This is a genomic window from Brevundimonas naejangsanensis DSM 23858 (assembly GCF_000421705.1).
GTDB lineage: Bacteria > Pseudomonadota > Alphaproteobacteria > Caulobacterales > Caulobacteraceae > Brevundimonas > Brevundimonas naejangsanensis.
Window position 1 is genome coordinate 389,752 of record NZ_ATXN01000002.1, and the last position, 56,551, is coordinate 446,302.

General features: G+C 65.5%; 48 protein-coding genes, 2 tRNA genes and 1 pseudogene (2 of these 51 running past the window's edge). 28 read left to right on the top strand and 23 right to left on the bottom strand.

Going from position 1 to position 56,551, the window contains the following annotated elements:
• The 3 genes in view from H556_RS0102120 to H556_RS0102130 are tightly spaced (each overlapping or abutting the next) and all read right to left on the bottom strand, a layout consistent with a single transcriptional unit that may run on beyond the window.
• Positions 1-908 carry the start of a cbb3-type cytochrome c oxidase subunit I gene (locus H556_RS0102120; protein WP_024352875.1) on the bottom strand. The gene continues 1,639 nt to the left of window position 1, outside the view, so only the first 908 of its 2,547 coding nucleotides appear in the window; it begins with the start codon at positions 906-908; its stop codon lies beyond the left edge, outside the window.
• Complete coding sequence (coxB, locus tag H556_RS0102125; protein ID WP_024352876.1) at positions 905-1,855, bottom strand: cytochrome c oxidase subunit II; 951 nt, start codon at positions 1,853-1,855, stop codon at positions 905-907. Before coxB ends, H556_RS0102120 begins: the two co-directional genes overlap by 4 nt.
• Positions 1,845-2,195, bottom strand: a complete 351-nt coding sequence (locus tag H556_RS0102130; RefSeq protein ID WP_245559394.1) for a c-type cytochrome — start codon at positions 2,193-2,195, stop codon at positions 1,845-1,847. The genes coxB and H556_RS0102130 overlap by 11 nt, the downstream gene beginning before the upstream one ends.
• A gap of 239 nt (positions 2,196-2,434) precedes the next feature.
• Here H556_RS0102130 and H556_RS16775 point away from each other — a divergent pair.
• Positions 2,435-2,890, top strand: a pseudogene (locus H556_RS16775) (c-type cytochrome); the annotation flags it as partial.
• On the opposite strand, the gene H556_RS16580 reads toward H556_RS16775, so the two are convergent.
• From H556_RS16580 to H556_RS0102160, 6 genes are all read right to left on the bottom strand, one after another.
• Positions 2,883-3,617: a cytochrome b gene (locus H556_RS16580; RefSeq protein ID WP_024352878.1), complete on the bottom strand. Its 735-nt coding sequence runs from the start codon at positions 3,615-3,617 to the stop codon at positions 2,883-2,885. The pseudogene H556_RS16775 and the gene H556_RS16580 overlap by 8 nt on opposite strands.
• Complete coding sequence (locus tag H556_RS0102140) at positions 3,614-4,171, bottom strand: cytochrome c oxidase assembly protein (RefSeq protein WP_245559395.1); 558 nt, start codon at positions 4,169-4,171, stop codon at positions 3,614-3,616. Before H556_RS0102140 ends, H556_RS16580 begins: the two co-directional genes overlap by 4 nt.
• 243 nt (positions 4,172-4,414) lie before the next feature.
• Entirely contained in the window at positions 4,415-5,929 is a 1,515-nt protein-coding gene (locus H556_RS0102145; protein ID WP_081650909.1) for a CRTAC1 family protein, read from the bottom strand.
• An 11-nt stretch (positions 5,930-5,940) separates the two neighbouring features.
• Positions 5,941-8,103: an acylase gene (locus H556_RS0102150; protein WP_024352880.1), complete on the bottom strand. Its 2,163-nt coding sequence runs from the start codon at positions 8,101-8,103 to the stop codon at positions 5,941-5,943.
• A 64-nt stretch (positions 8,104-8,167) separates the two neighbouring features.
• Positions 8,168-10,705 (bottom strand): TonB-dependent receptor plug domain-containing protein, encoded by a 2,538-nt coding sequence (locus H556_RS0102155; protein ID WP_029673136.1) that lies wholly within the window; start codon positions 10,703-10,705, stop codon positions 8,168-8,170.
• 84 nt (positions 10,706-10,789) lie between these two features.
• Entirely contained in the window at positions 10,790-12,073 is a 1,284-nt protein-coding gene (locus H556_RS0102160; protein ID WP_024352882.1) for an MFS transporter, read from the bottom strand.
• A 307-nt stretch (positions 12,074-12,380) separates the two neighbouring features.
• On the opposite strand from H556_RS0102160, the gene H556_RS0102165 reads away from it, so the two are divergent.
• Positions 12,381-14,138: a sensor histidine kinase gene (locus tag H556_RS0102165; RefSeq protein WP_024352883.1), complete on the top strand. Its 1,758-nt coding sequence runs from the start codon at positions 12,381-12,383 to the stop codon at positions 14,136-14,138.
• Positions 14,135-15,469, top strand: a complete 1,335-nt coding sequence (locus H556_RS0102170) for a sigma-54-dependent transcriptional regulator (protein ID WP_029673138.1) — start codon at positions 14,135-14,137, stop codon at positions 15,467-15,469. Before H556_RS0102165 ends, H556_RS0102170 begins: the two co-directional genes overlap by 4 nt.
• Before the next feature lie 51 nt (positions 15,470-15,520).
• Here the strand turns inward: H556_RS0102170 and H556_RS0102175 are convergent, their stop codons facing one another.
• Positions 15,521-16,429: a LysR family transcriptional regulator gene (locus H556_RS0102175; RefSeq protein WP_024352884.1), complete on the bottom strand. Its 909-nt coding sequence runs from the start codon at positions 16,427-16,429 to the stop codon at positions 15,521-15,523.
• A 269-nt stretch (positions 16,430-16,698) separates the two neighbouring features.
• Between H556_RS0102175 and H556_RS0102180 the strand changes: the two genes are divergently transcribed.
• Together H556_RS0102180 and H556_RS0102185 are read left to right on the top strand one after the other, a co-directional pair.
• Positions 16,699-18,807, top strand: coding sequence for a TonB-dependent receptor domain-containing protein (locus H556_RS0102180; protein ID WP_245559396.1), 2,109 nt, complete (start codon positions 16,699-16,701; stop codon positions 18,805-18,807).
• A gap of 18 nt (positions 18,808-18,825) precedes the next feature.
• Positions 18,826-20,247, top strand: coding sequence for a YncE family protein (locus H556_RS0102185; RefSeq protein ID WP_024352886.1), 1,422 nt, complete (start codon positions 18,826-18,828; stop codon positions 20,245-20,247).
• A gap of 163 nt (positions 20,248-20,410) precedes the next feature.
• Here H556_RS0102185 and H556_RS0102190 read toward each other — a convergent pair whose 3' ends face one another.
• Together H556_RS0102190 and H556_RS0102195 are read right to left on the bottom strand one after the other, a co-directional pair.
• Complete coding sequence (locus H556_RS0102190) at positions 20,411-21,385, bottom strand: DUF6607 family protein (protein WP_024352887.1); 975 nt, start codon at positions 21,383-21,385, stop codon at positions 20,411-20,413.
• Positions 21,386-21,450: 65 nt separating this feature from the next.
• Entirely contained in the window at positions 21,451-23,661 is a 2,211-nt protein-coding gene (locus tag H556_RS0102195; RefSeq protein ID WP_024352888.1) for a TonB-dependent hemoglobin/transferrin/lactoferrin family receptor, read from the bottom strand.
• A 245-nt stretch (positions 23,662-23,906) separates the two neighbouring features.
• On the opposite strand from H556_RS0102195, the gene metC reads away from it, so the two are divergent.
• Complete coding sequence (gene metC / locus H556_RS15980) at positions 23,907-25,100, top strand: cystathionine beta-lyase (RefSeq protein ID WP_081650910.1); 1,194 nt, start codon at positions 23,907-23,909, stop codon at positions 25,098-25,100.
• On the opposite strand, the gene H556_RS0102210 is transcribed toward metC, so the two are convergent.
• From H556_RS0102210 to H556_RS0102220, 3 genes are all read right to left on the bottom strand, one after another.
• Positions 25,059-25,135, bottom strand: a tRNA-Arg gene (locus tag H556_RS0102210). The genes metC and H556_RS0102210 overlap by 42 nt on opposite strands.
• 15 nt (positions 25,136-25,150) lie before the next feature.
• Positions 25,151-25,456: an ETC complex I subunit gene (locus H556_RS0102215; protein WP_024352890.1), complete on the bottom strand. Its 306-nt coding sequence runs from the start codon at positions 25,454-25,456 to the stop codon at positions 25,151-25,153.
• Positions 25,457-25,548: 92 nt separating this feature from the next.
• Complete coding sequence (locus H556_RS0102220; RefSeq protein ID WP_003168207.1) at positions 25,549-25,851, bottom strand: hypothetical protein; 303 nt, start codon at positions 25,849-25,851, stop codon at positions 25,549-25,551.
• Between the two features lie 191 nt (positions 25,852-26,042).
• Between H556_RS0102220 and H556_RS0102225 the strand changes: the two genes are divergently transcribed.
• The 3 genes from H556_RS0102225 to H556_RS0102240 all read left to right on the top strand — a co-directional run bounded on the left by H556_RS0102225 (position 26,043) and on the right by H556_RS0102240 (position 28,112).
• Positions 26,043-26,579 (top strand): RcnB family protein, encoded by a 537-nt coding sequence (locus H556_RS0102225; RefSeq protein WP_024352891.1) that lies wholly within the window; start codon positions 26,043-26,045, stop codon positions 26,577-26,579.
• Between the two features lie 153 nt (positions 26,580-26,732).
• Positions 26,733-27,749, top strand: coding sequence for an RcnB family protein (locus tag H556_RS16585; protein WP_245559397.1), 1,017 nt, complete (start codon positions 26,733-26,735; stop codon positions 27,747-27,749).
• A 96-nt stretch (positions 27,750-27,845) separates the two neighbouring features.
• Positions 27,846-28,112: a hypothetical protein gene (locus tag H556_RS0102240; protein WP_024352894.1), complete on the top strand. Its 267-nt coding sequence runs from the start codon at positions 27,846-27,848 to the stop codon at positions 28,110-28,112.
• 4 nt (positions 28,113-28,116) lie between these two features.
• Here the strand turns inward: H556_RS0102240 and queE are convergent, their stop codons facing one another.
• Positions 28,117-28,752 carry a 7-carboxy-7-deazaguanine synthase gene (queE, locus tag H556_RS0102245; protein WP_024352895.1) on the bottom strand — a complete coding sequence of 212 codons (636 nt, stop codon included), beginning with the start codon at positions 28,750-28,752 and terminating at the stop codon, positions 28,117-28,119.
• Positions 28,749-29,465, bottom strand: coding sequence for a 7-cyano-7-deazaguanine synthase QueC (gene queC, locus H556_RS0102250; RefSeq protein WP_029673141.1), 717 nt, complete (start codon positions 29,463-29,465; stop codon positions 28,749-28,751). Before queC ends, queE begins: the two co-directional genes overlap by 4 nt.
• 199 nt (positions 29,466-29,664) lie before the next feature.
• Here queC and H556_RS0102255 point away from each other — a divergent pair, with 199 nt between their 5' ends.
• Entirely contained in the window at positions 29,665-31,251 is a 1,587-nt protein-coding gene (locus H556_RS0102255) for a response regulator (RefSeq protein WP_024352897.1), read from the top strand.
• 7 nt (positions 31,252-31,258) lie between these two features.
• Here the strand turns inward: H556_RS0102255 and H556_RS0102260 are convergent, their stop codons facing one another.
• Positions 31,259-32,296, bottom strand: coding sequence for a ligase-associated DNA damage response exonuclease (locus H556_RS0102260; RefSeq protein ID WP_024352898.1), 1,038 nt, complete (start codon positions 32,294-32,296; stop codon positions 31,259-31,261).
• A 72-nt stretch (positions 32,297-32,368) separates the two neighbouring features.
• On the opposite strand from H556_RS0102260, the gene H556_RS0102265 reads away from it, so the two are divergent.
• From H556_RS0102265 to H556_RS0102285, 5 genes are all read left to right on the top strand, one after another.
• The gene (locus tag H556_RS0102265; RefSeq protein ID WP_024352899.1) at positions 32,369-32,848 is read left to right on the top strand and encodes a PaaI family thioesterase; all 480 of its coding nucleotides are present in this window, start codon (positions 32,369-32,371) and stop codon (positions 32,846-32,848) included.
• On the top strand, positions 32,845-33,249 hold the full coding sequence (locus H556_RS0102270; protein ID WP_024352900.1) for a PaaI family thioesterase: 405 nt from the start codon (positions 32,845-32,847) through the stop codon (positions 33,247-33,249). Before H556_RS0102265 ends, H556_RS0102270 begins: the two co-directional genes overlap by 4 nt.
• Positions 33,250-33,364: 115 nt before the next feature.
• A complete protein-coding gene (locus H556_RS0102275; RefSeq protein ID WP_003168195.1) occupies positions 33,365-33,700 on the top strand; it encodes a hypothetical protein in 336 nt (111 codons plus the stop codon).
• Positions 33,701-33,789: 89 nt separating this feature from the next.
• The gene (locus tag H556_RS0102280; protein ID WP_024352901.1) at positions 33,790-34,224 is read left to right on the top strand and encodes a hypothetical protein; all 435 of its coding nucleotides are present in this window, start codon (positions 33,790-33,792) and stop codon (positions 34,222-34,224) included.
• Between the two features lie 41 nt (positions 34,225-34,265).
• A complete protein-coding gene (locus H556_RS0102285; RefSeq protein WP_024352902.1) occupies positions 34,266-34,901 on the top strand; it encodes a S24 family peptidase in 636 nt (211 codons plus the stop codon).
• Positions 34,902-34,963: 62 nt separating this feature from the next.
• Here the strand turns inward: H556_RS0102285 and H556_RS0102290 are convergent, their stop codons facing one another.
• Complete coding sequence (locus H556_RS0102290; protein ID WP_003168192.1) at positions 34,964-35,443, bottom strand: SH3 domain-containing protein; 480 nt, start codon at positions 35,441-35,443, stop codon at positions 34,964-34,966.
• A 255-nt stretch (positions 35,444-35,698) separates the two neighbouring features.
• Positions 35,699-37,381: a lysine--tRNA ligase gene (locus tag H556_RS0102295; RefSeq protein ID WP_024352903.1), complete on the bottom strand. Its 1,683-nt coding sequence runs from the start codon at positions 37,379-37,381 to the stop codon at positions 35,699-35,701.
• A 90-nt stretch (positions 37,382-37,471) separates the two neighbouring features.
• Here H556_RS0102295 and H556_RS0102300 point away from each other — a divergent pair, with 90 nt between their 5' ends.
• Positions 37,472-38,407 carry a hypothetical protein gene (locus tag H556_RS0102300; RefSeq protein WP_155802399.1) on the top strand — a complete coding sequence of 312 codons (936 nt, stop codon included), beginning with the start codon at positions 37,472-37,474 and terminating at the stop codon, positions 38,405-38,407.
• Here the strand turns inward: H556_RS0102300 and H556_RS0102305 are convergent.
• Positions 38,404-38,862: a MaoC family dehydratase gene (locus H556_RS0102305; protein WP_003164766.1), complete on the bottom strand. Its 459-nt coding sequence runs from the start codon at positions 38,860-38,862 to the stop codon at positions 38,404-38,406. The genes H556_RS0102300 and H556_RS0102305 overlap by 4 nt on opposite strands.
• Before the next feature lie 115 nt (positions 38,863-38,977).
• Here H556_RS0102305 and queA point away from each other — a divergent pair, with 115 nt between their 5' ends.
• From queA to tgt, 4 genes are read left to right on the top strand one after another with little or no spacing between them, the layout of a single operon-like run.
• On the top strand, positions 38,978-40,063 hold the full coding sequence (gene queA / locus H556_RS0102310) for a tRNA preQ1(34) S-adenosylmethionine ribosyltransferase-isomerase QueA (protein ID WP_024352905.1): 1,086 nt from the start codon (positions 38,978-38,980) through the stop codon (positions 40,061-40,063).
• An 18-nt stretch (positions 40,064-40,081) separates the two neighbouring features.
• On the top strand, positions 40,082-40,366 hold the full coding sequence (locus tag H556_RS0102315; RefSeq protein WP_024352906.1) for a hypothetical protein: 285 nt from the start codon (positions 40,082-40,084) through the stop codon (positions 40,364-40,366).
• Positions 40,367-40,375: 9 nt separating this feature from the next.
• The gene (locus tag H556_RS0102320) at positions 40,376-40,846 is read left to right on the top strand and encodes a hypothetical protein (RefSeq protein ID WP_024352907.1); all 471 of its coding nucleotides are present in this window, start codon (positions 40,376-40,378) and stop codon (positions 40,844-40,846) included.
• A 54-nt stretch (positions 40,847-40,900) separates the two neighbouring features.
• Positions 40,901-42,013 carry a tRNA guanosine(34) transglycosylase Tgt gene (gene tgt, locus H556_RS0102325; protein WP_024352908.1) on the top strand — a complete coding sequence of 371 codons (1,113 nt, stop codon included), beginning with the start codon at positions 40,901-40,903 and terminating at the stop codon, positions 42,011-42,013.
• On the opposite strand, the gene H556_RS0102330 is transcribed toward tgt, so the two are convergent.
• Positions 42,010-42,558: a hypothetical protein gene (locus tag H556_RS0102330; RefSeq protein ID WP_024352909.1), complete on the bottom strand. Its 549-nt coding sequence runs from the start codon at positions 42,556-42,558 to the stop codon at positions 42,010-42,012. The two genes, tgt and H556_RS0102330, sit on opposite strands and share 4 nt — an antisense overlap.
• 206 nt (positions 42,559-42,764) lie before the next feature.
• Between H556_RS0102330 and H556_RS0102335 the strand changes: the two genes are divergently transcribed.
• The 4 genes from H556_RS0102335 to H556_RS0102350 are packed head-to-tail and all read left to right on the top strand — an operon-like array spanning position 42,765 to position 48,695.
• Complete coding sequence (locus H556_RS0102335) at positions 42,765-46,154, top strand: response regulator (protein WP_024352910.1); 3,390 nt, start codon at positions 42,765-42,767, stop codon at positions 46,152-46,154.
• Positions 46,155-46,162: 8 nt separating this feature from the next.
• Entirely contained in the window at positions 46,163-46,987 is an 825-nt protein-coding gene (locus H556_RS0102340; RefSeq protein WP_024352911.1) for a CheR family methyltransferase, read from the top strand.
• Entirely contained in the window at positions 46,984-47,559 is a 576-nt protein-coding gene (locus tag H556_RS0102345) for a chemotaxis protein CheB (protein ID WP_024352912.1), read from the top strand. Before H556_RS0102340 ends, H556_RS0102345 begins: the two co-directional genes overlap by 4 nt.
• Positions 47,556-48,695, top strand: coding sequence for a hybrid sensor histidine kinase/response regulator (locus H556_RS0102350; RefSeq protein ID WP_024352913.1), 1,140 nt, complete (start codon positions 47,556-47,558; stop codon positions 48,693-48,695). The genes H556_RS0102345 and H556_RS0102350 overlap by 4 nt, the downstream gene beginning before the upstream one ends.
• Positions 48,696-48,783: 88 nt before the next feature.
• Here the strand turns inward: H556_RS0102350 and H556_RS0102355 are convergent.
• A tRNA-Lys gene (locus tag H556_RS0102355) sits at positions 48,784-48,860 on the bottom strand.
• A gap of 240 nt (positions 48,861-49,100) precedes the next feature.
• On the opposite strand from H556_RS0102355, the gene H556_RS0102360 reads away from it, so the two are divergent.
• The 4 genes from H556_RS0102360 to H556_RS0102375 all read left to right on the top strand — a co-directional run.
• Positions 49,101-49,373, top strand: a complete 273-nt coding sequence (locus tag H556_RS0102360) for a hypothetical protein (RefSeq protein WP_024352914.1) — start codon at positions 49,101-49,103, stop codon at positions 49,371-49,373.
• A gap of 55 nt (positions 49,374-49,428) precedes the next feature.
• Positions 49,429-51,216 carry an autotransporter assembly complex protein TamA gene (locus H556_RS0102365; protein ID WP_024352915.1) on the top strand — a complete coding sequence of 596 codons (1,788 nt, stop codon included), beginning with the start codon at positions 49,429-49,431 and terminating at the stop codon, positions 51,214-51,216.
• Positions 51,213-55,451: a translocation/assembly module TamB domain-containing protein gene (locus H556_RS0102370; protein ID WP_024352916.1), complete on the top strand. Its 4,239-nt coding sequence runs from the start codon at positions 51,213-51,215 to the stop codon at positions 55,449-55,451. The genes H556_RS0102365 and H556_RS0102370 overlap by 4 nt, the downstream gene beginning before the upstream one ends.
• An 86-nt stretch (positions 55,452-55,537) precedes the next feature.
• Positions 55,538-56,551, top strand: the 5' portion of a protein-coding gene (locus H556_RS0102375; protein ID WP_024352917.1) for a PA0069 family radical SAM protein. It continues 63 nt past the right edge of the window; 1,014 of the gene's 1,077 nt are visible here — the first part of the coding sequence; the start codon lies at positions 55,538-55,540; the stop codon falls past the right edge of the window.

Sequence of the window (56,551 nt, forward strand, 5' to 3'; positions counted from 1 at the left end):
CCGACCAGCCTGGTCCGCGCCATGGCCGGGATGATGGTCGACATGGCGCCTGCCGCCGGTAGAAAGATGATGTAGACTTCCGGGTGGCCGAAGAACCAGAACAGGTGCTGCCACAGCATGGGATCGCCGCCCTTCAGCGGGTCAAAGAAGGGCCAGCCCAGCGCCCGTTCCAGCTCCAACAACAGCGTCGCCAGTATCACTGAGGGAAAGGCGATGATGATCATGCAGGCGAAGATCAGCATGGCCCAGGGGAAGACCGGCAGTTTGTCCAGCGTCATGCCGGGCGCGCGCGTCTTCAGCACCCCGACGATGATCTCGATGGCGCCGGCGATGGCTGATATCTCGATAAAGCCGATGCCCAGCAGCCAGAAGTCGGCGTTGATCCCCGGCGAATAGGTCATCCCGGTCAGCGGCGGATACATGAACCATCCCCCATCCGGCGCCAGGCCGAAAAACAGGGAGCAGAAGAAAGCCAGGCCGCCGATCAGATAGGCCCAGAAGGCATAGGCCCCCAGACGAGGAAACGGCAGGTCGCGCGCGCCCAGCATCTGCGGCAGCAGCAGCACGCCCAGCGCCTCGACCGCCGGCACGGCGAACAGGAACATCATCACCGTGCCGTGCATGGTGAAGATCTGGTTATAGGTTTCCTGTGGCAGGAAGCCGGTCATCGGCAGGGCCAGCTGCGTGCGCATCAGCAGCGCCAGCACGCCCGCCAGCACGAAGAACAGCATGGCCGCGCCGACGTAGTAGACGCCGATGATATTGTTGTTGATCGCCGTGATCCACTCGCCGGGACGGCGTGGACCGCACCAGGCGGCCTCCAGTTGCTCCAGCTCGCCGTCCGGACGCGACCCCTCGGTGGGAAAGCGATCGTATTTGCGGACGTCGAAGCCGGTTTCCGACGTCATTTCAGACTGTCCAGATAGGCGGCCAGATCGCGCAGTTCGCGTCCGGTCAGCACCGGATAGGACGGCATGCGGTTGCCCGGCTTGATGCCCTGGCTGTCGGCGATCCACCCCGCCATCGTCCCCTGATTGTTGGGCAGGATGCCCGCGCCCAGCGTCTGGCGCGAGCCGACATGGGTCAGGTCCGGCCCCGCAAGACCGTTGGCCTCGGTTCCGCGTATGGTGTGGCAGGCGCCGCAGCCCGAGGCGCTGAACACCCCCGCCCCCGGCAGGGCGGACGGCGCGGCCGATGCGGCCTGACGGGCCCGCCAGGCCTCGAAGTCAGCGTCGGCATGGGCGACGACGACGAAGCCCATCAGGGCGTGAGGTCCGCCGCAATACTCAGCGCACTGTCCCGCGTAGACTCCCGGCCTGTCAGCCTGCAGCCGCATGAAGTTGCGGCGGCCGGGGATCATATCCGTCTTGCCGCCCAGACGCGGGACCCACAGGCTATGGATGACGTCGGCGCTCTCCAGTTCGATCACCACCGGACGGCCGACGGGGATGTGGACCTCATTGGCGTCCTGCACCGTTTCGCGGCCTTGGCCGTCCAGATAGGCCACGCGCCACCACCACATCTCGCCGGTGATGCGCACGCGCATCTCGCCGTCGCGGGGCGCATCCGACACGCGCGCCGTCACGCTGAGGCCGTAGATCAGCAGGCCCGTCAGCACGACCACCGGAAAAGCCAGACCGCCGATCCAGACCAGGCGTTCGCCACCCACACGACGTTTCCACTTCCTCGGCCCGAACAGGGCGACGCCCAGCGCGATCAGGACGACGGCCAGCACCACCGCCCCCATGACGAACAGCACCCAGGCGACCATCGTCACCGGCCCGGCGAACGGCCCGGCGGGGTCCAGCACCGGCGGTGGCCAGCCGCCCAGCATGTCCGGCGTCTCAGTCGTCATCGAGCGTATAAAGATAGGCCGCTATGTCGCGGGCTTCGGCTTCGCTCAGCCGCATGGGCGGCATGCCGGTGTCGGGCAGCAGCGACGGCGCGTCGCGCACGAAGGCGGCCATGACCGCAGGCTGGTTCGGCAGGCGCCCTGCAATCATCGGCCGCGCCGCCACGCCCGCCAGCGATCCGCCGGTCCGCCCACGGGGCCAGGCCACGCCGGGAATGGCGTGGCAGGCGCCGCACCCATGCGTCCGGACAAGGCGAAGTCCCTCGGCCGCATCGGCGCCCGCCAAGTCGCGCGACGCCCCGCCCTTGTCCGCGCAGGCGGCCAGGCCCAGGCCGACGGCCAAGACCGCCGCCCCTATCTTCCCCATCGTCGCGACATGACGGCATCCGGCCCCTTTCAGCTTCACCAGAACCAATCCATCGAACGGCCAGGGGTTCCGAGGCGGAACCGGCGCCGCAAGGCCGGTGTTGGATCGAGGTGCGCGCCCTGCCCCTCGCTCTTTTGGGACTGACCCTCGCCGCCTGCGACACGAGTCCGGGCGCGACTGACCGCGCGTTTCAGGCCTCGGGCGAGATCATCGCCATGGGCGGCGGGGCGGGCGGGCCAGCCAACGCCTGCTTCGCCTGTCACGGGCTGAAGGGTGAGGGCGACGGCGTTTCCACGCCACGCCTGGCGGGTCTGGAACAGGGTTACCTCCAGAAGCAGATGGAGGACTACGCCAGCGGCCTGCGTCCCGATGACGTCATGACCCGAGTTGCGCGCGGGCTCACGCCCGACGCCCGCCGCGTCGTGGCGGCCTGGTACGCTGGACTGCCTGCGCCCGCCGTGCACGCCTCAGCCGGTCCCCCGCCCCCGATCTGGCTTAGCGGCGACGCGGCGCGCGGGATCACCGCCTGCGCCGCCTGCCATGGAGCGGAAGGGCAAGGCGCGGGCGCAGGCCAACCGATCATCGCCGGACAGCCCGCCCCCTATACGCTGGAGCAGATTGACCGCTGGAAGTCCGGCAAGAGGCGCAACGACCCCCGCGGCGTCATGGCCGCCGCCGTCCAGCATCTGTCGGAAGAAGAAGCCCGCGCCATAGCCGAGTGGCTGTCGACCCGACCCGCCGCTCAAGCGCACGCCAACGCCTCTGCCAGCGCGTCCGTTTCGGCTTCGGCTGCGGCACGACCGGCAGCATCGCGTGAAACACGTCGTCCCGATCGATCAGATGGTGCTTGAGCGCCGCCCCGGCATGGATCGGGATCATCAGCAGAAGGGTCAGGACCAGACCCCAGTGCATCCACTCAGCCGCTGCCTCAATCGCCCATAGTTGACGGTTCGACAAATCCTGCATCGGCAACAAAGGCCAGGGGATGAAGCCTGCCGCCGCCAGCTGGGTGTCCCGCGCCGTCGCAGAAACCATCGCCCATCCCGACAGCGGCAGTCCGAACAGGCAAAGGTAAAACACATAGTGGGTGATATGGGCCGCCGTGCTCTCCCATCCCGGCTTGTCCGCGTCATTGATCAGATCCGGCGCGACCAGCCGCCAGGTCAGGCGACCGATCACCAGCAGCAGCATCAGGATGCCGACGGCGAAGTGAACCTCATAGGCCGCGACCTTCTCTCCGCCAACCGGCAGCCGCCTCATCCACCAGCCCCAGCCCAGTTGGAACGCCACCAGACCCGCCATGCCCCAGTGAAACCCGATGGCCACGGGGGAATAGCGTCCCTCATCATGATGACCAGCGGCCCATTCCAGCGCCTGGGCGATCAAGCGGTCGATCATGGCGTCGTCTCGCCCGTCGGCTTCAGCAGGCCATTAAGACGCCATAGGGCGACGAGAAGATAGGCCGCCGCCGCCGGCGCCCACATGATCAGCCCCGCCGCCTGCTGATCCTCCAACGGCGTCATGTTCCAGGCCAGGGTGCTGGCGAAATGCGGGGTATAAATCGGTTGGGCCGCGAACACGATCAAGGCGCCCAGCAGCCCCATCAGCAGCATGGCCGCCAGCAGCGCCGCCACGGCCGCATGGCCTTTGGCGCTGCGCACCGTCGCCCAGAACCAGACCGCGCTCCCCAGGATGCTGACCTGCATCAGCCAATACACTCCATCATGCGATAGAGCCTGAGCGTAGAGTCCGGGCGCGTGCCAGGCCCAGAAGATCACCGCCTGGACCGCCACGGCCGCCGCCAGACGCGGTCGTTTCAACCGGGGCAGGCACAGGGCCAGCAAGGGCGCCGCCGCCAGCACCAGCAGAAGATGATGCAGCGTCCGTGCCGTGAACAGCGCGGAACTCAGCGCGCACAGCGGCGAAATGAAGCCGATCGCCAGGACAGCCATCGCGGCCGTGTATCGTCCCTTCTGGGGCCCGCGGAGCAGAAGCAGCCCAGCGACCGTCGCAGCCATCAGAAGGACCCAGAGAACCGGGTCCCCGTTCCAGCGCCCCAGCGCCTCGGCCGGATCGGGTGCAGGCCCGCAATAGGGTGTCCAGACGGCATCGACCATTTTGGGCCAACGCCTGCGCGCTGCGACGGTTCACCTGCTCGGGTTCAAGGCGAACTGTGACGTGAATGGGCCGACGCCTTACGGTTTCTCCTGAGCGCCGTCCGGCGTCACGATCAGTCGCCGTCCGGCATATGACCGGGGGTCGACATTCTCGATCACCACCTGCCGGTTGCCCATGTAGGTGACCTCGACACGGACCGGCTGCATGTGCGCCAGACCGAAATGGACAGGCACAGCGCTTTGAGCGTTGTAGCCGCCGCCAGTCGACACCTGACGGGCGCCCAGGATTTTACCCTCTGTATCGAACAGTCGCACTTCTGCGCCGGGCGGAATGCGCTTCCCGCCTTCGTCCAGGACCAGAATGCTGAGGCTGCGAGAGCGCGCCGGCTCAGCCAGATCGTTATGGAACAGGAAGTGACCGCCTTCTTCGCCATATCCCTTGGTGAGGGACAGGTCCAAGGCGCCGTCGTTGTCGTAATCGACCCATTCGACGCCATGATCGCCCGCATTCAACAGGCTCTCGCGGGTCAGAACCTGCTCAAACCGCCCGTTCCCGAGATTGCGATACAGCAGATTGACGGGAATCTGCTTTCCCGGCTCGCCTTCATAATGGGTGACGAAGAGGTCCAGCCAGCCGTCATTGTCGTAGTCGCCCCAGGCCGCCGCCACAGCGTGCCCGCCATGATCCAGCCCAGCCTGGACCGCGACTTCGGAAAACGTCCCGTCGCCGTTATTGCGGTACAGCAGGTCCGCGCCATAGACAGCGACGAAGATGTCGAGGTTCCCGTCGTTGTCATAGTCGCCGACCGCGCAACCGACGCCGCCCGTGCTGCGATCCCGCCCGGCCTGATCCATGCCGAGGGACGGCGCCACATCGACGAAGCTTCCCCCGTCATTGCGCCACAAGGCGTCGGTTGAGCCGGACTGGTTGGCCAGGAACAGGTCCAGATCGCCGTCGCGGTCATAGTCCAGCCAACAGGCGCCGACGGTGGCGCGAACGTCGTTGACGCCGCCCTCCCCCATCACCGGAACGAAACGGCCGTTCTGATTGCGGAAGAGCTGGTTCGGCCCTGCGCGGTCCGCCGCATAGAAGTCCAGCGCGCCGTCGTTGTCGTAGTCGATCCAGTTGGCCTGACGGCTCATCCGCCCCGGAACGAGAAGACCCAGCGACTCGGCCTGCTCCTCGAAACGCAGTCCGCCTTCGTTGCGCCAGACAAAGGAGCGGTTGGCCGCCCGATCGCCCATGACGTTCGATCCGCCCATCAGGTCGACGAAGCCGTCGCCATCGAAATCGCCCCAGCTCAGCCCCCGGATTTCGATGCCCGAGGTGGGCAGGCCCATCTCCGGGCCGACGTTGACGAAGTTTCCGCCGTCGTTGCGATAGAGACGGACTTCGCCGCTCTTCCAGGAAACAGCGAGATCCAGGTCGCCGTCGTTGTCGAAGTCGGCCCAGGCGTTCGATAGAGCGCCCGCGACCGAAAAGCCCTCGACCTGAACCGCAGTGAAGGCTGGCTCGCCTGCAACCGCGCCAGAGGCGGCGACCATCAGCGCCAATGACGCCGCGCTCGCCGAATATCCGATCCGTCGTGTCATGGTCAGGCCTTTCATGGCTTGAAGTTGAAGGGCGTGCGTTCCTGGACCGCGGCCTCGACCTGCTCTCGGCGCAGCAACAGCTCGCGGAAATCGGCCTTCGACACACGCTCGATCTGATCGCTGTAGTGGGGTGTGCCGGGCTGGCGCGAGTTGCCGTAGCTCATCAGGCCATAGGCCCGCACCGGTGTGGAGAACTCGATCATCGCCACCCATGTCTCGCCGTGGTTGGGCGTGCGAATCCCGTTTTCGTCAGGATCGGACCAGGTGAAGACCCGGAAGGAACCCAGGTTGCCGTAGCCGGCGGCGCCCGGAACATTCACGTCGTTCAGGATCATGCGTGAGGCATCGCCGAACGGCCGGTCGATCGCGCCGTATTTGCGCTTGGTGTTGTCGATAGCGGTCCGCAATTGATCGACGGCGGCCTTGGGATCGCGGACGCCGTAAGGCGTGCTGACAGGCTTATCCAGCGACCAGGGCGTGGCGAAACCCGCCTGACCGGCGAAGCTCTGACCGGCGAACAGACGCGCCCATTCCTCGAACAGCAGGGCGGCGCGGCTGTCGCTGGTGAACTCGCGAACCCACGCCGCCAGCAGGCGCGCCGCCGCCTGGACCTCGGGATCGGGGTCGATCAGGGCCGCCGGGATCAGATCCGGCAAGGTACGGTCGGCCATGACGGCGCGATGGTTCAACTGCAGCGCCATGAAGCGCTCCAGCGTCAGGTCGTCGTTCTCGGACATCAGACGCACGCTTTGCTGAGCGCGCAGGGAATGCGGCGTCTGGGGCGCCAGATAAGACGGGAAGTCCTTGGGCGTGTAGGTGACGGGCCAGGTCGGCGTCCACGGCGGGTCGTTCGAGTTCTGCACGAAGCCGCCCGGCGGATTGGTGACGCGCGGCAGGTCATCCAGCGGGTGCGTCTCGGTCCACAGGTAACGCGATGAATCGCCCGGCACGAGCCCCTGCCAGAAAGCGATGTCGCCCTCGGCCCGTTTGGGCGCTACGCCGTTGAAGCTGTAGTTGATGGTCCCTTCGCGGTCGGCGTAGACGATGTTGAAGGTCGGCACCTGCATCCGCGCCATGGCGGCTTCGTAGTCATCGAAGCTGTCCGCCGTGATCATGTCGAAATACTGCTCCAGCATCCCCGGCCGATCCAGGCCGGCGACCCGAACGGCGACGGCCGTGCCATCCGCGCGCTCGAAGACCGGGCCATGGACGCTGGAGCGGATTTCCAACGGCTTGTCGATCGTCGATCCGTCCGCCTGACGCAGGCGATACGAAGCCTGACGCCGCTCAAACGGCCGCACCTGACCGTCATAAAGATAGCCGCCGTCCTGCAGCGTCAGCCGATAGTTTGTGGCCCCCAACATGCCGTTGACGGTGTTGGTGATGCCCATGCGCTGGTTGAAGGCGAAGCGGATGACCGGCAGGCCGATCTGGGTCGCGCCATAGATTTCAAAGTCCGGCGTGACGAGATGCGCCTCGTAGTAGGTGAAGTAGTCCGTCGTCCAGGACAGGTGCGGGTTCTGCAGCAGCAGGGCGTTCCCATTGGCCGTCTTGCCTGGCGCCACCGCCCAGGAGTTGGAGCCCTGATCGGCCAGGTCCGGCGGGTCGCCCTCGCCCAGGGTGCGGCCCGGCGATGCGACGTAGAGGAAGTTCATCAGGCGGTGGGCGTGGGCCACCACGTCGGCGCCGGAGACCGGCAGCACCTGCCGCACCTCGGGCGAGATGTCGTCTGGGTTCTGTTCCGCATAGGCGTTGATGCCCGCCGCGAAGGCGTCGAGGTTGGCGCGGAAATCAGGCGACTGCTGCGCATACCACTGCTGGGCGCGCTCCGGCACGCCGTTGGTCAGCAGCCAGACGGTCGTCTGTTCATAATCCGGGCCCCAGTATTCAGCCCCCTTGCCCCGCGCTTCTCCATACAGGCGCAGGATGTTGTCGCCGTGGCTGCGCGCCTGGGCCCAGCCGTAGCCGTAGAAGACCGATGGCGCGTCGACTCCATAGACATGGGGGACGCCGTAGCCGTCCCACAGAATCTCATTGGCCCTGGGCTTATAGGCCGTAATCGGCGCCTGCGGCGTCGAGGTCGGCTCAGCCAGCGCAAAGGCGACGCCGGGCGCAAGGCCGATCGCCGTCGCCATAACCAGGGCCGATGTCGCCCGGTGCAGAACTCTCAGCATGGATTTCCCCTCTCACCCCGACCTAGAGACGCCGCTGCGCGACGCCTCCGGACGTTCCCCTTGATCACCATTTGTAGGCGGCGCGCACGAACCAGGATCCGCCGGTGAAGCCGAACGGCGCAAGCCCGCTGTACATCCCGTTGCCCAGGTTGGCCGAAGGCTCCTGAATCTTGGTCGGGTAGACGTTGAAGATGTTGTTGGCGCCGAGCGTCACGCGAACGGCGTCCGTCACATCGTAGTTGACCTGCAGATCGGTGATCCACGCCGCGTCAATGTCGTTGTCCAATGCAGGATTGGACGAGTGCCGCGTGGTGTATTCGCCGAACCGCGTCAGACGCAGGTTGGCGCTAAGCCGATCCAGCGCCCAGCCGCTGTTGAGCGAGATCTTGGATTTCGGCAGGGATTCCGTCAGCGCCGCCTGCTTGCTGCGGTCGAAGATGACGATATCGCCCAGCGCCGCCAGCTCCGGCGGATTGTCGATGATGCCGGTGATCTCGGTTTCGTTCTGATTATAGCCGAAGCTGAAATCGAAATCGCCGAAGTCGACTGTGCCGTACTTGTAGGTCGCCACGATATCGAAGCCGCGCGTTCGCGTGTCGATGGCGTTGGTATAGTACTGACCGCTGACATCGGGCGACAGACCATTGGCGACCATGATGGCCTGAAGTTGCTCGCCGATTGTCGTCACCCCGTCCGCCGACAGACGTGTATCGATCGGCGAGAAGGTCGTAGTGACGGCGATGCGGTCAGCCACATCGATCTGATAGGCGTCAAACGTCAAAGCGAAGTTCGAGAAGGGCGTCAGCGTGAAGCCCACGCTCAGGTTCTCCGACATTTCCGGCGTCAGGGGCTTGGCGCCCAAGGCGATGGCCTCCGGCGAGTTGACCTGGAAGTTCTTCAACCGCAGGGACTCGGCCACCCCGGTGCCCCGGATGTCGCGCAACTGGCTTGTCGTCGCCGAATAGGCCTGCTGCGCCAGGCTGGGAGCGCGGAAGCCCGTGTTGAATGAGGCGCGCAGAGCGGCCCAGTCGTTCAACTCATACCGGCTGCTGATCTTGTAGATGGTGGTGTCGCCGGCCGAGTCGTCGAAATTCTCGTAGCGCACAGCCCCGCCGAGATAGAACCGCTCGGTCGGGTTCCAGCCTAGCTCGCCATAGACGCTGTAGTTGTTGCGGCTGACGTCAGCCTCGTCCTCGGGACGGAAGCCCGGCGTGGACTGCGTGCCCGGAGGCAGGGGCTGGCCCGCGAAGGGCTGGCCCGGCGGGCGGACGTAATCGCCCTGGATCCAGCTCGCCTCGTCTCCCTGCTTGATCGTGTAGTTCTCCCAGCGGTGCTGCAAACCGAAGGACACCTGCAACTCGCCCGCGTTCTCAAGCGTGAAGCCGCGCGTCACATCCAGCGCATTGACCCACTCGGCCGAAGCCAGTTGTCCGACGTAGAAATGACGTGGACTGCTCGGCCCCAGACTGGCGTTCAGACTGTAGTTCTCCCAGTCGGAAACGTTCGAGCCGTAGCCCGTCGACAGGTCCCAATCCCAGCCGCCCAGCGAGCCCCGCGCACCGGCGACCGCCTCATAGTCCTTGTCCTTGATGACGGTCAGGGTGCGCAGGCCGTCCGGCGCGATCTCGGGCAGGACAGTGATGTCGGTCGGCGGCCGCCACGTCCAGCTCAGGTCGGACTTGCGCTGACCATAGGTGCCGAAGGCGTAGAGCTCGAGTTCGTTGCTGACCGTATAGGCCGCGTTCGCCCCGAAGACGTTGGAGACCTGAGGCATGGTGCCGTAGTTGGTCGTCACCATCCGGTCGATGATCGCTTCGCGCGGGTCGCGCGAGCCGTCGGGCAACAGCGGATACAGGCGCACGGAATCGGCGATACGCTCCGCTCGGTTCGATGCGCCGCGATCCATGAAGCTGTACGACAGGTTCAGGAAGCCGTCCTCGCCCAGCGCCAAGCCGAGATTGGCGTCCAGGTTCACATAGCGGCCGTCGTTGCGGTCGAAATTTCGACCATGGGCGACTGAAATGCTGCCGCCTTGGGCGCTGGAGTTCAGCATGACGTTGATGACGCCGGCCACGGCGTCCGAGCCATACTGGGCGGCGGCCCCGTCGCGCAGCACCTCGACCCGGGCAATGGCGCTGGACGGGATCATGTTCAGGTCGACCCCGACCGAGCCGTTGTAGAGCGTCGAAACCGAGTTGATCAGCGCCGTGCGGTGACGACGCTTCCCATTGACCAGCACCAGCGTCTGATCCGGATTCAGGCCCCGAAGCGCTCCGGTAGCGATGACGGTGGAGCTGCCGCCGCCCGACCGCGCCGGCAGGTTGAAGGACGGCACCAGGTAACGCACCGACTCGAACACGCCGGTCTGGGCCCCCTGCTGCAACTGCTCGGCGTTGAACACGTCGATGGGCGTCGGGCTCTCGATCGCCGTGCGCGGCGCTCCGCGCACGCCGGTGACGATGATGTCGTCCACCCGAGCCGCCTCGGCGGCTTCAGGCTGAGTGCGCTCCTGAGCCAGCGCCGCTCCCGCCGTCAGGCTAAGCAGACTGGCTGACGCCAGGCTCGCAGCTTTCAGGCCAACCCCTTTGAAATCTCTAGTCATCGCTAAGTCCCTCCCCCTCTGGATCGCGTTACAGCCCGTCGCTGCGCGAGCCGGTTTTTGTGATTACGCTGGGTGATACTGATTTCAATCGTGAGTAATCATGCTCTTATGTTTAGTATCCCTCATGAATATGAAGACGATGAGCGATATTCCGATCATGATCGTCACGTACCAGAAGTATGCGACCTCGTTATTCTGCGACTTGAACCACAGAGCGGCGTACTCGGCCGTGCCGCCGAACAGGGCGTTGGCGATGGCGTAAGGCAGGGCCACACCCAGGGCCCGCACATGCGCCGGGAACAGTTCCGCCTTCACCACGGCGTTGATGGCGGTGTAACCGGACACGATCACGAGGGCCGCAAGAGCCAGGGCGAAAGCCGCCGGCGCGCTGTTCACCGTGGCCAGGGCCGACATGATCGGCACGGTGAAGAGCACGCCCAACACGCCGAAGGCGATCATCACAGGCCGTCGTCCAATCCGGTCCGACAAGGCTCCGACGACGGGCTGCAGCAACATGAAGACCAGAAGGGCCGCAGCGCTGATCTGGGTGGCCACGTCCTTGGAAAAGCCAGAGGTGTTGACCAAGAACTTCTGCAGATAGGTGGTGTACGTATAGAAGGCGAGCGTGCCGCCGGCCGTCAGTCCCATCACCAGAAGGGCTTCCTTCGGGTGCTTGAGGATCAGCAGCATGGCGCTGGATTTCGGCGCAGATCGGGTGTCTTCCGCCTTGAAGGCGTTAGTCTCATCCAGACCCCGGCGCAGCCAGAACACGACCACGGCCAGAGCCGCCCCGACGAAGAAGGGGATGCGCCAGCCCCAGGCGCCCAGCGCCTCATCCGTCATCACCGCCTGCAGGACGATGAGCAACAGCAGGGCCAGAAGTTGGCCCGAGATCAGAGTCACATACTGGAAACTGGACCAGAAGCCGCGGTTCTTGGCCGTCGCCATCTCGGACAGATAGGTGGCCGAAGAGCCGTATTCTCCACCAACGCTGATGCCCTGCAACAGCCGGGCGACCAGCAGCAGCGCCGGCGCTGCGATGCCGATCTGCGCGTACCCCGGCGTGCAGCCGATCAACAAGGAACCGGCGCACATCAAGGTGACCGACAAGGTCAGGCCGGCCTTGCGACCTCGCCGGTCGGCGTAGACGCCCATGATCCAGGCGCCGATAGGCCGCATCAGGAAACCGACTGCAAAAACAGCCGCAGCGCCTAGAAGTTGGGCCGTTCCATCATCACTAGGGAAAAATATCGGCGCAAAATAGAGCGCGAACGCCGCATAGGCATACCAGTCAAACCACTCGACTAGATTACCTGTTGAGCCGCCTATGATGTTCTTGAGGCGGCGCGCGTTAGTCATTGAAGACATATCACCAACTCCGGGAGAATCTATTCTTGCAATCAAAGTGATCCCGGCTCATCAAATCTGACATATCCGCGCCCCAAACCCTTCAACCGCTCTGCGACGGCTCGATGAATAATGATAGTCATGGGGATGATCGTGGCGGCAACGCAGCCACGCAAAAACTTCACAACACGATGTTTTTCTTCACTTTAATGCCTGTTTTATTCCGACCTGGCGCCGCTCAGGCGTGTCGAAAAGCACCCATGTGAGACCGCCTTTGTCCCGCAAACCACACAGTCCCGTGCGAAAAGCTTTTCAGCCGCGACACCGCATGCTGACGCTTGTGGCGATCAGCCTCATCCTGGGCTGCGGACTTGCCGTCTGGGGCGGAGCTTATTGGGCGGCGCGTCAGGCCCGGCTGGCGACGGACGCCGCAGCAGCCGAACAGGCGGACAAGCGCGCGCGTCAATTAGCAGGCACGCTGCAAAAATTCCGCCTGCTTCCCCTGGTGCTGAGCGAATACCCTGATGTCCACGCCGTGCTCAGCGACGCCCGACCCGATGCCGTGGCGCGCCTGAACGGCAAACTGGAGCTGCTGGCGGAGCGGACCGACGCGGCCGCCATCTATGTCATCGCGCCGAACGGCCTGACTTTGGCGGCGAACAACTGGAACCAGCCCGGCAGCTTCGTAGGACAGAATTTCAGCTACCGGCCCTACTTCCTCAACGCCATGGCTAATGGGGAGGCCGAACTGTTCGCTGTAGGCTCGGTCACCGGACGACCAGGCTTCTTCATCGCTCGCAGGATCGACGAAGGCGCTCGAACCCTGGGCGTCATCGTCGTCAAAATAGATTTCGCCGATCTGGAAGCGCAATGGAGCGGCACGGCCGAGCACACCCTGGTCGTCGATCCCCGCGGCGTCGTCATCATCACCGACCACGCCCCCTGGCGATTTCGCGCCACACGCCCGCTGACGCCTGAAGATCATCAGGGCATCCGCAGCGCCCTTCAGTTCGCCTCCCTGCCGCTGTCGCCGCTCCGGTTCATGCAGAATAGGGACGGAGACCTGAGCATGGCGGATGCCGAAGGTCGCTTCCGCACGTCGCGAACGGCTGCCGCCATCGAAGGCGCATCCCTGCTGCACGTCGCTTCGCTGGAGCCGGCCTACAGAAGCGCCAACCTCCAGGCTCGCCTGGTCATCTTCGCCGTCCTGGCCGCCGCCCTCATGGCCTTCGCCGCCTATTGGCGCATACACATGGGCCGCCTGGCCCAGGTTCGCGCCCGTCAGGCTCTGGAAGAAGAAGTCGATGCGCGCACCAGCGAATTGCGGGACGCCAATCGCCGTCTGCGCGAGGAGTCACAGGGGCGCCTGGCGGCCGATCGCCGGTGGCGCGCCGCCAGCGAAGAATTGGCGCAGGCCAACCGCCTCGGCCTGATTGGACAGGTCACGGCCGGCGTCGCCCACGAGATCAACCAGCCCATCGCTGCGATCCGCGCCTTCGCCGAAAACGGCGCGCGCTATCTTCAGCGCGGCAGCATCGCCAAGGTTCACGACGATCTGGCGTCCATTGTCGACCTGACTGACCGCGTCGCGCGGATCACGACGGAACTCCGCTCCTTTTCACGCAAGCGAACCCCGCTGATGGACGAGGTCAGCCTGAACGAGGCGCTGGACGGCGCCCTGCTGTTGATCGGAGACCATTTACGCACGGCCGGCGTGCGCCTGGACTGGACACCGCCCGTGAAGACCCTGCGAGTCAGCGCCGACAAGATGCGGCTGGAACAGATCTTCATCAACCTCATCCAGAATGCGACCGACGCCTTGCAGGATCGCCCCGCCCCGAACATCGCCATTGTCATAGAGGTCGGCGACGAGGATGTTTCGATTGTTATCGCCGACAACGGTCCAGGCGTGTCTCCCGACCTGGAAGGATCCCTCTTCACGCCTTTTGTCACCAGCAAGCCCGCCGGATTGGGTCTCGGCCTCGGCATCGCCCGAGACATAGCCCGCGAGTTCGGCGGCTCCCTTTCTCTTGCGGCTTCTCCCTTGGGTGGCGCTGCGTTTCGTGTTCGATTGAGACGCGCATGACGACTCCGGAAACTCCTCCCTCGGTCCTGTTCATCGAAGATGACGCCGAGCTGCGGCGCGCAATCGTCGATGCGCTCGATCTTGAATCCATCATTGTTCAGGCCCTGCCTGACGCCGTCCAGGCGCTGGCCGCTCTGACGCCCCAGTTCCGCGGGGTGGTGGTTTCCGACATCCGCATGCCGGGCATGGACGGGCTGGAGCTGTTCTCACGCATTCGCGCGCTCGACTCCCAGATTCCGGTCATCCTGATCAGCGGACATGCCGATGTGCCGATGGCGGTCCAGGCGCTGCAGGACGGCGCCTTCGATTTCCTGACGAAACCGTTCGCCATGGAGCGGCTGATCACCGCCGTGAACCAGGCGCAGGACTATCGGACCCGCGCACTGGCGCATCGCTCATTGCGGGCGGCGACGGAAGCCGCCGCTCACGCCAACACGCTGCTGATCGGAGAGAGCCCCGCGATGGTCGCGCTGCGCGAGGCCATCGCCCGCATCGCCGCATCAGATCTGGACGTTCTGGTCGAAGGCGAAACCGGCACGGGCAAGGAGTTGGCGGCTCTGACGTTGCACCGACTCAGCAAGCGACGCGGCAAGAGCTTCGTGCCGGTCAACTGCGGCGCCATCCCCGATGACTTCGCCGAGGTGGAGTTGTTCGGCCAGACGCTGGACGGCTCAGGCTATCGGCGAACCGCCCAGGTCGGCCGCATCGAGGCCGCTGACAAGGGCACGCTGTTCCTTGACGAGATCGACAGCATGAGCCCCGGCGTCCAGGTCAAGCTGCTGCGCGTTCTCGAGGAACGCACGCTAATGTCGGGAGGCGAGCCCTACCCTGTCGATATCAGAGTCATCGCCGCTTCGAAACGAGACCTGGAAAGCGCTGCTCGGGAGGGCGCTTTCCGCTCCGACCTGTTCTACCGACTTAACGTGGTGCGCCTTCGGATGCCCCCTCTGCGTGAAAGGCGCGAGGATATCCTGCCACTGTTTGCGCATTTCCTGGCGGACCGGAAACAGGCTCGGGAGACGGACGCCTACGCCATATCCGACCCCATTCGCCAACACCTACTGGAGCATAGCTGGCCCGGCAATGTACGGGAGTTGCGCAACTTCGCACTCAGCACCCTGGTTAACGTCCCGGAGATCGAAACCGCTGCGGCGTCCTCGCCTCAAAGCCTCACCCACCGCATGGACGCTTTCGAAGCGGCTCTGATCCGCGAAGCTTTACAGGCGGCCGGAGGCAACGTCTCCGAGGTCATCGCCAGATTGGGGACGCCCAGAAAGACGCTTTACGGCAAGTTCAAACGCCTCAACATCGACCCTGCGGCCTATCGGTAGGCTACGCCCGCGTCGCAACGCTGCGGTTGTGCCGAGCGTCTCTCTCCCGACTCAATCGGACTTTGAAAACACGGCTGACAGGGCTTCGACCAACCATCGGGTTCCCATGTCGCCGTCAGAGCGTTCATGCCACACCAAGTGGTAGTCGAAAGGCTGGATTTCCTGCGGCGCCGGGAAGACGCCAAGGCCGTGCGCCGCCGCGAAACGCTCGGCTGCCCGGCGCGGCAGGAGGGCCACCGCCTCGCTAGCCTGCAGCAGATAGGGAACCAGGGCGAAGCTCTCGGCCCGCACCAGGACGCGGCGCTCGGCCATATCGGGCAGATCGTCCGACACCCAGTCGCCGAAGCCGTCCCCCGCCGAAGGGACGACATGGGGCCAGCGCAGCAGTTCGGCGTGCGTCGGCTTCGTCTGGCAGACGGGATGGTCGCGGCGCGCCAGGCCCAGATGCGTCTCACGAAACAGCCAGCGCGACTTCAGCCCCGCGCCCTCGGGATTCCAGCCGGTCAGCACCAGATCCAGCCGACCATCCTCCAGCCGCCGCAGACTGGTGTCCGACAGAGGCTCGACGTCCAGTTCCACCCCCGTCGCCTCCTGCGCTATGCGGGCGATGGCGGGCGTCAGGACGCTGAGCAGCCCGAAATCGGTGGAGGCTAGACGGAACACCCGCTTCATCCGCCCGAGATCCAGGCTGGGGTCGCGCAGCAGGCTCTCGCCCGCCTCCAGCCAGGCGCGCAGCGGGCCGGACAGGGCCTCGGCGCGCGGCGTCGGCATCATGCCGCGCGGACCGCGCACCAGCAGGGGATCGTCGAACTGATCGCGCAGCCGGGCCAGGATGCGGCTCATCGCCGGCTGGCCGATGCCCAGACGCTCAGCCGCACGCGAGACGCTGCGCTGCTCGATCAGCACCTGAAGGTGCGGAAGCAGGGTGAAATCGACGCGGTGGGGAAGTCGCCCCGACATATGGCCTCGCTGCATGACGCCCCGCGCGTCGCCCCCGGCTGTATTAAGAACGCCTCTTAATTGCAATACATACGCACCCCAGTCCGCGACCCGTTTTCGCCGCCTGCCGAGAGCCGCCCCCTCATGCGACGAGGCGAATAGGCCCCATGCCGAATCCGACATTGAGACAATATTGCGAATGATTATTAGGAGCGGGCCGCTCGCACGGTCGAGCTTTCCTCCCCTCCCCGGGCGCCTGGCGCCCGCCTAACGCACGCCTCTGGGGGCGCATGATGCACCTATCAAAACGCCGCATCGGGCTGGGCCTGATGACCTCCACCCTACTCGCCGCCTCGCCGGTTCTGGCCGAGACCGTCATGCCGGACGCCTCCGGGGTCGATCCCCAGGCCACCACGGTCAGCGACGTCATCGTCACGGCGTCAGGCACGGCTGTGGACGTCCGCAACGCCCCTGCCTCGGTCAGCGTCATCACCCGCGACGAGATCGAGCGTCAGCCTGTGCAGAGCCTGGGCGAACTGTTGGGCCGTCTGCCTGGCGTGACCGGGGGCGTCAGCCCCACCGGAGCCATGTCCAAGATCACCATTCGCGGCCTGCCGGACAACTACACCCTGGTGCTGGTCGACGGCCGCCGCGTCGGCAACTCGCGCGACATCAGCTATCGCCCCGATCTGGGCCGACAGGATCTGAACTGGATCTCGCCCGACATGATCGAGCGCATCGAGGTGGTGCGCGGGCCGATGTCATCTCTCTACGGCTCCGACGCCATGGGAGGGGTCATCAATATCATCACCCGCAAGATCGCCCCGACGTGGCGCGGATCGGCCAACACCAGCTACACTTGGTCCGAGGATTCCGAACGCGGCGACGCCTATCAACTGGGCGTCAACGTGGCCGGTCCGCTGGCCGAGAACCTGGGCCTGCGCCTGGGCGCGACCTACGCCCGAACCAACCCGGACGAGGTGAACATCTCGAGCAACAACGGCGCGGGCGGCGTCGTAAACAAGAGCCTGAACGGCGTGCTGAACTGGGCGCCGTTCGAGAACCAGAACTTCTCGTTCGAGGCGAACTATGGGGTGGAGGAGCCCCTGGCGCCCAAGCTGTTGGTGCCGAACAGCAGTGGCGTACTGACGCCGCAGGGCGCTTTCGGCTCCGAGACAGAGCGCACCAATTTCCGCGCCAGCCACGAGGGCGAATGGTCCTTCGGCAAGACGCGTCTGGACGTCTATCGCAACGCCTTCGAGAACAAGGCGATGGGCGAGTACGGCGGCTCCGGCGAGTTCGAGGAATGGATCGTCGACGGCCTGTGGAACTTCGAAAAGAATTTCGTCTGGCTGCACAAGTTCGCCCTCGGCGCCCAGTATCGTCAGGAAGAGCTGACCAACACCGACACCATCGGTACGGTGCCGATCGACTATGACGGCAACGTCATCACCGGCGCTACGCTGAAGGGCGACACGGCGGCCATCTTCGCCGAGGACCAGATCACCCTGCGCGAGAATCTACTGCTGACGCTGGGCGGTCGCCTGGACAGTCATGACAAGTACGGCGAGCACTTCAGTCCGCGCGCCTATCTGGTCTGGCATCCGGCCGAGGCCTGGACGCTGCGCGGGGGCGTCTCCAAGGGCTTCCGCGCGCCGTCCCTGAAGGAGAACAGCGCCGGCGCGGCGACAAACTCCGGCGGCAACGGCTGCCGGGGCCTGATCGGCATGGTCGCCAGGGACAAGAACGGAAACCCGATCCTGGACGGGAACGGCAACCCGCTGATCTACACCTCGGGCGGCTGCTGGATGGCGGGCAACCCCAACCTCAAGCCCGAGGAAAGCACCAGCTATGAGTTCGGCTTCGCCTATGACGGCGCCGCCTACAGCTTCGCCGCCACCTATTTCCACACCGACTTCGAAAACAAGATCCAGTACGCGCCGCTGGGCTATTTCGAAGGCCGCTGGTGGACCAAGAACGAGAACGTCCAGCGCGCCCGCACCAAAGGCCTTGAACTGACCGGCCAGGCCAACCTGCCCTATGATCTGACCCTGCGCGGCAACGCCACCTGGATGATCGAGGCCAAGAACCTCGACACCGGGGCCAGCCTGATCACCACGCCGGAATGGTCGGGCTACGCCTCGCTGGACTGGCGGGCGACGGATCGCCTGGGGGTCATGCTGTCGGCCCAGTACACCGGCGAGCAGCTGAGCGGCGGCTCGACCCTGACCAACGCCCGCACCGAGTTCGACCTGACGACCGCCTATGAGGCGTCCGACACGGTGACGCTGCGCGCCGGCGTCTCCAACCTCTTCAACGAGAAGGTCAGCGGCACCGCCGGCGATGGCTACTATTCGCCCGGCCGCCGCTTCTTCGTTGGCCTGACCACCCGCTTCTGATCCGGAGAAACTGCGATCATGACTAACCTACGCAAATCCCTTCGCGGCGCCGTCCTCGGCGCCCTTCTGGCGGCATCGGCCGTCGCAGTTCCGGCGACGGCCTCGGCCCAGGCCCTGTTCTCGGCGCCCGAGCGCCTGGACGGCGGCCAGGTCAGCTTCGCCTCGGGCGAGCGCGGCAAGCCCGTCCTGCCGGGCGGCCCCGTGGTCGCTGCTGGCCGCGGCTTCCATCCGGGTCAGAGCATCACTCTGATGTACGGCCAGACGCCGCTGTCGACCGGCCCGATCACCGCTGACGCCGAAGGCGGCTTCGAGGCGCGGCTGACGCTGCCCGCCGACGCCCAGCCGGGCAATCATCCAATCGTGGCGGTGTCGCAGGCGCCCTACAACGCCGTCCTGGCCAATCTGAAGATTTCGCCGAACGTGCCGCCGTCGAACGAGGCGGCCTACCGGATCACCAGCATCCAGCCGACGCGCGGCCTGTACCAGACCGCCTACAGCGCCAAACGCAACGCCGTCTTCGCCACCTCGGCGGTCGGCCGTCCGCCGGTGCGCCAGTCGGAGCTGCTGCGCCTGAACGCCGACACCCTGGCGGTCGAAGCCCGCATCACCCCGGCCGCCGCGCCGGGCCGCGCCGGTCGCGACGGCCAGCCCCAGGACGGCGGAGTCTTCGCCGTCTATGGCGTCGGTGTCGATGACGCCAACGACACCGTCTGGGTCTCGAACAGCCGCCAGAACACGGTGGCCGTCTATCGCCAGTCAGACCTGTCGCTGGTGCGCCAGTTCGAGCCGGGCACGGTCAACCACGCCCGCGACGTCGTCATCGACGAAGAGCACGGCAAGGCCTACGCCAGCGCCACCTTCGAGCCCGAGGTCGTGGTGTTCGACACCGGCGCCCTGACGGTGGCCAAGCGCATCAAGATCGACTCGACCGTGCGCGGCGAGACTTTCTCAGCCGCCAGCGTCTCCTATGACCGCGAAGCGCGCCGTCTGTACGTCGCGTCCAACTCGACCAATGAGGTCGCCGTCATCGACGCCGCCGCCGACACCGTGCTGAACGTCTTCCGCGTGCCCGGCGCGCGCAGCGTGATCGGCGTTTCGCACGATCCGCAGACCGACCGCATCTTCGTCGCGGCCCAGGGCACCGACAACCTGGTGGTGCTGAACGGTTCGGACGGTTCGGTCGTGGCCGACACCCCGGTCGGCGCGGGCGCCCTGAACGTGGTGTTCGAGCCGAAGTCGCGCCGCGCCTTCGTCAGCACCTTCGGCGCCGGCACGGTGACAGTCACCGACGTCGACGGCCGCATCGTCGCCAACCTGCCGGCCCCGCCGGTGGCCAACCACGTCTCGACCGACGATCGCGGCAACGTCTACGTCGCGGTCAAGTCCGGCTGGACCACGGACGGAAACGACTCCGTGCTGCGTATCCGCCCCGCGCGCTGATGAAGAAACTCTGACGCGAAGCGAGAACTAAAAAGAAGGGCCCTGGCGATCACTGCCAGGGCCCTTCCCGTCTCAAAGCGTGGTGCGGGCCCTTACGACGGGCCTCTCGGATAATAAGAGACGCCCCTCGCCATTCACAGGGATGCGAGGGGCGTCTGACCGTTCAGCGCCGGGTTGCGTCAGCGATCAGGGCGCGGGCGCGCTCTACAGCAGCCGGGGGGGTCAATGTCCCGGCGTTGATCTGGTCCGCCAGATCCATCAGAGGGGCGCTGGTGACGGCGCCGGTTTCGGCGACCTCCTGAACATGGACGCCTCCCTCACGTGCGATCACGGCGTCCCATGCGGCGCGGACCTCAGCCCAGTAGTCTTTGGTCGCGGCCCAATAGTCGTCGCCGGGCTTGGGCTCGAAGGCCGTCGAGGCGTCGTAGGTGTTAACCACGTCTTCCTGAACCACGGCCTGAGGAACACCGCCGTTACGCCCCGTCATCTTGACGTTGTCCTGAATGTGGACCCAGCCGCCCGGACGGATAACGTGGCGATTGGTCCCAAGATAACGGTCATAGACCGGGTTGCGCACGGCGTCGCGACGGGCCAGCGGCCGCCAGGTCGGGCCGGACGTCCACACGGTCATGCCATTGTCGTAGCTCCAACGTCCCACGCCCCCGTAGCGAGGCGAATCGTCCGTTTGCCAGACAGTCTGGGACCAGGCGCCGCGACGCTCTTCGGCCGACACAGGAGTCAGGGTCCACTGGTCCGGTCCAGCGTAGGTCAGCACGGTCTCGGGCTGATGGGCCCAGTCCTGACGCCAGTGTTTGACCAGTATGGTCTGGCCCTCGTGATACATGACCAGGATGTGCTGAAGGCTGATGCGATCGCCGGTGTCGTAGACGACACGCACGATCTCGGTGCCGCCGGACCGCTTGGGCTCGAGCGGCTGATAGTCCGCCTGCAGGCCGACCGTCTCGCGCATGTCGAAACGCACGCGATAATCGCCGACCTGGGCCAGGATGGCCTGCCGGTCCTGTTCAAAGGCGCTGGCGGGCGCCTGGGTCTGGCCTGTCGCCGTCGTCGAGGCGGGCAACGCCTGGACGGCCGGGGCGCCGGTCAGAAGGGCGGCCGCTATCAAGATTGCGCGCATGGGGGCTGCTCCATTGGTTTGCGAAGGACGGGGTTTCAGCTGGCGCTTCCGGGGCATGGTCGAGCTCACAGGCGCACGCTCAGAGACACGCCGAAGTTGCGGCCGGGCTGGGTAAAGGCGTCCAGCGTCGCCGGTCGGGCGCCGACGGCCGGGCTGTTCAGGCCGCGCACGTCGCTCCACCAGGCGTATTTCTCGTCAAAGACGTTGAAGGCACCGGCGCGCAGAGTGGCCCGTTCGGTCACGTTCCAGAAGGCGGTGACGTCCAGCAGGGTGAAGCGCTCGCCCGGCCAGCACAGACCGCCGCCGCATTCATGGTTCGACTTCCTGTCCGACCAGGTGACCGTGGCGCTTCCGCCCCAGACGCCCGAGGGAGCGGCGTAGTTCAGCCCGCCGACCAGTTTGATCGGATCCACGCTGGTCAGGGCGCCGCGCTTGCCTTCCGTCTCCTGTTCGCCATCGGCGAAAGAGGCGGCGACGATGGTCGAGAAGCCGTTGTCCCAATGAATGTCGCCGCGCGCTTCCAGGCCCCAGATCTCGACCTTGGTCAGATTGACGTACTGATAGATCAGCGGATCGACGCCCGGCACGCCGGTCCCGCTCACCACGACCTGATTAATGAAGTCGTCGTACTCCGTGCGGAAGGCCGTGGCCTGCAGCGAAAGGGCGCCGCCGAAGGCCTCCAGATTGCGGAAGCGGAAGCCGCCCTCGATGCTCTCGCTGGTTTCGGGCTTCAGGTCCGGGTTCGGAATGGACTCATAGCCGAACACCGGGTTGGCGAAGAAGTTGTTCACCTGCATCGGCGAGGGCGCCTTGAAGCCCTGGGCGTAGTTGGCGAAGACGCCGAAATGATCGTCGGCCCAGTAGATGGCGCCGATCTTGGGCGACAGATGGCTGTCGCTCTGCCCCTCGGCCGGGGCCGGGAACAGGGCGTCGGCCTGCGGCGTCAGCTCATACCAGTCGTAGCGCAGGGCCGGGATGATGCTGAGGCGGCCGCCCAGCAGATCGATCTCGTCCTGGATGAACAGGCCCGCCAAGTCGAACTCGGTCTTGGGGAAAGGCCGGGCGGGGAAAGGCTCGCCCATCGGCGGGACCGTACCGTCGCGGATGCCTTCCTGGGTGGTGCGCGACCAGTCGGCGCCGAAGGTGACCCGGTGACGAACAGCCTCGCCGCCGAAGCTCTTGGAACCCTGCGCCGCCAGGCCCCAGACGGCGTTGTCGAAGGTCACGTCGCGGGTGCGATCGCCCAGCGTCGGGCGCTGCTCATAGGTGAACTGGCGCGTCGTGGCATCCTGCCAGAAGACGGCGGCGGAGCCGGAATCGAGGCCCAGGAAGTCGTCGAAACGCCAGTCAAGGCTGACGCGGTCTCGCTGCGTCTCGTCCTGGGCGCTCAGGCCGGTGACGGAAGCGGAATAGCTGCTGAGCGCCTCGCCCTCCATGTCCTGGTCGAAATGGTCGTAGGTCAGGCGCAGGGTGTGATGGTCATTCACATCCCAGACCAGCTTGGCCAACACGGCGTCGGAGGCGAAGTCCTGAGGGTTGGGCTGGGTGCGGGCCGCGCCGACGCCGCCGGTCTCAGCCATGTTCTCGGTCTCTTGTGCGTCACGGCGGGTGTAGGCCAGCAGACCCGAAAGGGCGCCGCTGCGCCCGGCCAGGGCCAGGCCTTCGGTCCAGCCCTCATCAGCGGAGTTGTAGCCGACCCGCGCACGGGCGCCGAAGCTGCGGCCCGCCTCGATGAAGTCGGTCGGGTCCTTCGAGGTGAAGCTGACCGCCCCGGCGATGCCATCCGAGCCATACAGAGCCGAAGCCGGACCGCGCAGGATCTCGACCGACTTGACCAGATCCAGGTCATTATAGCCGCCCCGCCCGACCGCCTGGGCGCCGAAGGCGAAGCCGTCCGGCACCCGCACGCCGTCCTGGACGATCAAGACGCGGTTGCCGCCCATGCCGCGAATGGTGAAGCCTGAATTGCCGTCACGACCGGCGCCCGACAGGGCGGCCGAGAAGCGGGCGGGGCTGGTCGGAACGCTGACGCCCGGCTCGAACCGGATCAGGTCCTTGATGTCCGTTACTAGGTTGTTCTCAATATCCTTGGCGGTGATCACGCTGATGCTGGCTGGGACTTCGTCGATGCGCCGTTCGGTGCGAGTGCCGACAACCGTGACCGGAGCCACCCGCACCGGTTGATTCAGGTCGATCTCAAACGCGCCCTCGGCGCTGGCCGGCAGGGCGGCCCCGAGGGCGGCAAGTCCGGCGGAAAACATCAATAACGAACGCATAGGCGGCACCCTGTTTGAAAGAGTCCTCGCCTTTAGTGCGAACGATTATCAGAATCAATCTTAAACTGCTGCCCCGCCTGCATCCGCCTAAGGTCAACTGTCGCGCGAACGACAACGAAAGCGGGCTTGAGACTTCTGAGCGACCTCGCCCAGGCCCAAAGAGCATTTTCCTGGCTGGTGAAATCTTGCCCGGCGCGTCGGCGACCGCCACTCTGACGCCTGGAGCACAATCCGCCGGAGGTCATATGCCGAAGCTATCGGACCGCACGCGACTGGTCGCCGGCGCCACGCGACGCGGTCTGGGTCGCCGTCCCGTCAATCCGCCGATTGAACGCGCCTCCACCATGCTGAGCGACGACCCGGCGGCGATGCAGGATCCCAGAGACGGTCCCGTCTATGGGCTGGACGGGACCAGCGCGGCGCGTGAACTGCGGGCGGCCCTGGCCGATCTGGAGGGGGCGAGCGAGGTCTTTCTGGTTCCGTCCGGCCTGGCGGCCGTCACCCTGCCTCTCACAGCCCTTCTTCGCCCCGGCGACGAAGTGCTGACGACCGAAGCCGTCTATGGCCCCACACGGCGGTTTCTGACGCGCCACATGGCCGACAGAGGCGTCGCCGCGCGCTTTCACCCGGCCGGGGCGTCTGTCGAGGAAGTGATGGATCAGGCAAATGAGCGCACGCGGGTGTTGCTGATCGAAGCGCCCGGCTCTCTCACCTTCGACATGATGGACGTGCCAGCCGTAGCGGCGGCCTGCAGGGCGCGTGGCGTGCTGACGGTGATGGACAACACCTGGGCGGCCGGTCTGGCCTTCCGCCCGCTGGCCCACGGCGTGGATGTCAGCGTTCAGGCCCTGACGAAATATGCGGGAGGCCATTCCGACCTGCTGATGGGCGGCGTGGCGGCGCAGGCGCCTGAGATCATCCGGGCCATCAATATCGTCATCGAGGACATGGGCTGGCACGTCTCGCCAGACGACGCCTGGCTGGCGCTGCGCGGGCTGCGCACCCTGCCGCTGCGCTATGAGGCCCAGGCGCGCGCCGCCCTGCGCGTCGCCGAATGGCTTCAGGACCAGCCCGAGGTGGCCCGCGTCCTGTACCCGCCCCTGCCCGGCTCAGTCGGGCACGCGCTTTGGCGCCGGGATTTCGACGGCGCAGCGTCCTTGATGGGCGTCGTCATGAAGGGCGGCGACAAGGCGGCGGCCCACGCCTTCATGCGCGCCCTCAGCCTGTTCGGCATGGGCTATTCCTGGGGAGGCTTCGAGAGCCTGATCACCCACGAAACCCCGCAGTTAGCCTATCGGCAGCACGCGCCCGACCTGCCCGGCCAGTTATTGCGCCTGCATATAGGGTTGGAGGATCCCGCCGATCTGATCGCCGATCTGACGCGTGGATTGGCGGCGTGGCGCGCCCAGCAGGACTCGAACCTGCAACCCCCTGCTTAGAAGGCAGGTGCTCTATCCGGTTGAGCTATGGGCGCCAGGGGCCGCGGACCTTAGTGGGTCCAGGACTGTTTGCGATCAGTTGCGAAGTTGTCGGCGTAGGCCTTGATGATGACCGGCGCCTCGTTCGGCTCATGCAGGCGGAAGGCGATGCCGTGGCGTTCGGCGTATTCGATCGCCTCTTCCTTGGTGTCGAAGCTCAGGCGGACCTGGCCGTTCATGTCGGTCGAGCTGGTCCAGCCCATCAGCGGGTCGATCGTGCGAGCCGAGGCGGGCTCGAACTCCAGGCGCCAGTCGCGCGTCTTGGCCTTGCCGGACTGCATCGCGGTCTTGGCCGGGCGATAGATGCGAGCGAGCATGGACGGAATCCTTCGGACGGAGAACTTGCCGGGTGCATACCCCGCCGTCGCCGCCCGGTCCAGACGCCGAAGCCGTCTCGGTCCGCTTGAAATCAGGCCGCCAGAGACGATGAACCGGCGTCGATCCAGCGACGCGCGGCGCGCTGGGCCTCAGCGATCTCGTCGTGCTCCATCTCCTGGCTGAGATCGCGGCGATACCCTTTCGCCTCGAGCGAACCCTTCATGGCCGCCAGGTTGAAGATCATATGGGCCGACACCCGATCGATCGGACATCCGTCCAGGCCGGACGAATAGGCCAGGCCCAACCGGAACAGCGCATCGCCGTCCATATCCGGCGTGGGCAGGGGCAAGGGCGCGTAGTCGGTCTGTTCGCGCGCCGTATCATGGGCGTTCATCGCTAGGTTCCTCCTGAGAAGCACGTTCTGCGCCGCTCTCGGACACGCATTCAAATACCCGCGGTTTGAAATTAGCGTTAACGCGCCCGCCCTTGCAGACGCGAGGCTGACAGGCCGGTTCAGACGCCGTTCATTCGCCGACGCCGAAGTTAGGCCCAGACAGGGTTTCGCCGCTTTGCATGGAGTTTAACATGAACCGCCTGACCAAGGCCGCCGTCATCGCCCTGGCGCTGGCGACCACGGCCGCTCCCATGATGGCGCAGGCCCAGGATCGTCATGATCGCCGTGAGTGGCGGCAGGACCGTCGTGACGACCGTCGCGACTGGCGTCAGGATCGCCGCGACGACCGCCGGGACTGGCGCCAGGATCGCCGCTCGGATCATCGCGACTGGCGTCAGGATCAGCGCCGCCAGGACCGCTGGAGCCGCGACAACCGCAACTGGTGGCGCGGACGCCCCGAATTCCGCGATTATCGCGGCGCGCGCAACGGCTATTGGTATGCGCCGGGCCACGGCTATTATCGGGTCGAGCCGCGTTATTACGGTTATCGCTGGCGCACGGGCGGATACCTGCCGCCAGCGTATCGCAGCTACTATGTCAGCGACCCCTATTTCTATGGCCTGCGTCCGGCGCCGCGCGGTTACCGCTACGTCCACGCCGGCAATGACATCCTGATGATCGCGGTCGCCACCGGCCTGATCGCCAGCGTGATGAACAACGTCTATTAAACCTGCGCTCGTGCAGTCGACTGGCCCCGCAAGCGTCTGTCTTGCGGGGCTTTTTCATGACAACGCTCTGCGATCTTCGTTCAGCCGCAGTTCATGCCCCGGCGTCTATTTTCCGATCAAGCCGCCCAATCTGGGCGTGCGAGGATTCTGACCATGAAACGTTCTCTTCTCATGTTCGCGGCGGTTTCCGCCTTCCTCGTGCCCGCCGCAGCACCTCTGTCGGCCCTGGCCCAGGAACGGCCTCAACGCGCCCAGACCCGCGAGGACGGCCCACGCCGCTCTGAACGACGCGCTGCGCCGCAACCTGATCGCGGCGACATGGCCATAAGGCCGCGAGAGCGCCAGGAAGCGCCGCGCCAGAACGCCCAGCCTCGTCCCAATCAGTCCCGTCCCGATCAGCCGCGTCCGAACCAACCTCGACCTGAAGCGCGGCCGGACGCCCAGCGTCCGCAGCGCCCTGGCGGCGAGCGCCCCGATCACCAACGACCCAACCGCCCGGATCGTCCAGAAGGACAGCGTCCCGATCGCCCGGACCGGCCTAACCGTCCCGACTGGAATCAACCGAACCAGCCTGGGCGCCCCGATCGGCCTGACCGCCCCGATCGCCCTCAACGCCCCGACAGGCCAGATCGCCCCAATCGTCCCGATCGTCCCGGCGCAAATCGTCCGGACCGTCCGGATTGGAACCGCCCGAATCGTCCAGACACCAACCGGCCGACTCGTTCGGACTGGAACCGGCCCGGCCGCCCCGACGCCAACCGTCCACACCGGCCGGATCGTCCCGGCTGGAACAGAGACCGGGACTATCGCGAGTTCCACAATCGCTGGAACCGGGACCAGTGGCGCCGTGACTGGGACCGTCGTCATCGCAGCGACTGGTGGCGAAACGACTCTCGCTTCCGGGGCTGGAGCGGCGTGCGCGTCGGCTTCTATTTCGCACCGGGCTACGGCTACTACAGCGTGCCGCGCACCTATTGGAACCGGCAGTATTACGTCGGTCAGTACCTGCCGGATGTCTTCTGGCGCTATCAGGTGAATGACTGGCGCACCTATGGCCTGGGCTATCCGCCTCCGGGCACGCGGTGGGTCTATGTCGACAATGCGATCTATCTGATCGACGAATACGACGGCTACATCATCGAAGTCGTCCGCGACGCCTGGAGCTGGTAAGCGGAGGGCCCCTGGCAAGAGACCCCGAAGAGCGATCTCCGGGGTCTCTCTTTTTTACACGCTGACATGCGCGGCCCGCGTAGGCAGACTGCTACCATGATGATCAAGCCCCTGCCCATCCTCGCCTTCTGCCTGACCGCCGCCCTGATGCTTCAGGGCTGCGTCGCGGGCGCCGTCGTCGGCGCAGGGGCCGCTGTGGTCGGCGGCGCGGCCAAGGTGACGGGAGCCGCCGTGGGCGCGGGCTTCGACGCCGTCACCACATCGGATGAGGAAACCAGGGCCAAGCGCGAACGCGAACAGCGCGCATGGGAGCGTGAACAACGCCGCTGCGAACAGAGACAGAAGCGCGGCAAGCACTGCTGAGGGCCTACCGCACCCCGATATATTTGTGTGTCTGAACGCTGAGCCGCCATTTCGGATGGGTCAGACAGTATTCAATGGCGGCCGCCGTGTTGGCGGCCTGGTCTGGTCCATCCATCGGCTGAAGCCAGAAATGCTCGAAATCGAGGTGCTCGAAACGGTCAGGCATGGCCAGAAGCTGAGGGAAGACCAGCTTCAGTTCCTGACCCGTGGTCTGAACCACGGAGGCGTCGGCCTTGGGGCTGATGCAGATCCAGTCGATCCCCTCCGGCGCCGCCAACGTGCCGTTGCTTTCGATGGCGATCTGGAACCCCCGCGCGTGCAGGGCGTCGATCAGCGGCGCGTCCAACTGCATCAAAGGCTCGCCGCCGGTGCAGACCACCAGCTTGGGGTCGCCCTCGCGACCGCGCCACATCCCTGCGACATGATCGGCCATCAGGTCAGCGCTCTTGAACTTGCCGCCGCCATCGCCGTCCACGCCGACGAAATCGGTGTCGCAGAAGGTGCAGACGGCGGCAGCGCGATCCCGCTCCAGCCCGCTCCACAGATTGCATCCGGCGAAGCGCAGGAAGACCGCCGGGCGGCCCGCCTGCCCGCCCTCGCCCTGCACTGTCAGGAAGACTTCCTTGGCCGAATAGGTCATGCAGCAGCCCATTCGGCATAGCCCGCCGCGCGCAGTTCGCAGGCTGGGCAGGCTCCGCAGCCATAACCCCAGGCGTGACGCTGCGTCCGGTCGCCCAGATAGCAGGTGTGGCTGAACTCGATGATCGCCTCGACCAGAACGCGGCCGCCGATCCGCTCGGCCAGTTCCCACGTCTGCGCCTTGGTCAGGAACATCAGCGGCGTCTCAACCGGTACCGACTTGTCCAGCCCCAGGGACAGGGCGCGGGCCGTGGCCTGAATGGTGTCGTTGCGACAATCCGGATAGCCCGAATAGTCCGTCTCGCACATGCCGCCGATCAATACTTCCAGCCCGCGTCGGTCGGCCAGCGCCGCCGCCGCGACCAGAAAGATCAGATTGCGTCCCGGAACGAAGGTGTTGGGCAGGCCGCGCGCGTCGGCCTCAATGGCGCGCTCGGTGGTCATGGCCGTCTCGCCGATGGCGCCGAAGCCCGTCAGATCGACCACATGATCATCGCCCAGTCTGTCCGCCCATTGCGGCAGAGCCTTGATCACCTCGCGTCGCACCGCCTGGCGCGCCTGCATCTCAACCGCATGGCGCTGGCCATAGTCGAAACCGACCGTCTCCACCCGATCAAACCGCTCCAGCGCCCAGGCCAGACAGGTGGCGCTGTCCTGCCCTCCGGAAAAGAGAACCAGGGCGGAGGTTGTGGGGTGGGGGTCGATTTCGCTCATGACAAACCTGCGGTCGGCCGGTCGGCCGCGCGCATCCAGAAGACGTTCCAGGATCAGGAAGATGGGTGGTCAAGAACCATAGACCAGACCCGCCCGCGCCGCAAAACAAACCGGTCCCCGTAATTTTACGGGCCAGGCTTAACGGTTCAGCAAACAATCATGAGCGAATGTAAAATCGCCTTAGTAGGAGTCCGGCCGAATGCCGACCATCGAAGTGCTGACCGACAGGGCGGAGCCCGTCCCCCCTTCTGCCAAGACAGGAGAGGTCTTTGCGCGTTTCGAGCGGGAGCCGGATACCCTGGCGATAGCTGTCGTGGACGGCGACCGCCCGGTCGGCCTGATCGAACGCAGCGACTTCCTGATGAAGCTGGCCGGTCCGCTGGGCGTCAGCCTGTACGGCGGGCGCGAGGTCTCTCACCTGATGGACCCGGAACCGGCGGTGGTCGAGGCGGGCGTTCGCATCGACGCCTTCGCCGACATCATCCTGAAAAGCGGTCCCGGCGCGCTGATGCGCGGCTTTATCGTAACCCGCAACGGCGCCTATCGCGGCGTCGGTACGGCCGTGGCCCTGCTGCGCGCCGTCAACGAACAGCAGAGGCATGAAAACCAGCGTCTGGCAGAACAGGCCCGCGCCGCCGTTGACGCCGATCACGCCATGCAGACCGCCGCCCGTGAGAAGAGCCGCTTCATGGGCCTGCTCAATCGCGAGCTGAGCACCTCCATGAACGGCGTGCTGGCTGTCGCGGAACTCCTGTATCGACAGCCGCTGAATGAAGCGGCCAAGGCGCACGCTCGCACCATCATGGAATCGGCCGAAGACCTCTTGGGCGACCTGCACGACGCGCTGGATCTGGCTCGTGCCGAGGCGGGAGAGCTGCAGTTGTCTCCGGCGCCTACGCCGCTACGCACCCTGATGGACCAGCTTCAGACCCATTGGTCTCCGCGCGCCGCCCAGGATGGCGTGACCCTGATGGTCGGGTATGAGGGCGACACCGAACTGGCGGCCATGCTGGACGCCGAGCGCCTGAAGCAGGTGTTCAACAACCTGATCGGCGCCGCCCTGGGCAATGCGCGTCACGGCATGGTCGAAGCCAGCCTGAAGGCTCAGGCTCGAGGCGATCAGGTGGTGATCGAGGCCCGCGTCCGCGACGATGGCGCGGCCGACCCGGCCCGGTTCGACGACGCGGCCGAACAGGACGGCGACCTGGGACTGATGGTCAGCCGCCGTCTGGTTCAATACATGGCGGGCAAGCTGCGCGCGGAGCACAACGCCGGTCGGGGCGCGACCTTCGCCTTTGAAATCGAAGCTCCCATCGCCTTGATGGAGCAGGAAACGCCATCCAACATCGCGGACCTGGAGCATCTGCACCTGCAGGCCCAGCCGCACATTCTCATCGCCGACGACAATGCGACCAACCGCGTCGTGGCCCAGGCCCTGTGCGAGATGTTCGGCTGCACCTCGGAAACCGTCGAGGACGGCCAGGAAGCTGTCGAAGCCGTGCAGACACGGCCGTTCGATCTGATTCTGATGGACATCAAGATGCCCCGCCTGGACGGCGTCGGCGCCACGCGCGCAATCCGCGCCCTGGCAGGGCCCGCCAGCCAGATCCCCATCATCGCCCTCACCGCCAACGCCGATCCGGACGATGCCAAGGGCTATCTGGCGGCAGGAATGGCGGCCGTGGTCGAAAAACCCATCAAGCCTGAACGACTGCGCCTGGCGATGAACACGGCCCTTGATCCCGCCGAGCAGAACGTCGCCCGCAAGGATCGCGGCGCCGCCTGATGCCGGTTCAGCCGGCGTCCTCCAGCACGTTCTGCTCGCCTTCGCCTTCGTCGTCATAGCCGACAAGACGCAAGGCGCGCGCCCGCATCCCCTTCAGTTCGCACCAGCGCAGCAGGCCCTCCTCTCTGCCGTGCGTGATCCAGACTTCTTCCGGCGCGATCTCTTCGAACGTCCGCGTCAGTTCTGGCCAGTCGGCATGGTCGGAAATCACCAGCGGCAGTTCGACGCCGCGCTGGCGGGCGCGGGCGCGAACGCCCATCCAGCCCGATGCAAACGCCGCGATCGGCTCGGCGAACCTGCGCGCCCAGCGATCCTGAATGGCCGACGGCGGCGCAATGACCACCTCGCCGCCCAAGGCTCCGGCCTTCAGCCCCGTTGCAGGCGCCAGCGGGCCTAGCGGGACGCCTGACGCCTGATAAAGGTCGTTCAGCCGCTCCAGCGCGCCGTGGACATAGATGGGCCGTTCCCAATCCGCTTCACGCAACAGTCGTATGATGCGCTGCGCCTTGCCCAGCGCATAGGCGCCGACCAGGTGCGCCCGCTCGGGAAACTGCGCCAGAGACGACACAAGCCGCTGAATCTCTTCTGTGTCCGGCGGATGAACGAAGACCGGAAGGCCAAACGTCGCCTCTGAAATGAAGACATGGCAAGGCGCCGCCTCAAACGGAGCGCAGGTCGGATCGCGGCGGCGTTTATAGTCGCCTGATACCGTCATGATCAGGCCGCTCTGACTGACGACCGCCTGCGCCGAACCCAGAACATGTCCGGCCGGGATCAGTCGCACCTCGACGCCTCCGACGGATGTCGTTTCGCCATAGCCCGCCGCCTGCGTCCGCCCTGCGAAATCCACGCCGTACCGAACCGCCATGATCGCCAGGGTCTCAGGCGTCGCCAGCACGGACCCATGTCCGGCGCGCGCATGGTCCGAATGCCCATGCGTGATCACGGCCCGGTCCACCGGACGCATCGGATCGACATAGAAATCTCCGGGCGGGCAATAGAGACCTGCCGGCGTAGGCCGCAAAAGATCCTGAGGACGCATCATCGGTTCACAGTGTGGCTGGACAAGACAACCTCGGGCGGGCGACCAAAGGCGACGCTCACAAAGGACGCCTTGATGACGGAATCGTTCCTTACCACCCTGCTGCCGCAACTGGCCTCAGGCGCCGCCCATACCCACGCCCTGGGCTTTGCCTATGAAGGGCTGGAGGGTGATCGGGTGCGGATGCGCGTGCCCTATCGCGACGATCTCGTCGGCGACCCCGAGACGGGCGTGCTGGCGGGTGGCCTGGTCACCACCCTGCTGGATCATGCGGGCGGCCTGGCGGTCTGGGTAGCCTTGGATGCGTTCCGCCCCATTGCGACGCTGGACCTCAGGGTCGATTACATGCGCGCCGCCCAGCCGGGGCGCGACCTGCTGGCCGAGGCTCGATGCTATCGCCTGACGCGCAATCTGGCTTTCGTGCGGGCCTGGGCGTTCGAGGATGATCCTGCCGACCCCGTCGCGGCCGCCCAGTCCGCCTATATGGTCAGCGCCGAAGGCGACAGCCGCACCGGCGCCAATCTGAAACCCCGTAGAGCCAAGGACGCCGCATGACCGCCGCCCTGCTGGACACCCTGCCCTACGCCCGCTTTCTCGGCCTCCAGACACAGGTGAACGGTGATGAAATCACCGTCACCATGCCGTTTGACGACAGGCTGATCGGCAACCCGCTACTGCCCGCCCTACATGGCGGTTCTACGGCCGCCCTGCTGGAGATGACGGCTATGGCTCAGGTCGCCCTCACCTATCCCGGCCTGCGCCTGCCGCGCCCGATCAATGTGACGGTGGCCTATCTTCGGTCCGGCAAGCCGGTGGACGTATACGCCCGCGCCCGCATCAACCGCGCTGGACGCCGGGTGGCCTATGTCATCGCCGAAGCCTGGCAGGAAAACCATGCCCAGCCGATCGCCAGTCTAACCGCTCACTTCCTGCTGGATGAAGCCACCTCAGGCTGAAGCCGAATCTCGGCGGCGCCTCTCCTGCAACGTAAAAAATGGTAAACAAAACACTACCGAAGGTCGTTAACGCGTGTTAACTATTGCCCATCGTTCATTAGATGAGGGGTAAGCTATGCAACGCAACGAAGTCATCGCCGCCGTCGCCGGCGATCTGCACTCTGCTGAAAAGGCGATCGACGACGCGATCGTGCAAGCGACCGCCCTCGTGCAGTCGATGATCGGCGCCCGTTCCGCGCTCAACGTGTCCGCTGTTGCGGGAACGGTTTCGCAAGCCAAGGCGATGGAAGCCATCGCCGCCCTCAGCGCCGCGCGCGAAGCCATCGTCGCCAGCCACAACGAAATGGCCAAAGACCATCGCCGCATGGGCTACGGCGTCTACGCCGCCGGCCCCGTGGCCAAGCCCGACGAGTGGGACGACCGCCCGATGGGCCACCTGCGGGTTGCGTGAATTTAATCTAACCAAGCCATAGTGCTGGATGCGTTTCCCGCGCTTCGGTGACATGATACCCCCTTCGCTCACGGCGGAGGGGGTTTTTCATGTTCAGCTTCATGTCCGAGTACATCGGCATGACGATTATGCTCGCCATAGGGCTGTTCGCGCTCGCCAAGGGCGGGAAACCCGAGAGGATCGGCGCTGCGACGATGCTTCTGGCGTGGTTTTTATCGATCCTGACCCAGAACTACATCGGCTATGCTGGCGTCCAGTGGCCGATGTTCGTGATTGACCTGGTTGTTCTGGGCGTTTTCGTCGCACTGGTGTGGAAGTCGCCTCGTTCCTGGCCCGTCTGGGCCAGTGCGCTTCAATTATTGACCGTCGCCAGCCACGTCATGGTTTTCATGAAGATGAAGCCGACGGTTTCCGCCTTCTACACCGTACTGAACATGACGGCCTACGGCATCATGATCGCAATCGCCGTCGGCGCCTTTTTGGCTTGGCAGGAGCGTCGGGCCGTCGGCCAGGATACCGAATAGGCTAATATTCCTATACTCAGCCTGGCATGATAGGGTTGCACATGCCCCTGTCACACACGCAGATATGGAACGCGATTGATGCGCTGGCGCGCCGTGAGGGCCTGTCGGCCTCCGGACTGGCGCGCCGTGCAGGACTGGACCCCACCAGCTTCAACCCATCAAAGCGGTTTGGCCCCGGCGCGCCTACGCGGCCGAGATGGCCCTCCACCGAAAGCCTGATGCGCGTATTGCAATCGACGGGCCTCAGCCTGGGCGAGTTCGCGGATCTGGCAGACGACGCCGGGCTGCGCACCCTGCCCATCCCCCTGCTCGGCCTGGCGCGCGCAGGCGACCAAGGCTTCTTCGACGACGCGGGCCTGCCCTTGGCTGAAGGCTGGGAGCAGACGGATCTGCCGACGCGGAAGGACAGCCTGTTCAGTCTGCGGATCGAGGGCGACTCGATGGCGCCCCTGTATCGCCCCGGCGACCGGGTGATTGTCGATCTGGACGCCACGGACATTCGGCGGGGCGATCGCGTGGCCTTGCGCACCCGAAGCGGCGAAACACTGGCGAAAGAGGCCGCCGCGCTCGGCGTGCGAGACATCGTCCTGGCCTCCATCAACCCCGAGTATCCGCCGCGCACCATTGCGCGCGATCAGCTCCTCTGGATGGCGCGTATCCTTTGGGTCAGCCAATAAAGCACAAAGGCCGCCCCTTTCGGGACGGCCTTCGCTCTGATCGATGCGGGGGAGAAAATCGATCAGTTCGGCGCGACGTAGTGGGCGTTCACCCAACCGCCGCCGGCGATCTGGACCCACTCGCCCTGCGAGCCGATGGCGGTGAAGGGCTGACCGGCCGACAGGCTGCCGGTCTGGCGATAGTTGGCGCCCGGGCCCGTGCGAATGCGCAGATTGGAGGTCGCGCGGTAGGAGTTGGCGCCCGCCTGATTGGCCGACCGCGCACGTTGCTGGTTACAGCCGATATAGGAGCCCGCCGCAGCGCCGGCGCCAGCGCCGACCACCGCGCCAAGCGCTCGCTCATTCTTGGAAACCTGGCTGCCGGCCAGGCCGCCCAAAACGGCGCCGATCGCGGCGCCCGCCTGCTGGCGACCGCCGGGGGCGTCGCAGTTGGTGACGCCGTTGGCCTGCGGCATGGCGGCGGCGCTCATCGGCACGGCGGCGGAACCCAGGGCGGCGAACATGGCGGTGGCGGCCAGACCCGCCTTGAACATCTTCGACATCTGTCTCTCCTGTCATCGAGTTGTCGATGAAGAGAGAATACATCGGCGAAGCTGAAGGCTCCCCCCGCCTCGCCGTTATGTTGTGTTCATGTTTAGGGGGCCTACCGCCCTTCGGGCTACTTGAGGCCCGTTGGCGCCCCCGCCGTCATCCCGGAAACGGCGAAGCCGTTATCCGGGACCAGGAAACACCGGCCGTCAAGCTTTGGGCGGTCCCGGCTCTACGCCTTACGGCTTCGGCCGGGATAACGGTCAGGGTCAGGCGGCCAGTTCGCCGTTTGCACCAGCTTCAAGCAGGGCGATCGTCTGCGGCAGGCCATAGATGGCCGCGAACGACCCGAAGCGCGGCCCCTGGGATGCCCCCAGCAGCACCTCGTACAGCGCCTGGAACCAGGCCCGCAGCGGCTCGAACTCATGCGCCTTGCCCACGGCGTAGACCTCGCCCTGGATGATCTCGCCGTCGGTCGTGTCCGCCGGCAGGGCCTTGAGACGTTCGGCCAGATCCAGCAGCGCCGCCTTCTCCTTGTCGTCGGGCAGACGATAGGTCTTCGAGGGCTTCACAAAGTCCTCGTAGTAGTTCAGCGCATAGCCCATCAGCCGATCCAGCACGGGCTCGTTATCCGGCGTGGCGTCAGGCAGATATTTGGCGAAATAGGCCCACAGCTGCTCCTTGGTCGAGGCGTTGGCCACGCCCACCAGATTCAGCAACAGGGCGAACGACACCGGCGAGGCGCTCTCAGGCGGGTTCCCCGAGTGGATGTGCCACACGGCGTTGTCCATCCGCTTGGCCGGTTCCTGCGTCTTGTACTGTTCGATGAAGGACAGATAGTCGTCCGTCGCGCGCGGAATGACGTTGAAGTGCAGGCTCTTGGCCGACTTCGGCGACTGGAACATGTACCAGCTGAGGCTCTCGGGCGTGCCGTAGCGCAGCCACTCCTCCATCGTCAGGCCGTTGCCCTTGGACTTGGAGATCTTCTTCCCTTCGATGTCGAGGAAAAGCTCATAGTTAAAGCCTTCCGGCGGAACGCCGCCGATGGCGCGGCACAGCTTGGACGACTCGCGCACGCTCTCGATCAGGTCCTTGCCCGACATCTCATAGTCGACGTCCAGCGCGGTCCAGCGCATGGCCCAGTCGGGCTTCCACTGCAGCTTCACATGACCGCCGGTGACAGGAACCTCGGTGCGGCCGCCATCCTCGCCCTTGGCGGGGTCGACAAAGACGATCGTGCCCTTCTCGACGTTGCGTTCCAGCGTCGGCACCTGCAGCACGTGGCCGGTGATCGGGCTGATGGGCAGGAAGGGCGAATAGGTCGCCCGACGCTCTTCGCCCAGGGTCGGCAACATGATGCCCATGACCTTGTCGAAACGCTCCAGCAAGGTCAGCAGGGCCGCGTCGAACCGGCCCGACCGATAGGTCTCGGTCGAGGACATGAACTCATAATCGAAGCCGAAGCTGTCGAGGAAGGCGCGCAGGCGGGCGTTGTTGTGCGCGCCGAAGCTGTCGTGGGTGCCGAACGGATCGCGCACCTTGGTCAGCGGCAGATGCAGGTCTTCGCGCAGCATCTCAGGGTTGGGGATGCCCTCGGGCACCTTGCGCAGGCCGTCCATGTCGTCGCTGAAGGCGATCAGGCGCGTAGCCCAGTGATCGCCGGTCAGGGCGCGGAACGCGTTGCGCACCATGGTCGTGCGCGCCACCTCGCCGAAGGTGCCCATGTGCGGCAGGCCCGACGGGCCGTAACCCGTCTCCAGGATCACCGGCCGGTTCAGCGCCTCGAAGGTGGCCAGAGCCTCGTCCGTCTTGCCCGCGTCGATCAGCAGCTTGGCCGCATCGCGCTCCGCGTCAGACAGCCGTTTTTTGAGCACGTGGGCCAGCAGGTTGCGCGCTTGCTCAAACGGCCACGAACGGGCCTCACGGGACAGGGTTTCGAGGTTCTGTAGCATGCACCGGGCTTTGACGCCTTGAAGGCCCGGGGTCAACAGCGGCGGGGCGATCAGAGCCGCACCGTCTTGCCTGACGGTCATTAAGTGGACATGACCCGAACGCCGTGTTCATCCTGCACCATGATCAAGCTGAACCGTAGATCGGCGCTGCTCGGCGGTCTTTCCGTCGTCGGATGCACGACCGCTCAATCGTCACCCGAGGGCGTCTCGGAATTCAGTCTGGCGCTTCAGGCTCGCCTGCCTCGCCAGCCCCCCTTCCTGGCGATATTTGAGCGCGGCGAGCGGGCGTTGGGTTTTGTGGCGGCGAGACATTCCATCAACGCCGATCACCCGACCTTCGCCCTGGTGCGAACCGCCTTTGATGCCGTTCAGCCCCGCGCCGTCATCATCGAAGGCATAGAAACGGCGCAAGGCGAGTGGCCACGCCCTATCGTGCTGGAAGCCCGCCGTCTCAAGGCCTCAGCAAATCCTGCCTCGGCTGGCGAAGCCCTGTATACGGCGCAACTGGCCATCGAACGCAGTATCCCCTTGTGGGGCGGCGAGCCATCCGATCAGGACATCTACACCGCCCTTCTGGTGGCGGGCAGCGACCCTCAAGACGCCTTTTATGCCTCTCTTTTCGGCCCTCTTGAGCAAAGCCGACGGGAGGGCGACATCACCGGCCCCGACGATCCGCGTTTCGACTCGGTTTTTGAACGCTGGGCGAAATGGACCGCGCGCGGCCTGACGCCCCAACCTGACACTAGCATCAGCGCCTTTCGCGCCTGGTATCGCGACCGCACCGGCCTTGACTTGAACACCGATCCCAACTGGCTTGAGAGCCATGACCCCGACTATCCAGGCCCCGTCCAAAGAGAAAACAAGCTGCACATGAGGATCAGGGACCAGCACCTGTTGGATCTGATCCGGTCACGGCTGGGCACGCATGGTCGCGTCCTCGTGGTCTATGGCGGCAGCCATATCGCCACGATGTGGACTCCTCTTGTCCGTCAACTGGGACAGCCGCGTCTGATCGGAGGAGTTTAAAGACGCGCTTCGGCGTTCCTCGGCAGTTGCATCTGGTTCTCGAAGCTCATGGCCAGATCGCCGTCCTGATTGGTCACCGTCGTCTTGGTGCGCACGACGCCGCGGTCCGGCTGGCTCTTGGACGGGCGGATCTCGATGATCTCGCGGCGCACCGTCAGGGTGTCGCCGGGACGCACGGGCCGCACCCACCACAGGGCGTCGACGTTCATGCCCAGCAGCGGCGTCTGGCCGAAATAGGCTTCATCCACGAACTGGCGCATCACGCGCGAGCAGACGTGCCAGCCGCTGGCGATCAGGCCGCCGAAACGACCTGCCTCGGCCGCAGCCTTGTCGATGTGCATGGGTTGCGGGTCGAACTCCGTCGCGAAGGCGATGATCTCGGCTTCGGTCATGGTGAAGGGTTCGCTGTCCCAGCTCTCGCCGACGGTCAGGTCGTCCAGATAGCGGTCGGTCATGCACTCAAACTCCCATTGGCTGCGCCTGACATAGCGGCTGGGACGGTTTTCGCCAGTCGACTTTCCGCCGGGCCTCGCTTGACCGCAAAGGCGGGGCGTGAGCATTCCCCGCCCCATGCGGACATCCGATTTCGACTTCGACCTGCCCGAGGCGTGCATCGCCCTGCGCCCCGCCGATCCGCGCGACTCGGCGCGCCTGCTGATCGTTAAGGGCGGCAAGCTTCAGGACCGGATGATCCGTGACCTGCCCGATTTCCTGCAACTTGGCGACGCCCTGGTCTTCAACGATACTCGCGTGATCCCGGCCCGTCTGTCGGGCGTGCGCCATCGCACCGGACCGGAAGGCGAGCTCCTGTCCGTGCCGGTTGAGGCCACCCTGCACCACCGCGACGCGCCCGATGTCTGGAGCGCCTTCATGAAGCCCGGCAAACGGCTGAAGGTCGGCGACCGGGTGCGCTTCGGGCGCGAGGAAGACAACGCCTGCTTCCTGGGGCAGGTCGACGCCGAGATCACCGCCAAGGGCGAGGACGGCCTCGTCACCCTGCGCTTCGATCTGGCCGGTCCTGTGCTGGACGACGCCATCCGCGAGGTCGGGGTCATGCCTTTGCCCCCCTATATCGCGGCCAAGCGAGCCGAGGACGACCAGGATCTGAAGGACTATCAGACCGTCTTCGCCGAGCATGACGGCTCGGTCGCGGCGCCGACGGCGGGTCTGCACTTCACCCCCGCCCTGCTGGACGCCATCCGGGCGCGCGGCGTGACGACCCATGCCGTGACCCTGCACGTCGGGGCGGGCACCTTCCTGCCGGTCAAGGCGGACGACACCGCCGATCACAGGATGCACTCCGAGTGGGGCGAGGTCTCAGCCGAGACCGCCGCCGCCCTGAACGCCGTGCGCGCGGCGGGCGGGCGCATCGTCTGCGTCGGCACCACCTCGCTTCGCCTGCTGGAGAGCGCTGCCAGCGAGAACGGCGTGATCCAGCCCTTCCACGGCGACACGGCCATCTTCATCACGCCGGGCTATCGCTTCCGCGCCTGCGACGTGCTGATGACCAACTTCCACCTGCCGAAATCGACGCTGTTCATGCTGGTCAGCGCCTTCGCCGGACTGGAGACGATGAAGGCCGCATACGCCCACGCCATCGACAATGGTTACCGCTTCTATTCTTATGGCGACGGAAGCCTGCTGTTCAGACAGTAGCGCAGCAGGGGGACGACCATGCACTATCTGAAGACGGCCTCGTTCGGGGGCCTGTTCACCGTGACGTTCGGCGTCGCCGCAGCCTTTCAGATCGCTTTCTCCATCCTTGGCGTCCTGCTGGCGTTTCTATCACCCGGCCTGTTTCACATGAACGGCGCCCCAGCGACGTCAGCGCTTGGCGCCATCGGCGTGCTCATCTTCCTGTTGGTCTTCGGCCTGTGCATCAATGCCGCCATGTCAGCGCTCGGCGCCTTGGTGGTCATGGGGGTCAGGCACTTCCTGCCGAAGGCGAAAACAGCTTAAAAGACAGACATGAGCGACGATCTGCCCGAAAATCTGGCCGCCACCTTCGACATTCTGGCCTCGGCGGCCAGTGAGCTTCAGGATCCCTGGTGGGTGTTCGGGGGCGCAGGCATGGCGCTGTCGGGCCTGTCGGAATGGCATGTGCCGGACGTCGATGTCATGACCAGCCCGCGCGACGCCCGACGCCTGATCGAAACCCTGCACGGCGAAGCGGTCGAAGACCCCGGCGAGGGCCTGTTCCGCTCTCAGGTCTTCGGTCAGATCCTGACCACGCCCGTCCCGATCGAGGTCATGGCGCAGATGGATGTGCGCGCCGGCGCCGACTGGACGCCGGTCATCTTCACCACGCGCCAGCCGATCACCCTGGACGGCGGGACGCTCTATGTTCCCACCGTCGCCGAACAGATCGAGAAATGCCGCCTGTTCGGCCGCCCCAAGGATCTACAACGGGCAGAGCGGCTGGCGACGCTGCTGCGCTGACTGGCGGTTCAGAAACAGAGGGCCTAAGACGCGGCTCCGCTGCAAGGAACGTCTATGCCTTTCCCGTTTGAAATTTCCGCCACCGAAGGTCGGGCCCGCACCGGCGTACTGAAGACCACGCGCGGCGACATCCGTACTCCCGCCTTCATGCCCGTCGGCACCGCCGCCACGGTCAAGGCCATGACATTGGATCAGGTCAAACAGACCGGCGCGGACATCATTCTGGGCAATACCTATCACCTGATGCTGCGGCCGGGGCCGGAGCGGATGGAGCGTCTGGGCGGCCTGCATAACTTCATGCGCTGGGACAAGCCGATCCTGACGGACTCCGGCGGCTTCCAGGTCATGAGCCTGTCGGGCATTTCCAAGCTGACCGAGGAAGCCGTCACCTTTTCCAGCCACATCGACGGCTCCAAACACGTCCTGACGCCCGAACGCTCGATTCAGATTCAGGCCGACCGTCTGGGCGCCGACATCGTCATGCAGTTGGATGAATGCGTCGCCTGGCCCGCCGAGGAAAAGCGCGCCCGAGAGGGCATGGAGCTGTCGGCGCGCTGGGCCCAGCGCTCCAAGACCGCCTTCGGGACGCGGGATGCTCAAGCCCTGTTCGGCATCCAGCAGGGCTCGACGTTTGAAAACCTGCGCCGCGAGTCCTCGGAACGCCTGCAGGAGATCGGCTTCGACGGCTACGCCATCGGCGGTCTGGCCGTCGGCGAAGGCCATGACGCCATGTGCGAGGTGCTGGATTATGCGCCCGAGTTTCTACCCAAGGACCGGCCGCGCTATCTGATGGGCGTCGGCAAGCCGATCGACCTGGTCGAGGCGGTCTATCGCGGCGTGGACATGTTCGACTGCGTCCTGCCCACGCGCGCCGGGCGTCACGGCCAGGCCTGGACCTGGGACGGCCCGCTGAACCTCAAGAACGCCCGCTTCGCCGAGGATCAGGACCCGCTGGATGCAGAGGTCCCCTGCCCCGCGTCGCAGGACTATTCAAAGGCTTACCTGCATCACCTGATCCGCGCCGACGAGATCCTCGGCAAGATTCTGCTAAGCTGGCACAACATCGCCTTCTTCCAGGCGCTGACGGCCGCCATGCGCGCGGCCATCGCCGAGGGCATGTTCGAACAGTTCCGCCGCGACTTTCGCGCGCGGCACCTGAAAGCCTAGCCTCGACGTGGAACGAAGCCGGCCGGGGCCGCCGGAGGCGCACAGTTTCGCTGCATTCCCACGCCCTTCAGGAAGGAGCGGCGACGCAGGCCGGCCTGAATCGCCGACTGGACGTGCTTGCTGTGCGCATCGGCGCCGGTCAGGCGTCGCACCCAGCTGCGGGCAGGGATGAAGTCGGTCACCGTCCCGCGAACAGCATCAAGCGTCGCCCCCGCCGCCGCATCGGCGGCCCGCTCACTCATGTAGGAACCGTCCTGCGACGGCGGCGCGTCCGTGTCAGGCCCCAAGGCCTCGTCCAGACGGGCGATCTCGGCCCCGATCGTGCGGCAGTTATTCAGGTTGCGCAGGTCGTAGGGATTAGCTTCCGCCTGCAGCAGAATGGTCGGGATTTCATCGCGTCGCAGGTTCAGGTCTTCCAGCGGCGCGGTGACGGCGTCGCCCAGTCCGGCTCCGACCTGCTCGGCTCCTCCGCGCGCGGAGGCGCCCGCGTTACAGCCGGAAAGGACAAGGGAAACCGCGACAGCAGGTAAAATCAAAGAGCGCATAGCCGGTGTTAAATCACGACCTGCAACCACAAGCCAAGTCGATGGAATGAAGCCACCCTTCATCCGGGTCACATGGCGGAAAACCTGTGCGGCGAATCCATCGTAGGATAGTAGTGATGATCAGTCGCGCCGAGAGCGGGCGCGCCTGAGTTCACAGGGGTTACAACACGATGAAGCCGCCAAGCCGTCCGTCAGCGGGCTCGAAGATGGAAAGCGTTGCGACGGTAGGACTGGCGCTGGTTCTCGCCTTTTTTCTCGCCACCGGGATACTGGCCTGGCGCAACGTCGAGGTGTTGCGAACCAATAATCAGCAGATCATCCATACGCATGAGGTGATCGTCGCCGTCGAAGACATCCTGTCCGCCGCGCAGGATGCGGAGACGGGCCAGCGCGGCTATCTGTTGACCGGCGACATCCGATATCTTCAGCCCTATGAGGCCGCGACGGGTGATCTGAACCGGCGACTGGGCGATCTGGCGCATCTGACGCGCGACAACCCGAGCCAGCAAGCGCATCTTGAAGAGTTGCGTCGCCTGCTCGACGCCAAGATGACCGAACTGGATGCGACCCTCCAGACCCGTCAAGCCGAGGGGATGCAGGCCGCTTTGGCGCGGATGGGCACTGACGAGGGCAAGCGCGTCATGGACTCTATTCGCGCCCGGATCGGACTGATGCGCGTCGAAGAGCAGCGTGTACGCGCACAACGCATAACCTCAATGGACGCCGCCTATCGAACAGCGCTGGGAAGCGGTCTCTTGTCAGGACTGCTGGGCGCCGTTCTGACGATCGTGATCTTCAACCTGATCCGACATAGCGCGCGCGCTCGTGCGCGCCAGGAATGGCTGAACAAGGGACAGGTGGGCCTGGCGGAAGCCATGATGGGCGATCAGTCCCTTGAACAGTTGGGCGACAGCATCCTTGCCTATCTCGGCCGCTACGCCGGGGTGCAGGCGGCCGCTCTGTTCAAGGGCGAAGGCGGCCAATATCGCCGCATCGCCGCGCTGGGCGTTCCGTCCGACGCGGCCATTCCGGATCGTTTCGGCCTGCGCGAAGGCCTGCTGGGTCAGGTCGCGGCTGATGGCCAGGCTCTGCGCGTATCCGACGTGCCGGACGGCTATCTGACCATAGGATCGGCCCTGGGCCGCGATAAACCCAGGCATCTGATCATCTCTCCGGTCCAGGCGGACGGCGCCGTCAACGCGGTGCTGGAACTCGGCTTCCTGCACGCTCCGGACGAGCAGTTGACGACCCTGCTCGAAGAGGTAGGCCCCGCCATCGGCGCCGCCCTGCGCTCGGCCCGCTATCGCGCCCAATTGCAAAATATGCTGGAGGAAACCCAGCGTCAGGCCGAAGAGCTTCAGGTCCAGAGCGAGGAACTGCGCGTCTCCAACGAAGAGTTGGAGGAACAGGGTCGGGCGCTCAAGGAATCCCAGTTCCGCCTCGAACAGCAGCAGGCCGAGTTGGAACAGACCAACAGCCAGCTGGAAGAACAGGCGCAGATGCTGGAGACACAGCGCGATGACCTGGAACGCGGCGCCGCCGCCCTGACGCTGAAGGCCCGCGAACTGGAACAGGCCAGCCAGTACAAGTCCGACTTCCTGGCCAATATGTCCCACGAACTGCGGACGCCGCTGAACTCTCTGCTGATCCTGTCCAAGCTGCTGGCGGACAATCCCGAGGGGAGCTTGTCAGAGGAACAGGTCAACTACGCCCGGACCATCCAGTCATCGGGGAACGACCTTCTGACCCTGATCAACGATATCCTGGATCTGTCCAAGATCGAGGCCGGCCACATCCAGGCGCGCCCGGAGGCCGTCTCGATGCAGCGGCTGACTGGAGACATCCGCCAGACCTTCCAGCCCATCGCCGATGATCGCAGCCTGCCGTTCGAGATCGAGGTGGATCCGGGCGTCGACCTGATGGAGACGGACCGTCAACGGCTTGAGCAGATTCTCAAGAACCTGCTGTCCAACGCCTTCAAATTCACCGAAAGCGGCCTGGTCAAACTGGGCATATCCGCCCTGCCCGACGATGAGATCGCCTTCGCGGTCTCGGACACCGGCATCGGCATTGCCCCCGACCAGCAGAAGGGCGTCTTCGAGGCCTTCCAGCAGGCTGACGGGACCATCAGCCGCAAATACGGGGGAACAGGCCTGGGGCTGTCGATCTCACGCGAACTGGCGCGGCTTCTGGGCGGTCGGATCGAACTGGAAAGCCGTGTCGGCGAAGGCAGCGTCTTCACCCTTTTCCTGCCGCGGACCTATGACGCCTCACGCGTGGCCTCGCGTGAGGCTGCGGTCGCGGCCTCGCCCCTCGCGCCTTCTCCGGCGAGGCCGAACCCCAGGCCGACTGAACCTCGTCCTTTATCCGCCAGCGTTGAAGACGACCGGGACAACCTCGGTGGAAACAGGCGGCTGCTGCTCGTGGTCGAAGACGACGGCCGGTTCGCCGCCATCGTGCGCGACCTGTCGCGCGAACTCGGCTTCCAGTGCATTGTGGCCGGCACCGCTGAAGAAGCCCTGAAACTGGCCAAACGCCATCGCCCCAGCGCCGTCGTGCTGGACATCGGCCTGCCCGACCAGTCCGGCCTGACCGTTCTGGACGAACTGAAGCGCGACGACGACACCCGCCACATCCCCATTCACGTCGTCTCGGGCGAGGACCACAGCCAGACCGCCCTTTCGCTGGGCGCGATCGGCTATCTGATCAAGCCGGTGAAGCGGGAGGACCTCGCCGAGGTCCTGCGCAACCTTGAGGAAAAGCTGACCCGCACCGTCCGGCGCGTCCTTATCGTCGAAGACGACCTGGTTCAGCGCGATGCGGTCAGCCGCCTGCTGAGCTCCGGCGACGTCGAAACGGTGGGCGTCGGCACCGCCGCAGAGTGTCTGGAGCAACTCAAGAGCCAGACTTTCGACTGCATGGTGCTGGACCTGACGCTGCCGGACGCCTCGGGCTTCTCCCTTCTGGAGACCCTCAGCCGCGACACCGGCCACAGCTTCCCGCCGGTCATCGTCTATACAGGCCGGGACCTGTCGCCCGATCATGAGCAACAACTGCGCCGCTACTCCAGCTCCATCATCATCAAGGGCGCCAAATCGCCGGAACGGCTTCTGGACGAGGTCTCCCTGTTCCTGCACCAGGTCGTGGCGGAACTGCCGCCAGAGCAGCAGAAGATGATCCGCAAGGCACGCAACCGCGACGCCGTGCTGGAAGGCCGCCGCATTCTGATCGTCGAGGACGACGTGCGGAACGTCTATTCGCTGACCAATGTGCTCGAACCGCGCGGCGCCCTGGTCGAGATCGCCCGTAACGGCAAGGAGGCGCTGGAGGCGCTGGATCGGTCTTCTACCGATCCGTCCAAGGCGGTCGATCTGGTGCTGATGGATGTGATGATGCCGGTCATGGACGGTCTGACGGCGACCCGCGAGCTGAGAAAAGACCCGCGCTGGAAGACCTTGCCGGTGCTGATGCTGACGGCCAAGGCCATGCCGGACGATCAGGAACGCTGTATGGCGGCCGGGGCCAATGACTATATGGCCAAGCCGCTGGACGTAGACAAGCTGCTGTCCCTGGTGCGCGTCTGGATGCCCCGCTGAGCCCCGAAATGCCCCACCAGACGGAAGACATCGAGATCGGCCTGCTGTTGGAGGCGTTGTACCAACGCTACCATTACGACTTCCGCCACTATGCGCGGGCGTCGATCAAACGCCGTCTGCTGCAGGCGCGCAGCCATTTCAACATGCCCAGCCTGACAGCCCTTCAGGAACGGGTGCTGCACGATCCCGAAATGCTTCCCCGCCTGCTCGGATTCCTGACCGTTCAAGTCAGCGAAATGTTCCGCGACCCCGGCTATTTCCGCGCCCTGCGAGAACAGGTCCTGCCTCACTTGCGCACCTATCCGTCGCTGAAGGTCTGGATTGCGGGCTGCAGCGCCGGCGAAGAGCTCTATTCCATGGCTATCCTGTTTCGCGAGGAAGGCCTGTTCGACCGTACGCTGTTCTACGCAACGGACATCAACCCTGACGCCCTAAGAGCTGCTGAGGCTGGGATCTATCCGCTGGATAGGATCCGCAAATTCACCGAGAACCATCAAAAATCAGGAGGGAGATCGTCACTCTCCGACTACTACACTGCGGACTATGGGCGAGCCGTCTTCGACAAATCACTGCGCGCCAACGTCGTCTTCTCTGATCACAGCCTGGTCACGGACGCCGTCTTTGCGGAAATGCAGCTGATCTCCTGCCGCAATGTGATGATTTATTTCGACCGAGGACTTCAGGACCGCGCCGTCGGCCTTTTCAGGGAATCCCTGGCGCGACACGGCTTTCTCGGCGTGGGGTCGAAGGAAAGCCTGCGTTTTTCCCGCCACGCGGCGGCCTTTTCCGAGTTTGTTCCCGAGGAAAAAATATACAGGAAACGCGAGGCATGAGTTCGGCGCCGGACCGGGCCGTGGTGATCGGCGCCTCCGCCGGGGGCGTTCAGGCTCTGCTCGCCCTCCTGCCCGCTCTGCCTGCCGATTTCCCCTGGCCGATCTTCATCGTCCTTCACGTCCCGGCCGACCGCAGCAATGTTCTGGCGCCTCTTTTCGAGGCCCAATGCGGACTTGAGGTGAAGGAAGCTGAGGACAAGGAGCCTGTCCGCTCCGGCGTGGTCTACTTCGCCCCCTCCGATTACCATCTCCTGGTTGAAGAAAACGGGGACCTGGCCCTGTCATCCGACGAAGCGATCAACTACTCACGTCCCTCCATCGACGTTCTGTTCGAGAGCGCCGCGGACGCCTATGGCGAGGGTTTGATCGGCGTCATCCTGACCGGCGCCAACAATGATGGAGCAGCCGGCCTCAAGGCGGTGCACGCCGCCGGCGGCGTCGCCCTGGTGCAGGACCCGACCGCCGCCTATGCCCGGACCATGCCTCAGGCCGCTCGTCAGGCCTGCAACGCCGCGCTCGTGCTGCCGCTCGAACGCATCGCCGACTATCTGAAAGGTCTCGAAAGAGAATGACCAGCACGGAACAGCCGATTCATCTCCTGCTGGTCGACGATCTTGAGGAGAACCTGCTGGCGCTGGAAGCTCTGCTGAAAAGCGAAGGCGTGGTCTGCCTCAAGGCCCGTTCGGGCGACGAGGCGCTGGAGTTGTTGCTGGTTCATGATGTCGCCCTGGCGCTGCTCGACGTTCAGATGCCCGGCATGGACGGTTTTCAACTGGCCGAATTCATGCGCGGCAACGTCAATGCCCGCCACATCCCCATCATCTTTGTCACCGCCGGAAGCGCCGACCTTCAGCGCCGCTTCAGGGGCTATGAAGCGGGCGCGGTGGACTTCATCCAAAAGCCGATTGAGGCGGACATTCTGCGCAGCAAGGCCAAGGTCTTCATCGACCTGTATCGCCAGCGCATGGAAAGTCTCGCCCAGCGCAATGAACTGGAGGCCTACGCCAACGCCCTGCGCGAGGCTGATCGGCGCAAGAACGACTTCATCGCCATGCTGGGCCATGAACTGCGCAATCCCATCATGGCGATTCACGCCGGACTTCAGTTGCTGCAGCGCCAGTCGGACGAAGAGCGCAAGGCTGTGATTCACGCCCGCATGGAGGTGCAGGCCCACCACCTTTCGCGTCTGATCGAAGACCTTCTGGACGTCGCCAGAATCGATCAGGGCAAGATTTCCCTCAAACAAGAACGTGTGAGCCTGCAGAGCATCATCGACTCCGCCATCGACACCAGCCGCCCAAGGATCGAGGCTGCATCGCACGAACTGACGATCTCCCTGCCGCCCGAGCCGGTGTGGCTGAAGGGCGACTTCACCCGTCTGTCCCAGGTGATCAGCAACCTGCTCGCCAACGCCGCCAAATACACTCCGCGCGAGGGCCGCATACTCCTATCCGTCGAGATCGAGCAGGATCAGATCCGGATTGATGTCGCCGACAATGGCATCGGCGTCTCAGCTGATCTGAAAGACCGGATCTTTGATTTGTTCGCTCAGTCGAAGGGCCCCGACGACCGCTCCCGCGACGGCCTGGGCATCGGTCTGGCGCTGGTCAAACAGCTGGTCGAACTGCACGACGGCACGATCGATCTCGTCAGCGAGGGCCCTGGTCTGGGCAGCTGCTTCACGGTGCGTTTGCCGCTCAGCGCGTGACATATGGACCGGCGTCTCGCCAAGGCGCCGTTTCAGGTCACGAGGCCGACAGGCCAGCCTGAACATCTACTGATTTTTGAGTGGAAAATGGTACGCCCCCCCGGGCTCGAACCGGGGACCCTCTGATTAAAAGTCAGATGCTCTAACCAACTGAGCTAGGGGCGCACATCGCGTCTGCGAAGAGGCGCGGAACATACGGTCGAGTTTCTGATCCGGCAAGCCGATATTTCGGAAAATTTGTTGGAAAACAAACACCCCGGATATGCCAGGCTGGAAAGGGTCTGGAGAGGCGGCGCAATGCTCGTTCGGGTTCAGATTGCGTTCAGAGATTCCACGCAACACCGTGGCGTGCGGGAACCTCCGTCCCCTTTTTCACGTTTCCAGCCCCTGAAAGGGGGAATCTCCATGAGCCAATTCATTCCGAAGCGTCTGCTGCTCGGCGCCGTCGCCCTGGGCGCCATGGCTGCGCTGGCGGCCTGTGAGGAGCCTCGCCACGAACCGGCCCCTGCTCCGGCGCCGGTCGTTGAACCCGAAACCCCCGCCGCCGAGGACGCCGCCGCGCCGACAGCAGCAGAAGCCCCCGACACGCCGCCGACCGCGCCTGTCGAAGCCCTGCCGCCCGACCATCGCTCCTCCGAGGAGACGGTGCAGCCTGAAAGCGATACGCTGTTTTACTGATTCCATCGGCGCAGACGGCTAAGTGCGGCGTGTTAACCACACACAGGGTTCAGATTTGACGTCGAGGCTCCCCCTCCTTCTAGCCACCGCGGCCCTGTGCGCCTTCGCCACACAGGCGACTGCCGAGCCGAGGGCCCAGATTCGCGGCGAGATCGACGCCGATTTGAAGCGACAGCTGGAACAGGCGGTGGGTCAGGTCGACGGCGCGCCGGCCAATCGCTTTGAAGCCCGTCGTCGCGCGCGGGCGGCGCTGGAATCGGCGCAGGCCTTGTTGCGGTCTGAAGGCTATTATCAGGCCACGGTCCAGGATCAGGTCGAAGGCGAGGAAACGCCTGTCGCCATCGTCGAGGTCACGCCCGGCCGCCGGTTCGTTCTGGGAGACGCCAAGGTCAACTGGAGCGCGCCCGCCCCGGACGCAGACACCAGCGCCGCGGTTATAGAGAACATCCAGCTGAAGCCCGGCGAGCCCGGCCGAGCGGCTGACGTGCTGGCTGCCGAGGGACGCTTGATCGCCGACCTGACCCGTCGCGGCTATGCAGACGCCGTCGCCCAGCCCCGCCGGGTCGTCGTGGATCATGCGACTTTTCTGGTGGAGCCCGGCTTCAATGTGGCGTCCGGCAAACTGGTGCGGCTGGACGGCATCCAACTGCGGACACGCGGCCCGACCAAGCCGGATTGGATCCAGAGCCTTGTCCCCTGGCAGGAAGGCGACCGTTACGATCCAGAAGACGTCGCCGAGCTGGAGCGCCGCCTGCTGGACACCGGCGTCTATGACGGCGTGGGCGTCGCCCTGTCGTCGCTGGACGATACGCGCCCGGACGGCTTGAGGCCGGTTGTCGTCACCCTGGCCGATCGGCCGGTCAGCCTGCTTGAGGCAGGCGCCAGCTATTCGACCTACGAGGGCGTCGGCGTCGATATCTTCCGCACCCGCTACAACCGCTTCGGCCGCGCCGACACGCTGCGGTACGGGGCGCGGATCGCCAGCATCGACAGTCGCATCGGCGGCGAGTGGTCGCAGCCCCACTGGCGGCGCGCGGGTCGGACGCTGAAACTGTCGTCCTTCATCGTCAACGAACAGACCGACGCCTATGACCGCAGCGCCCTGACGGTTGCGGCGGACCTGTCCCAGCGTCTCGGCAAGACGTCCTGGTTCAGCTACGGCCTGGGCGTGGACGCGGGGCGATATACGGAATACCGCTTCGATCCCCTGACGCAGACGCCGATCACCCTGGACCGGGACCTGGCGATCGTCACCCTGCGGGGCAGCGCCTTTATGGATCGCTCCAACGATCCGCTGAACCCGACGACCGGCTACCGCCTCTCCGTTTCAGCCCAGCCGACCGCAGTGACGGGCGAGGACACGGTCATGTTCCTGCGCACCGAGGGACAGGCCAGCGCCTATCTGCCGCTGCAGGACGGCGCGAAGACAGTTCTGGCCGGGCGCGCCCGTATCGGCTCGATCATCGGCGGCGAAGAGCTGACGGTTCCCTCTGACCGCCTGTTCTATTCCGGCGGCGGCGGCTCGGTGCGCGGCTATTCCTATCAGAGCATCAACCCGCGCCTGCCGGACAACCGTCCGCGCGGCGGCCTGTCGCTGTTTGAAACCTCACTAGAGGTGCGGCGCGATATCGGCGAGAAGTTCCAGGCAGTCGCCTTTGTCGACGCCGGCGCCGTCGGCTTTCAGGAAACGCCGAACTTCAGCAACATGCGTTACGGCGCAGGGGTCGGCGTCCGCTACAAGCTGCCGTTCGGTCCCGTCCGCGCCGACGTCGCCTTCCCGCTGAACAAGCGCGAAGGCGATTCAGGATTCCAGCTCTACATCAGCATCGGCCAGGCGTTTTGACCGACACTCCTCCGCCTCACGAAACGGGCGCAGACGTCGCCGACACGCCCGCCGAAAAGGCGAAGCGCAAACGCACCCGGCTTCAGCTGGCCGCCTTCATCGCCGGGGTCGTCTCTGCGGGCCTGCTGGCGCTGGTCATCGTCGCCCTGGTCGGCGGGCGGATGTATCTGGTTTCCGATCCGGGCCGTGAACTGATCACAAGCTTCGTCGCCGGCAAGAAGATCAGCCGCTACGGTCGCATCAACGTCGAAGGTCTGCAGGGCGACCTGTTCAACGATTTCCGCCTGAAACGCGTCACCGTAACCGACGAAAAGGGCGTCTGGCTCGAAGCGACTGATGTGCGCGTCGACTGGTCCTATTGGCCCCTTCTGGCGCGGCGTTTTCACGCCACCGAAATCAGCGCGGGTCAGATTCGTCTGCTGCGTCGCCCGGAGTTGGAGGCGCCCACCGAGCCGGGCGGCCCGCAAGCCATCTCCATCGACATCGACCGCTTCAGCGCCAATGTCGAATTGATGGAGGATTTCTCCAAGGAATACGGCCGCTGGACGCTGAGCGGCGACGCCGCAATTCCGCGCAAGGGCGTCAAGACCGCCAACGTCAACGCCTACAGCCTGAACCGCAAGGGCGACTATCTGCGCCTGGCCGCCGCCTTCGGCGACAAGCCCGAAGACCTGCGCGTCAACCTTCGCGCCAATGAGGCCCAGGGCGGACCGATCGCCGGTTCGCTGGGCTATTCGCCTGACCAGCCCTTCTCGGCTGTCGCCGTGGTGAACGGCGAGGTCATCGACGTGGCCGTGCAGACCGGCCAATTCCGCCCCCTGCTGGTCAAAGGGACCTATGGCGACAACGGCGCCAAGGTCTCGGGCTATGCTGACTTCTCGGGCTCCGACCTGCTGGAGCCGTTCGTCGAGCGCATCGGCCGCACCGCCCGCTTCGGCTTCGCCATGACGCCGGACGCCAAACGCGAGGGCTATCAGGGCGTGGCCTGGCGCCTGTACGCCGACAACATTGAATCCAGCGCGCGCGGCCTGATCCGCACGACGGACAACACCGCGCCGGAAGGCATCAACCTGGAACTGACCACGCCGTCGCTCAGCCGTCTGGTCGGCAGCCCGGTCGCCGGTCCGGCCGCCTATACCGGCGTGTTCAAGGGCGACGCTCAGGTATGGAGCCTGCAAGGTTCGGCCAGTCTGCTGAACGCCGACATCGCCTCCTATCGCGCCACGCGCATCTCGGGTCCGGTCAACATCGCCGCCAACAAGGGTCGTATCGACGTGACGACCGACGTGCGGGCGGTCGGCGGTTCCTCGGCCGGTATCATCGGCGCCCTGTTGGGCGCGACGCCGCACATACAGATGGAAGGCGTCCGCATGGCCGATGGCGCCATGCTGCTGAAGAAGGTCGATGCGCGCGGCCAGGGCCTGACCCTGACCGGCTCGGGCGGACGCAGCCTAAACGGGGGCCTCAACTTTACGGGTCGCGCCGAACTGACCGACCTGTCGCGCATTCAGCCCGGCGCCCGCGGGGCCTTTGGCGGACCGATCCGCGCTTCGTCCGCTCGGACCGGCGCGCCCTGGGTCCTCAGCTTCGACGGGCGCGGCTCTCGCATGGCCATCGGCATGGAAGAGCTGGATCGTCTTCTGGGCGCGACGCCGCGCCTGCAACTGGCCGGGTCGCTGAACGACGGCGTCGTCTCCATCAACACCGGCGAACTGACCGGCGCCGCCGGACGCGCAGGCGCCAAGGGGCGTATCGAGGGCTCTAAACTGCGCCTTGCCCTGGACTGGGACGCACGCGGTCCCTTCGGCGTCGGCCCGGTCGCCATCGACGGCGCCATGTCGGGCGACGGCGCCCTGACCGGCACCCTGGCCCAGCCGCGCGCCGACCTGCGCGCCGCCTTCGACAAGGTGGCTGCGGGCGGGCTGATCCTGACCAAGGCCGATCTGATCCTCAGCTTCCGCAAGGGCGCTGACGCCTCGGACGGCCGCGTGGTGCTGACCTCCGGCTCGAACTACGGACCGGCGCGCGCCTCGGGGAACTTCTATCTGGGCGGTCCGCGCCTGCGTCTGTCGGATGTCGATGTGAACGCAGGCGGCGTCACGGCTCAGGGCGACGTGGCTTTGTCGAACAACTTCCCCTCCAGCGCCGATCTGACCTTCACCGCGCGCCAGGGCGCCTTCCTGGCCTCGGGCGAGGCCAACGGCCGGGTGCGCCTGACCGAGGGCGCGGGCGATCAGACCGCCGTGCTGGACATCACCGGCCGCAACGTACGCCTGACGGGTCAGGACTGGACCCTGCGAAATCTGTCGCTGAAAGGCCAGGGCACGCTGGAACGCCTGCCCTTCACCGTGGCTGCCGATGTGGGCGGCGCCAATCCGGTCCAGTTCAACGGTTCCGGCGAATACTCCCGCCAGGGCCCGGCGCAGAGCCTGACCCTGCGCGGCGGCGGCCGTGTGCGCGAGATCGCCTTCACCACCCGTGCGCCCGCCGTCTTCGCCATCAACGGCGACGGCCGCGTAGCGCGGCTGGACCTGGGCGTCGGCGGCGGCGTCCTGACCGGCGAACTGAAGCAGGACAAGCAGGGCGCGGCCATCCAGGCTGACCTGACCAATGTCGAAATGGGTTCGCTGCTTCCCGATCTGCGCGGTCAGGTGACCGGCCGCGTCTCGATGCAGGGACAGGGCGACACCCTGCGCGGCTCGGCCAATGTAGACCTGAAGCAACTACGCAGCATCGACGCGCCGCGGGGTCTGGCGGTCGACGGCACGCTGAACGCCGACCTGACCGGCGACGTGCTGCGCCTGCGCGCTCAGGCCCATGACGGAACCGCCGTTCAGGCGACAGCCGACGTCAGCCTACCGGTCGAAACCTCGGCCGCTCCGCTGCGTCTGGCCATCGCCCGGACCCGGGACATGTCGGGTCAGGTGGCTATTCGCGGTCAGATCCAGCCGATCTGGGACCTGTTCCTGGGCGGCGCCCAATCGCTGTCCGGTCAGGTGAACGGCCAAGCCACGCTGGCGGGCACGCTGAACGCGCCCCGACTGAACGGCCGACTGGACATGACGCAGGGCGCCTTCCGCGACAGCGCCTCGGGTCTGCGCCTGGAGAATGTGACTCTCGCCAGCCGTTTCAACGACAGCCAGGCCGTGATCGAACAGTTTCAGGCCACCGACGGGCTGAAGGGCGAGGTTTCCGGCAATGGCGATATCGGCCTGCGTCAGGGATCGCCCTCGACGTTGCGGCTGGAACTGACGCGCTTCCGCATCATCGACAACGACATCGCCAAGGCCCGCGCCAACGGCCGCCTGACAGCAGTGCGCGGCGCGAACGGCGACATTCAACTGACCGGCGACCTGAACATCGACGACGCCGAGATCTCGCCGAACCTGCCCGGCTCCACCGGCATCGTCAAAATGGACGTGGTCGAGATCAACCGTCCCGGCGGCGACCCCGTTCAGACCGAGCAGAAGGCGCGAGGCGGTCCCAGGATCGGCCTGAACCTGAACCTGACCGGACGGGAAATCTATGTGCGCGGTCGCGGTCTGAACGTCGAACTGGCCGCCAATGCGCGGGTACGCGGCACGATCGCCGATCCTCAGTTGTCCGGCACGGCCAATGTGGTGCGCGGCGACTATGAGTTCGCGGGCAAGCGTTTCGTCTTTGACGATCGCGGCTCCGTCACCCTGTCGACCGACCCATCGCGGATCCGCCTCAACCTTGAAGCCGTCCGCGAGGACCCTGCCCTGACCGCCGTGATCAAGGTCACCGGCACGGCCGCAGCGCCCAAGATCGAACTGACCTCGACCCCCGCCCTGCCTCAGGACGAAATTCTGTCGCAGGTGCTGTTCGGGCGATCCGCAGCCCAACTGTCCCCGTTCGAGGCGGCCCAACTCGCTTCGGCGGTCGCTTCACTCGCGGGCGGCGGCGGCTTCGACGTGATCGGCAACCTGCGCGAACTGGCCGGGCTGGATCGTCTGTCTTTCAGCGGCGAGGCGTCCAGCCTGACCGTCGCGGGCGGCCGCTACATCACCGACGACATCTATCTAGAGGTCATCGGCGGCGCCGAACGCGGGGCGGCGGTCAGCGTCGAGTGGCAGGTCCGCCGCAACCTCGCCGTAACTTCCAAGTTCGGCGGCGAAGGCGACACCTCCCTGTCCGTGCGCTGGCGTCGCGAGGGCCCGCGCCCTGGCGGCGACCGGCGCGACCGCAGGCCTAACGCCTCAGCACGGCGCTGATCTGAGCCAGAGCGCGACCCAAACGCCTGGCGCTCGGCGCTATTTTTGTTCTTGATTTGTTCTCATCGGTCCCGCATCCTGCGGCCATGAGTAAGGCGATCAACGGACGCGGCGCACGCTCCAACGCCTCGGGTCGGTATGAAGCCGATCGGCGCGAGGCTTATGACGACGGCTGGACGGATCAGGACGAGGCGGTTCCTCCGCTTCGCACGACCCTGTCCCCGGAACGCGCCCGCACCATCATCGCCAAAAATACGAGTCCCGACGTCGGCTTCGATCGCTCCATCAACCCCTATAAGGGCTGCGAACATGGCTGCATCTACTGCTACGCCCGTCCGTCCCATGCCTGGATGGGCCTATCCCCGGGCCTGGATTTCGAGAGCCGGATCTTCTTCAAGCCGGACGCCGCGCGTCTGTTGGAACAGGAACTCTCAAAGCCCCGGTACGTCTGTCGGCGCATCCACATAGGGGGCAACACCGACCCCTATCAGCCGGTCGAGCGCGAAACAGGTTCTACCCGCTCGATCCTTGAGGTGATGCAACGGTTCAACCATCCCTTCAGCATCATCACCAAATCGGTGCTGATCGCGCGCGACGCCGACATCCTGGGCGATATGGGACGGCGGGGCCTGGCCTCCGCCTTCGTCTCCATCACCACATTGGACCGCAAGCTGGCGCGGGCGATGGAGCCGCGCGCGTCAACCCCTGCCAAACGGCTGGAGGCGATCAGCCGTCTGACCGACGCGGGCTGCCCGGTCGGCGTCGGCTTCGCTCCCGTCATCCCCGGTCTGAATGATCATGAGCTGGAAGCGGTGCTGGAGGCGGCTCAGAAGGCCGGTGCGACCTCGGCCATGTACGTGACCCTGCGCCTGCCGCTCGAAATCAAGGACCTGTTCCGCGAATGGCTGGCCGACGCCCGCCCTGATCGCGCGGCGCGCGTCATGTCCCTGATCCGCCAGACGCGCGGCGGCAAGGACTATGATCCCGACTGGTCGCAACGGATGAAGGGAACCGGCCCCGTCGCCGAACTGATCGCTACGCGCTTCAAGGCGGCGATCAAACGCTATGGACTGGACGCCCCGCGGCAGTCTCTAGACGTG

What these genes read in the sequence shown, in the direction of transcription:
- coxB (WP_024352876.1), bottom strand. Translation starts at nt 1,855, where the DNA reads ATGACGACTGAGACGCCGGACATGCTGGGCGGCTGGCCACCGCCGGTG.
- H556_RS16580 (WP_024352878.1), bottom strand. Translation starts at nt 3,617, where the DNA reads ATGATCGACCGCTTGATCGCCCAGGCGCTGGAATGGGCCGCTGGTCAT.
- H556_RS0102140 (WP_245559395.1), bottom strand. Translation starts at nt 4,171, where the DNA reads ATGGCTGTCCTGGCGATCGGCTTCATTTCGCCGCTGTGCGCGCTGAGT.
- H556_RS0102145 (WP_081650909.1), bottom strand. Translation starts at nt 5,929, where the DNA reads ATGACACGACGGATCGGATATTCGGCGAGCGCGGCGTCATTGGCGCTG.
- H556_RS0102150 (WP_024352880.1), bottom strand. Translation starts at nt 8,103, where the DNA reads ATGCTGAGAGTTCTGCACCGGGCGACATCGGCCCTGGTTATGGCGACG.
- H556_RS0102155 (WP_029673136.1), bottom strand. Translation starts at nt 10,705, where the DNA reads ATGACTAGAGATTTCAAAGGGGTTGGCCTGAAAGCTGCGAGCCTGGCG.
- H556_RS0102160 (WP_024352882.1), bottom strand. Translation starts at nt 12,073, where the DNA reads ATGTCTTCAATGACTAACGCGCGCCGCCTCAAGAACATCATAGGCGGC.
- H556_RS0102165 (WP_024352883.1), top strand. Translation starts at nt 12,381, where the DNA reads ATGCTGACGCTTGTGGCGATCAGCCTCATCCTGGGCTGCGGACTTGCC.
- H556_RS0102170 (WP_029673138.1), top strand. Translation starts at nt 14,135, where the DNA reads ATGACGACTCCGGAAACTCCTCCCTCGGTCCTGTTCATCGAAGATGAC.
- H556_RS0102175 (WP_024352884.1), bottom strand. Translation starts at nt 16,429, where the DNA reads ATGTCGGGGCGACTTCCCCACCGCGTCGATTTCACCCTGCTTCCGCAC.
- H556_RS0102180 (WP_245559396.1), top strand. Translation starts at nt 16,699, where the DNA reads ATGATGCACCTATCAAAACGCCGCATCGGGCTGGGCCTGATGACCTCC.
- H556_RS0102185 (WP_024352886.1), top strand. Translation starts at nt 18,826, where the DNA reads ATGACTAACCTACGCAAATCCCTTCGCGGCGCCGTCCTCGGCGCCCTT.
- H556_RS0102190 (WP_024352887.1), bottom strand. Translation starts at nt 21,385, where the DNA reads ATGCGCGCAATCTTGATAGCGGCCGCCCTTCTGACCGGCGCCCCGGCC.
- H556_RS0102195 (WP_024352888.1), bottom strand. Translation starts at nt 23,661, where the DNA reads ATGCGTTCGTTATTGATGTTTTCCGCCGGACTTGCCGCCCTCGGGGCC.
- metC (WP_081650910.1), top strand. Translation starts at nt 23,907, where the DNA reads ATGCCGAAGCTATCGGACCGCACGCGACTGGTCGCCGGCGCCACGCGA.
- H556_RS0102215 (WP_024352890.1), bottom strand. Translation starts at nt 25,456, where the DNA reads ATGCTCGCTCGCATCTATCGCCCGGCCAAGACCGCGATGCAGTCCGGC.
- H556_RS0102220 (WP_003168207.1), bottom strand. Translation starts at nt 25,851, where the DNA reads ATGAACGCCCATGATACGGCGCGCGAACAGACCGACTACGCGCCCTTG.
- H556_RS0102225 (WP_024352891.1), top strand. Translation starts at nt 26,043, where the DNA reads ATGAACCGCCTGACCAAGGCCGCCGTCATCGCCCTGGCGCTGGCGACC.
- H556_RS16585 (WP_245559397.1), top strand. Translation starts at nt 26,733, where the DNA reads ATGAAACGTTCTCTTCTCATGTTCGCGGCGGTTTCCGCCTTCCTCGTG.
- H556_RS0102240 (WP_024352894.1), top strand. Translation starts at nt 27,846, where the DNA reads ATGATGATCAAGCCCCTGCCCATCCTCGCCTTCTGCCTGACCGCCGCC.
- queE (WP_024352895.1), bottom strand. Translation starts at nt 28,752, where the DNA reads ATGACCTATTCGGCCAAGGAAGTCTTCCTGACAGTGCAGGGCGAGGGC.
- queC (WP_029673141.1), bottom strand. Translation starts at nt 29,465, where the DNA reads ATGAGCGAAATCGACCCCCACCCCACAACCTCCGCCCTGGTTCTCTTT.
- H556_RS0102255 (WP_024352897.1), top strand. Translation starts at nt 29,665, where the DNA reads ATGCCGACCATCGAAGTGCTGACCGACAGGGCGGAGCCCGTCCCCCCT.
- H556_RS0102260 (WP_024352898.1), bottom strand. Translation starts at nt 32,296, where the DNA reads ATGATGCGTCCTCAGGATCTTTTGCGGCCTACGCCGGCAGGTCTCTAT.
- H556_RS0102265 (WP_024352899.1), top strand. Translation starts at nt 32,369, where the DNA reads ATGACGGAATCGTTCCTTACCACCCTGCTGCCGCAACTGGCCTCAGGC.
- H556_RS0102270 (WP_024352900.1), top strand. Translation starts at nt 32,845, where the DNA reads ATGACCGCCGCCCTGCTGGACACCCTGCCCTACGCCCGCTTTCTCGGC.
- H556_RS0102275 (WP_003168195.1), top strand. Translation starts at nt 33,365, where the DNA reads ATGCAACGCAACGAAGTCATCGCCGCCGTCGCCGGCGATCTGCACTCT.
- H556_RS0102280 (WP_024352901.1), top strand. Translation starts at nt 33,790, where the DNA reads ATGTTCAGCTTCATGTCCGAGTACATCGGCATGACGATTATGCTCGCC.
- H556_RS0102285 (WP_024352902.1), top strand. Translation starts at nt 34,266, where the DNA reads ATGCCCCTGTCACACACGCAGATATGGAACGCGATTGATGCGCTGGCG.
- H556_RS0102290 (WP_003168192.1), bottom strand. Translation starts at nt 35,443, where the DNA reads ATGTCGAAGATGTTCAAGGCGGGTCTGGCCGCCACCGCCATGTTCGCC.
- H556_RS0102295 (WP_024352903.1), bottom strand. Translation starts at nt 37,381, where the DNA reads ATGCTACAGAACCTCGAAACCCTGTCCCGTGAGGCCCGTTCGTGGCCG.
- H556_RS0102300 (WP_155802399.1), top strand. Translation starts at nt 37,472, where the DNA reads ATGACCCGAACGCCGTGTTCATCCTGCACCATGATCAAGCTGAACCGT.
- H556_RS0102305 (WP_003164766.1), bottom strand. Translation starts at nt 38,862, where the DNA reads ATGACCGACCGCTATCTGGACGACCTGACCGTCGGCGAGAGCTGGGAC.
- queA (WP_024352905.1), top strand. Translation starts at nt 38,978, where the DNA reads ATGCGGACATCCGATTTCGACTTCGACCTGCCCGAGGCGTGCATCGCC.
- H556_RS0102315 (WP_024352906.1), top strand. Translation starts at nt 40,082, where the DNA reads ATGCACTATCTGAAGACGGCCTCGTTCGGGGGCCTGTTCACCGTGACG.
- H556_RS0102320 (WP_024352907.1), top strand. Translation starts at nt 40,376, where the DNA reads ATGAGCGACGATCTGCCCGAAAATCTGGCCGCCACCTTCGACATTCTG.
- tgt (WP_024352908.1), top strand. Translation starts at nt 40,901, where the DNA reads ATGCCTTTCCCGTTTGAAATTTCCGCCACCGAAGGTCGGGCCCGCACC.
- H556_RS0102330 (WP_024352909.1), bottom strand. Translation starts at nt 42,558, where the DNA reads ATGCGCTCTTTGATTTTACCTGCTGTCGCGGTTTCCCTTGTCCTTTCC.
- H556_RS0102335 (WP_024352910.1), top strand. Translation starts at nt 42,765, where the DNA reads ATGGAAAGCGTTGCGACGGTAGGACTGGCGCTGGTTCTCGCCTTTTTT.
- H556_RS0102340 (WP_024352911.1), top strand. Translation starts at nt 46,163, where the DNA reads ATGCCCCACCAGACGGAAGACATCGAGATCGGCCTGCTGTTGGAGGCG.
- H556_RS0102345 (WP_024352912.1), top strand. Translation starts at nt 46,984, where the DNA reads ATGAGTTCGGCGCCGGACCGGGCCGTGGTGATCGGCGCCTCCGCCGGG.
- H556_RS0102350 (WP_024352913.1), top strand. Translation starts at nt 47,556, where the DNA reads ATGACCAGCACGGAACAGCCGATTCATCTCCTGCTGGTCGACGATCTT.
- H556_RS0102360 (WP_024352914.1), top strand. Translation starts at nt 49,101, where the DNA reads ATGAGCCAATTCATTCCGAAGCGTCTGCTGCTCGGCGCCGTCGCCCTG.